The following is a 42319-nucleotide window of genomic DNA, read 5'->3' as shown; positions in this document are numbered from 1 at the left end:
TTCTCCGGCGGCACAGTCAACTTCGGCGGGGCGAGCGGGGCCGCCCCGCCGGACCTGGTTTCGGCAACCAGGTCTCCCCTGCCTAATGGGCTCATCCTGGCGGCAGCGTGGCAACCGACAAGTCCCTAGCTGCGCTCAGCGCGGGTTTGCAAGGCGTCTTCCAGCCGCCTGCCCGCGCTGATGCTCAGTCGGGTCCCTGCCGCGTGCAACGGCCATCACTGGTGGCGGAGCAGTCAGGGGCGGTCGCCATAAGGACTGGGCCACGGAGAATTACGGACCCACCGCGCACGCCACAGTGATCAGGGTTCGGCGCGCTGCCGCTGGTCGTACTCGGCGAACGCCCGGTACAGGGTCGACCGCCCGACTCCGATGTGTCGGGCAATGCTGGTGACGGACTCCTTGGGGTTCTGCCGGCGGGCCAGAGCGACGGCGAACCTGTCGGCGTCGATGGCGGCCGGACGGCCGCCGTAGCGGCCGTTCGCCGCAGCGGTGGCGAGCCCTTCTAGGCTCCGGTCGCGGATGAATTCCCTCTCGACCTCGGCGATTACGGCGAACATCGTGAAGACGATCTTTCCGGCTCCGCGCGGGTCGTAGATGCCGGCCAAGGGGCCTTGCAGAATCTCCAGCCGGTTGCCCCGGTGCTCGATGTCCTGGGCGCTGGTGATCAGCTCAACGGTGTTCCGGCCGAGCCGGTCGAGCATGGTCACGGTGAGGATGTCCCGCGGCCGCAGCGCCGCCAGGGCTGCGGCGAACTGCGGGCGCTCCCGCTGCCTTGTGCTGATCGTCTCGACGTACAGCGGCTCAAGGCACCCGGCGCTCTTCAACAGCCGTTCTTGGGTGGCGAGATCCTGCCCGCTGGACGAGACCCTGCCGTACCCGATCCGGTCGCCGGTCCGCTCGACGGCCGCCGCTGTGGTCTCGACGGCCGGACCTGGCCGCCACGCCTGGCCCGGCCCCCGGTCGGCGGGCACTTTGACCGGCGGGCCGGACCTGAGCGCCGGGACGCTGTCGTATCGCACGGTGTGGTATCGGGTAGCGACCGTTCCCGTCCTCGTCCGGCACGCCGAGCCGGCCGGCGCCGCGCATCGCGAACAGTCCTGACGCTCGATCAATTCGGCGCGAGTCTGCTCGTCCATCTCAACCATGGCCCCATTGTCCCGGAACGCTGTCCCGAAACCCTGCCCGGGCCCTACGGTTTTGGGACGCCTTTCGGGACTTCCGGCCTCGGCGCGTCGGGTCGCGCGGCCGCCGTCCCGAAACCGACCGTTTCCGGGACACCGCTACGAACGCCACTCCCGGAACTACCTGGCATTTCTCGGATTCGCCGCCGCCCTCTGCTGCTACAAGCGACTCATCCGCCTCACCACATAGACCACGGCCTAAGTCGTCTTGCTTCGCAAATACTTAAGTTTCCTTTGGGCTGTCTCATTCCCCGGCTCCCGACTCACTACGTACTCGCAATCTCTGACAGCTTTTCCGTACTCTCTCATCTGAGTGTAAGCCGTGGCGCGATTTATACGCGTAGAAAATTCGTCGGGTGCGGCCTTAACTGCTTTGCTGAAATAAGAGATGGACGACTTATAGTCTCTCATTTCGAAGTAGCAGTGACCCATCGTCGCCCAAAGCATGTGCTTTCCCTGATCGCTCAGGCGATGCGCAACCACCTTATGGGAATCCTCAAGTGCCGCCGACCAGTTGCCGAGCATCTCATACGTTTCAGCCCTAAGCAAGAGACCTTCAGAGGCGTCGAATCCGGTTCGGTTTCGGGATAGGGCTTCCTGGCAGTCCTTCAGCGCCTCTTTTGGCTTCCCGGACATACGTAGAGAGTCCGCCCTCATGAAATATGCGCGTCGGCAATTTGGGTCCAATGCGAGCGCCGCCGTAAGATTTTCCACGGCTTCCGAATGGCGGCCAGCTCCGCGGAGGGCCGAGGCTTCCCTTAGGAGATCTTCAGTGGAACGTCCGCCCGTCGACGCAGGTGAGGACTGGGGGTCGTAGGGCCGCTGGTAACGGTAGCTGTACCAGTAGGTTCCCCGAGGAATAGGCTCGAAGCCGTGCGCGACGGCATTGTCATGGATCCAGTTCAACTTTTCTTGAGCATCTTCTCTTTCTCGGGAGGATAGCTGTTCGATGGGCCCTGAGTTAAGCTTTATGAAGTCAGCCGTCATGGCTTCATAGCCGCCTTCTGGTGTTTGCACCCTGGCGACAAATCGGCATCTCCAAACCCCGCCTGGAGCAGCGCCGATCAGGCTGGAAACGATGCTTGCGCCATGCTGCATTCCGGCTACGTAGGCTTCAACTTCCATGTACTCCATGGGTTGCGGTACTGATGAGAAGCTGTCGGCTACTCTATTCCCGCACGAATGACAGAATGACGCGTCAGGTGCGAGCTGCGTTCCGCAGTAAGGGCAATACATGACTTATCCGGTGGGTTTGGGTTTCTGCGTTCCATGGCGGCGAGCATCCGGAAACTTTATTAACTCCAGTCGAACTCCACCGGCGAAGGGCCGCAACTGGGCGAGCGGAGAGAGCTCCGCTCAGAGATCGGATGCCAGCACCCAGGACATAGCTAGCAAGGCGGGCTGGCGCTCAGACCCCAGCCGGACTTCTGTATTTCTCCTGGTCACGGCCGGGCGTGGCCGCCGCCCTCTGCTGCTACAAACGCCTCGTCCGCCCACACGGCGCGGAACCGGGTGAGCCGCCGGACCATGCCGCCCCACATAGACTCGAACACATGAGCGAAGCAGTAGTGGCCGAGCCCGTGGAGGCGAGCCCGTGGCGGCCGGAAGACGGACCGGTGCCCCGGGTGTGGACTTGGCCGCGGACCGATCCGCCGGCACTGCTGGTCTGGTCCCAGGGCCGATGGCGCTGGGCCACGGTCATAGCTCGGCAGGAGTGGGCGGACGGGCGGACCGTCTATCAGGTCGCTGTCGACCTGAACGGGTCCACCTCGGTAACGACCCGGCTGTATGCCTGGCCTCAGCCGGGCCTACGGGTCGGGCGACGCAGTGACTCGCCGCCTGCGGACGGCCCGCCTGCGACCGTCCGGCCGGGTGCTGGCGCATCCCTCGACTCGGCCGACCGCTGATCAGGGCCCGGACAGGATAAAGATCACCTCGACGCGTCCGGGCTCATCCTGCTCGGGCGGGTGGACGCGGTAGAGAAGGGTGATTCGGTCGCCGGTGTCCGGTGTCGGCCGGGTTGTGATGCGGCGCAGTTCTGCCCCGGCGATCGGCTCAGTGGAGCTTGCGGGGTCCCGTGGGTCCTCGGCGAGACCTTCGAGAGTGTCATGGACTACGCGGCGGCCGGCGGCACTGAGATGGGCGAATTCTTCGTACAGCCGGGGCGGTACGACCACGGTCCAGTTGGTCACGCGGCGGAGCCCTTGCCCTCCAGGAAGGCGTACAGATCGCTGACCGGCGCCGTCTGGGTCTCACCGGCGAGTGAGGCGGCGATGGCGGCTTGGACCTCGGTCCTGGTCCGCAGGGCGACCAAGTGACGCGCCTCGGTAATCACGGCGGCCTGGGCCGCGCCGAACCGGGCCGCGTCGAGCTTGGCATTGAAGGCGACCAACTCGGCAGGCGAGATGAGGGCGAGGGCGGCCCGGAGCTCGGCGAGCGTCTGGGGCCCTTCGTCGGTCTCCAGACGGTGCGGATTGGCATACGCCCGGGCGGGCGTCTCGTGCGGGAGCGCGCTCATGGTTGACCTCCGTCTGTCCTGCCTGTCCAACGGTACGCGGTCCGTGGTGTGGTCGGGCAGGGGTCCGGCGATCCTCGTGGAAGTGCGACAGCGCCCCGGCTGGGGGGAGCCGGGGCGCTGTCCTTCCGCAGGTCCGCGACGGGGGACACGGCCTGCGGGGCTCGGCGTCGGCCTGAGCGGCCAGGTTCGACGCCGAGGGGAGATGGTCAAGGGTGGTCGGCCGTCCGGCCGGGTGCCGGCTGCCCTGCCTCGGCGACGAGATCGCTCAGCTGTACGGGCGTCACATCGTGTAGGACGTTGACGTGGCGTGCCGCGAGCGTCCAGCGGATAGCGGGGTCGTCGTAAGCGATCTCCGCGGTGGGGCGGTTAGCAGGCGGGCTGACGGGTCGGAGCGTCGTGGGGTCGTAGACGACTCCTGCGACACCCCACACCTGTGGTCTGCCGACCCATGCAGCCACGTGGCCGGTGCGAAGGTGCGGGCAGTCCCGAACGGAAACCAGGGCGCAAGGCAGGCACAGCGGCGGGGCCGTCGTCGTCTCGCCTTCTGTGACTGGCTGGCCCGTGTCTTTCAGTACGAAAAGCTGCCGTTCGGGGGACTGCGCCAGGATGTCGGTTCCGCAGACCTGGCACAGCAGACGGATCATGGCTTGCCGCTGGCGGAGCGCGTGCACCGCCGCGAAGTTCGCCCGCCCCTTTCCCCGGCCGATGGCCTGCCTGATCCACAGCGCGCCCCACATGTCGCGGTCGTACGGAGATTCGTCGCGGTAGGCAAGGCACGGGCCGCCCTTGGCCTCCCTGCGCTCGACCAGCGGGCTAACCGTCTTCTCACTGCTCCACGCTGCGATGTACGGGACGGTGAGACCGTTCTGTGTGAACTGCCGGGTCATGACACCACCTCCCGCGCGGTCCCGGAGACCGGGTCAGGCGGAGCCCACGGCGGTACGTAGAACTGCCGGGGCAGCGCGGTGAACGTGTAGTGCGCCGTGTCGTCGTGGGCAGAGAGACTGACCGCCTGGCCGGTGGCCAACAGGTGCATGAACTCCTCGTGCGCGGCCAGATCGTCTCTCCAGCGCCGCATGTGCGCAGGGGCGTCGGGTACCGCCTCGTGGACCGGCCACAGCGCGCCGGCGGGCACCCATGCGGCTTGCGGGTCGGGGTCGAGCCGGTCGGCGAGCCTTCCCGCCTGCCACCGCAGCCACCGCAGGGCCATGCGCGGGCCGTCCGCCTCGTAGGCGTACAGCGGCCAGTGGGCCGCCAGGTCGAGCCGGTGCGCTGTGACCTCGCATCGGATCATCGCAGCTCACCCCGGCTGGCCAATGCAAGCGCGGCCGTCGCCGAGGGCAACGGCGCTGCGGCCACGGCCTCAATGAACCAGCGTGCTGCGGGAGTCGGGGTCATGCGCCGGCCCCCGCCCGCTCGCAGCCCTCGCAGACCTTCACCGGCCATCCCAGACGGCCATGGACCTCTGACGTGGTGTAGGCGTAACCGGCTGGCCGTAACCCCTGCTTCGCTCCGCATCGGGCGCACTGGTGCCCGCGTAACCGGGCCTTCTGCTCGGGTGTGGTGCACAGAGGGTCAAGAACGCTACTTCGTACATCCGCCCTGGTTGGCGGGGTGCCCGTGCCTGCTGGCATCGACTATTCCCTGTGGTCCGCGCTGGCTGATGGAGGGGAGACACAGGCGAGCCGGTGATCACTTTGGGCGCTCTAACCGGGACGCTCCGTGTTCATTGAACACACTGCCATTGAATTTCAATGAGCGGTACCCGTACGGCTGAACTGCGCCCGGCTGAGTGAGGTGTAGGGAGGGATTCGCGCGTGGCGACTCCCGCGTACGCTTCGGGTTGATTGCCTCGCCGCCTGCGATGACGGCGGAAGATACCGAGGGGACGACGTGACCGTTAGAGGGACAGCCGGCCCGGCGGGTCGTATGCAGATCGCCCGCGGCCTGCAAGCCCTCCGCTCACGCGCTGGGCGTACTCAGACAGAGGTCGCAAAGTTGGCCGGCGTGAGCGTTGGCACGGTCAACCGGTACGAAAGCTGGCAGGACCGGGCCAAACTGCGGGTCCCGACTGTCCGGGCCATCGCCGATGCATGCGACGCAACAGCGAGCGAGCGGGACGCCTTGGTGCAGCTCGTCACCAGTCAGGAAAGTGGCTGGTGGATGGATCACCCGGCCGTCCCGGAGATCCTTAACCCGCTCATGTCCTTTGAGGCGTACGCCGCGTATGAGCATGTGTGGGCCAATTCCCTGGTCCCTGGCCTGCTGCAAACCCCCCGCTACGCACTGGCGCTCCATCAGGCAGCGGAGATGCGGGCCGACCCGGACACGATCACGAACACGGTGGATGCCCGCATACAGCGTCAGAGCATCCTCGCCCGCTCCCCGGCACTTCACCTGTGGGTTGTGCTTGATCAGGCCGTCTTGCGACGAGAGGTTGGCGACGCGTCCGTGATGGTCGAGCAGATCGACCATCTCTCGGCCATGGCTGACCGACCGAACATCGACTTGCAAGTACTGCCGGCTTCTCGGGGTGCTCATGCGGCTGGTAGCGGCGGGCACTTCGTTTTGCTCGGTCGGGATGATGAGCGCGATCCCATGGCGTCTATGGCGGTCGTGTACCTGGAACTACACCGCCGGGGGCTGTACCTCGACGCACCGGACGATGTACGTGATTACAAGATCATGTTTGATTACCTGCGATCTCACGCGGCCGACTCCGCGACCAGCCGAACCCTGCTGGCCGAAGCACGACAGGAGCACCAATGACCACCACCCCGCCCACCCGCGCTGATCTCGCCGCTGCCCGCTGGAAGACCAGCACGTACAGCGCCGCCAACAACGAATGCGTTGAGGTAGCGGCCGTGGGTGCCTGGGTTGGCGTCCGCGACTCCAAGCGTGACCACGGGCCGGCATTGATTGTGCCGGCCGTCGCCTTCGCCGCGGTGGTCGACGCGCTGCGGACAGGAAAGCTCTAACGCTGACATGCCGAAGGGCCGCCCCAAGATGGTGCGGCCCTTCGGCATGTGCAGCGGTGTGCGAGGTGCGCGCCTAGACCAACACGGGTGCTTCGTCGGCCGTGCGATCGTGTGCACCCTGCTGTGAAGGCAGTGCAGCGGTCGTCAGCTTGGCGAGCTCGGCTCGGAACTCGGGAAGCCACTTTCGGGCGGTGCTCGGGTCTCGGTCCTCGCCTGCCAACTCGGCGTCGGTGGGCTCGATCCCCTCTGTGCGCACCTTGTGCATGTACAGCTCCCATCCGCGCACCTTGGCGGGGCTGGTCCATCGCGGCGGCTCGTAAGCGTCCGGACTCGTGAGAGCGTCGAGCAATTCTGTGCGAGCGTGGCGCAGGGCAACGCTCGCCGCGCGGCGGGCCCCCTCCTCGGCCTCCGCCGCCTTGCGGGCTTTCTCGGCCGCCTCGTGAGCGCGGCGGGCGTCCTCCTCGGCCTCGGCCCGCTCGGCGGCCAGGCGGTCAATCGTCGTCGCGAGTTCGGCCCGCTGCTGGGCGTACTGCTCGGCTCGCTCCTGGAGATGGCGCACCTGCTCCTGCAACTTCTCGACGGCCTCTTGTGCCGCCTCAACCTCGCGCGCTGCTGCGTGGCGAGTGTCGATGGCCCGCTGAGCCTCGCCGCGGGCTGCCTCAGCCTCCTTACGGCGCTGGCTGACGAGATCTGTGGCCTCCTGCACCTGGTCCCGCAGCTCGGCGAGCCGAGCGGCGAGCTTCTGACGCTCGCCGTCGCTAGCAGTGGTGGACGTGCGCAGCGTTTGCGCCCTCGTGCTCAGCTCCTCCACATCTGTCGCAATCTTGCTCCGCTCCTCCTCGGCGGCGGCGCGAGCTGCCTCGGCCTGCGTGGCCCGTGCGCTGGCTGCCTCGGCCTTGCGCAACGCCTCGGCTGCGGCCTCCTCGGCCTCTGCGCGGGCCTTCTTTGCAGCCTTGAGCACACCGGCAGCTTCCTCTCGTACCTTTGCCGCCTCCGCCTCGGCAGCCTTCTGCGCAGCTCGCGCCTCGTCGCGGGCTGCCTCTGCCTCTTGGCGCTGCTTCTCCGCCTGGGCCGCCCTGGCGCCGGCCTTGATGGCCTCGGCGCTCGGGACGATGGCAAGTTCTTCCAGGGTGGTGACGATGCCCATGGGATCGCGAACATCCATGCGGGCCAGATCGACCACTCGCCCGCGAGTGACTAGGTTCCGGGCGAGCGTGAGTTGGCCCGCGGTGTCACCGGCAATCCCGGCCACGTCGATGGCGAGCTCCGCCTTTGCCTGCTTCTCCTCAACGCTCTTACGGGCCCGGTTCAAGCGTCGTCCAGTAGCCGTGTCGCGCTCATCGAGCGCCCGCCGCAGCTCGTGAATCTGCCGGGCCGCGCGACGAATGCGAGCGTCCTGGTGAATCAACCCGTCCTTACTGGCCCCATCGAACCCGAGCCGAGCAAAGATGTTCGCCCACGCGTGGATGTAGGCGAGCTGCACCAGCCGAACAAGGCCCGGGCCTCCGCCGTCCGACTCCTGGTCAGAGTTGGCGGCCATCTGCTTGTCCAACTCGAACTCAATAAGCTTCGCGCTGATCGCCGGGACTGCGGCAAACACGAGTGTGGCCATCCAGTTGCCGGGCGCATGTGCGGCGTTCATCGCGGCCGACGCGGCAACCAGCGCCCATGCCATCCGTCGCGTGCGCCTCATAGGCCGTGTCCATGCCGCCTCGACCGTCGCCGAGCGGTAGAGAGAGACGAAACACGTGACCTCAGCCATGTCAAAGATCGCCATGACCGGGATGGCCCAGAACCAAGCAAGCTGCATGTTTTGGGTGGCGAACCCGTACAGCCCGTACAGGCTGAGGACCATGCCGCACGCGCCGAGCACGGCGAGCGGGCCAGCGGCAGCGACGGTCTGCCTGACTTCTTTTGCGCGCCCGGTGGGCTGAGCCATAGTCAGGGCACGCGTGCGCCGCGTACGGCTATACATCATGACAAGCGCAAGGACTGTGCTGACCGCTGCGGCGGTCAAGAGCGCCCACTGAGGGGCCTCGGTCACTTGGTCGGGCAGTTTCAGCTCAGGAAGCGTCATCGCACGTCACCGCCGGGGGCGGCAATGCATCGCCGCGTGCTACGGCCCGTACCCTGGTGCTGCATCGGGGGGTCCTTTCCCTCGATCACGGCTCCGGGGCCTCGCTGGCCGGCTGACCCCCGGGGCCTTTTGCATTTATGCGCTCATAAGTTCCTGATGTTGCACAGCTAGCCATGCATGCACTTTCACATGCCGAACTAACCGCACAGCGGGCGTCATGCTAGCCGCACAAGCTTGCACCGCGAGGTGCACACACTGACTTAAACGCCTGCACAGTTTTGCACTTATGCACGCACAAGTGCAACAGGAAGGGCGCGCACAAGGTTGTGCGCGCCCGCCTCTCTGCACGCAGTCGCACGGCGACTGCACATGTTGCCGATGCTCTTAACGCCGTGGGCGCCCCATCCTGCCCTCTGTCTGCACAGGACCGCTCAGCGCCCGCACAATCTCGCTCGGGGTCATCTGGTCGGACAGTCGGCGCAGAGCAAAACGGAGTACCGCAGTGGCAGGGATCTTCTCCCGACGCGCCGTCGCGGCCTCCGCCACAGCCCACAGCAACTCCTCGTCCTCCGGGTTCGGGTAGAACGGAAAGGACTTCGGCCGGCTTCGCTTCGGGGCCGGCTCCTCTGTGCCGGATGCCATGGTCGCCACCGGTTCGACGGTGCTCGGCTGCGAACGCTCGGACGCCTGGGCCTCCTGCTCACGGTCCCGCTCGCGACGTAGGCGCTCCTCTTCACGGGCCTTCAGCTCGGCCTCCGTGTCCTTCCGCGGCTGCCTGGGGTTCCTGGACCCGCCAGGGCTCCGGCCCTTCCCTCGTCTGCTGCGCTCCTGCGCCTGCTGTTCGAGCTCTTCCAGCGGATCAGGCATAGTTGATAACCGCCTTTACCAGTCCGTCCATCGAGTCCACGAACCTGCGGGCGCGCTTCGCGACCGGCTCGGACGAGATAGCGATGTTGATGGTCCGCTTCCTGATCCATGGCTCGTCGTAGACCAGGGGGCCCATGGGGATGTCGTGCCGCTTCACGATCTCGGCGAGCCGCCGGCGCGCCCACTGGGGCGGTGAATCCACCTTGTTCGGCGTGATCAGTAGGGGATAGTCCGTGAGCTCGTCGACCATGCCCTCAAGCGCGTTCAGAGATTCCTTCACCATCACGGCTGGCACCACCACCGTGTCGGCCGCATTCACTGCCCCGTACGTGGCTTCGCACCCACCAGGGTGTGTGTCGACCACTACCGGACGGTTCCAGTCGCGGGCCCACCGCTCCAGGGCATCCGTCACCTCGTCCCGATGCGGCTGCTCTTCCACCAAGTCGGGGTAGGAAGGGACTAGATCGGCCTTCCGCCGTCCGGAGATCGGCGTCGGGGTGCGGCCCTTCGTGAAGCCGTCCCGTAGCGGAGACCTGACGTAGTTCTCATGTCGGTAGCCCATCGATCGCGAGCTACAGCCGGCGTCCCAATCAAGGTCGACCAGCACAGCGTCGAGCAGATAGGCGAGCTCGCGCGCCGTGGTGCTCTTACCGTCACCGCCCTTCCAAGCGGCGCAGGTGACGATGGGTGGCCGGGTGCCGTTCCCCTTCGCCCATTCCACAAGGCTTTTAGACATGCACGACATTATGACGGCATAAGTTGAAGACCATGCGTGCCATGCGGCACGGACTGCGCTACCGTGGCACTTGTGCACGCATAAGTGCACAAGTGCAGGGCGTTTGCGCTGCATGACGCAAGAGGGGCCGGGCTGGCACCCGACCCCTCACCATGCGGCTCCTGGGCAACTTCTGCGTCTCGTCGCCCTGGGCCTCGATCCTGGTTGGAGGATCTTTCATGACTGTAGTCCGTGACTCCCACGGTGTTACTCGCGCGGCCGGTGCTGTCGGTTGGCCCCTTCTGCCCTCTCAGCCTCAGGGCGGCTGGCCGTTGCTGCCGCCTCGGGAGTCGGCCGAGCCGGCCTCCAAGCCGGTGCCGCTGGTGCAGGCCGGCCCGGTGCCGTTCGGCCCGGTGGATGACCTGGTGGCGGTAGCCGCCGCGCTGAACGGCCCGGATGACGTGGTGTACATCGACCGCCGGGCCTGCCTCGCGTAATCCGCCCGACCAGTAGGGCCCGCCGACAGGTCGTCGGCGGGCCCTACTGCGTTGCTCGCGGTTCGCGTGCACAAGCTAAGTCATGCGCCGGGGCGGGTCGCTCCGACGTAGTCGCGCGCGGGCATGGCCTCGGCAAGGGGGACGACAGAGACAGTCCGGCCGGTGCGGGGAGCGTGCAGGACCTTGGAGTCTCCAGCGTAGATTGCAACGTGATAGATGGCGCTGGTGCTGCCCTTGCTCCAGAACATGAGGTCGCCGGGCTGCAAGTCGGATTTAGCGACGGGTCGGCTGGCAGTTGCGGCGTACTGGTCGGCGGCGGTCCGGGGCAACTTGGTCGACGGCCACCATGCGTACTGCGTGAGGCTCGAACAGTCGAATCCCTCGGTTGTGGCGGCCACGCACTTGCCCCGGAGGTAGCCGCCTCCGCCGCAGAACCCCAGGCTCGGTCCGGACGGTGTTCCTCCGCCCCATGAGTAGGGGACTCCGATCTGTGTCGCTCCGCGGCGTACGGCGTCGGGGCCGCTGCCGGTGCCGAGTCCGCTGATGCCTCCTCCGCCGATGGCCTTGGACCACTTCTCGGCAGTGGCCGTGATGATACGGACATAGTGATACGTCTGGCCTTGGGCAAAGCTCTCGGGCGGGACACCGCCGTACTGCTCAACACGGCCCCATCCGGCGTTGTATCCGGCGAGTGCGAGCCTTACGGGGTTGTCGTCGTGCCCGGACCGCTGGGCCTTCTTGACCATGCTGCACATGTACCGGGCCTGAGCCATGATCGCGTCCTCGGGGTCTTTGGCTCCGAGCTCGGTCCCGTCTCCATCCTCGTCCTTGCCCCACGTCGCCCATGTCGAGTCGATGAACTGGGCGATGCCCTTCGCCTTGCCGTAATTGGTGGGCGGGCCCTCGATGTTCGGGTTGAAGCCCGATTCCTGGTATCCCTGGGCCGCCAACAGTGCGGGGGAGAGTTGCGGGCACTCGCTGGCGACACTCTCGGCGGCCTTCACGTACCAAGACGCGTAATGGCGGCCGGCCGCCGGCATCTGGGCCAGGTTCAGGCCCGAGAGCACCTGACCTTGCGCGGTGGCGTCAGCCCCAGCCATGCCAAGAACCAAGCCGATGATTCCCACCGGAAAGCCCACAGCTACGGCCGCGATGCCGCCTACGGCTTTCTTCATTCTGTCCCCCCGTCACTCCTGGTTCGTGACCTGATCCGTTGGCGTCGGCCCTCTCTTCCCTCAGACCAGGCCGTCATCCATTCCGGTTCGCTGGTGCCATAGGCCGTGGCCCACTTCCGCGGCTCCTTGACCCCATAGATTCCAGCCTCCACACGACTCACCATCTGACTTGTCACCCCCACGTGCGCCGCCACCTCACGTTGCGTGAGACCCAAGCGTTGCCGCAGTTCCTTCAGCGTCAACCGGCCCGCTGGCGGGGCCAGTTCATCCACTGAGCTGCCAAGGGCCCGGGCGAGAGCAACGACGACCCGCGCGCCAGGTTGACGCGTTCCGGCCTCTGCTCGACGCACGGTCTCGGGACTAATTCCAGCCAATACGGCCAGTTCCTCGGCACTCAGCCCCCGGGCTTGACGTTGCTGACGCAAACTATCAGGGCGGAAGGTCGGCACACCGCTCGTTGGACTCATGGACCCCAGCTTATATAAGTACCCAATGACAGTCCGTCATGGTAGCGTGACGCTTGAGTGAGATACAGTATCGGGGGTGAAGTCATGCTTAAGAGCACGAGAGTTCACGATCTGACCGCCCCGGCGAGGTTCTTCGGGGTGCTGGGCGCCCACGGGGGTGCCGGGACCACAACCGTCACACGATGGCTCGACCCGGACGGTAGCGGCGGAACCATGGAACTCCATAGAGGTTCGCACCTGCCACCACATTTCATCCCGCTCGTGGTGGCCAGGTCCACTGCGTACGGGATGCAGGAAGCGGTCCGCCTCATCGGCGGGTGGCACTCAGGGGTGCCCCGGCCGCACCTCGTCATCGTCCGAGACGCCCCGCTGCCCCTCCCGCGAGCAGCGGTGTACCGCATGCGGGCCATCCGGCCCCGCGTCCTCGGCATCGCCCAAGTGCCCTACCTGGTGGGACTGAGAGAGGTCGACAGCCCCACCGAAGCCCTCGACCACCGAGCAGTACGGAAAGCCGCCCGCAAACTGCGGCGGCAACTCGGGCTCCCTGAATAGGAGAAACACACATGAATCTGTTGAGCACGCTCACCGACGTGGTGGCACTGGCCCCCATGGAGCCGACGCCCAAGCCGCCGGCCTGGGATGCGCCCCCGGTGTCCCCGCCCGGCATGGAATCCGTGATGCCGGAATGGGTCGGCTGGGCAAAGTACTTCGCCATCGGCGCCGGAATCCTCGGCCTCATCTCCTGCGGAATCATGATGATGGTCGGCCGTAGAAACCGCTCTCACCTTTCGGCCGAAGGCGCCAACGGCCTGCTCTGGGTACTCGGCGGCCTGTCCGTCGTCACCCTCGCCGCCGGCGTCGTCCCCGGAATCGTGACCTGAGGAGGCTGGCATGACACTCGATATCCAACAGCAGGCTGCGCGCCGCATGCGGCGTGCGGTCTTCGCCCTTGGCGGCATCATCGTGGTGCTCGTCGTCGTCATCGTGGTCATTGCCGTGACCGGCGGCCGGTCGACCAACAACGACAGCAGCAACAGCCCGGCACCGGGGACCTCTGCGACCGGCGAACCCGAGCCTGTCGAGACTCTGCCCGATGACGGCGGCTACGTGGCGCCTGAGGAGTACGTCAAGCTGCCTGACGGCACGAGCAAGGCAGGAAACCTGCCGATCAAGTTCGCCCGCACACCCGAGGGTGCCGCCGCGGCGGGCGTGGCCGCGACACGCAACGCCTACTCGTGGAACGCAGCACAGGTGCGGGCGGGCATCAACACCTACTCGGCCGCTGCATACCGCGACGAGATGGCCGCACAGGTCGAGGAATCGGTTAAGGCGAACCGCGAGTATGCGGGTATCCCCGCGACTGGCCCGGTGCCTGAGGGCGCGACGCTCAGCGCCTGGCCGATCGGTGTCCAGTGGCAGCGCGAGACGTCAAACAGCGTGGACCTTCTGATTCTCCTTCGCGTCACCTACTCGGCCGGCACCGGTGAGAAGTCGACGACGAACCTCGTCGTCACACCGACGCGCGCCGTGTGGGAGTCGGGGGACTGGAAGGTCGAGCCGACCCCTCCGAGCGAGAACCTGCCGGACCCGGTGGACATCGGAACCGCACGGTTCAACCTGGACGGTTGGAAGGCGATTCAGGAGGGGGAGCGTCTGTGACTCACCGGCTGTCACGCCTGGCGATCCTGTTCGGCACGCTGCTGCTGCTCGTCGGCCTGGGCGCCCCTGCGGCCGTGGCGACGCCGGCCGCAACGGCTGTCCCTGCCTCTGTCCCCGCATTCGACTGGTGGGGAACGACCAAGCAGTGCAGTAAAGCACTGCTGCCCACCCTGGACCTGTCGGACAACCTGAAGGGAAAGGCAAAGTGCGCTAAGAAGGTCATAGGTCTCCACAAGGACGCTGCTAGTGCACCGGCTAAGGCATTGGCAAACAGCGTGATCGGCGATGCCGCCAAGTCCATGGCCGAATTTACCGGCGAGTTCATGCGTATCAGCTTCGGCTGGTGGCTGATGACCGACTCGGTACAGGTCAAGGACTCCGGCGTTCTGGGTGATCCGAAAGATCCAACCAAATCATTGAGCCTGCACGCTTTGATGGTTGGTATAGGCGCGGGAATCGCCACCATCCTGGTCATGTTCCAGGGCATCAAGATGATCATTCAGCGCAAGGGGGCACCGCTGGCGCAGATCATTCAGGGGCTAATGATTAACGTGCTGGTCAGTGCTGCCGGAGTGGGCATCATCGACGCACTGCTGATCGCGTCCGACCAACTCACCAAGAGCATCTTGTACGTGGGGTTCGGCGGGGATGACGTGCCCGACCGCATGGCGGTCATGCTGCTGCCGGCCATCGGGAATCCGATGGGGCTTCTGGCAGTCGCGTTCGTCTCCCTGATTGTCGGCGGTATTCAGGTCGTGATGCTGTTCCTCCGTCAGGCGGCTATCCCCATTCAGGCGTTGCTCCTGCCGATTGCCGGTGCCGGGCAGGTAGGCGGAGACAGTTCACGGCAGTGGCTCCCGCGCCTCTTCACCGCAATCATGGTGATCATCACGTACAAGCCTATGGCGGCTCTCATTATCTCCGTGGGATTCACCGAGATGGCCAACGGGAACGGAATCATCGATTTCGTTCGCGGTGTGGTGACACTCGCTCTTTCAATCATCGCCCTCAAGAGCCTTCTTGCCCTCTTCTCGCCGCTCGGCATGTCGATGGGCAACGCCGTGGCGGCCGGTGGCGGCCTGGGCGGTGCGCTGAGCATGGTCGGCGGTGCGATGGCCGCGCAGATGGGCGGTGCCGGCGGCGACGGCGGCAGTGGCGGCAGTGGCGGCGGCGGCTCGACGTCGGCGGCTCAGCACGCTGCCGACATGGACCGCTCGGGCCCGGCGGCCGGCGGCGACTCCGAAGGGTCCAGCGCAATTCAGCACGCATCCGGCAGCGTCCCTCAACAGGGCGGCAGCGCGGCGGCGGCTGGCGGCAAGAGCGCCGCAGCGGCCGAGGGAGCCACGGCTGCGGCCGGTGCGGGCCAGGCAGCTGCGGCGGGCGGCTCAACGGCGGCGGCCTCGACCGCAACGGCGGCCGCGGGCGGACCGGTGACCGTCGCCCTGGTCGCGGCGGAAGCCGGCAAACAGGCCGTCCAAAAGGCCGGCGGCACAGTCGGCGGAACGGAGTAGACCATGACCACCACCGAGTCACAGCCCTTGTACGGCGGCTGGCGCCGCAGCAAGTCCATGGGCATCGCATCCCTGAACACCCCTCAGACCGTGATCGTGGTCGGGGCCCTGCTGGCGCCGATCCTCCTCATCGTCATGGGCGGCTCGATCGCCACTCTGCCGGTAACCATCCCCATCGCTCTGACGGTCATCGCGCTGACGGTGTGGCAGCGGCACGGCATGCCGCTGATGTCGTACGTGATCGGCCGGGCCCGCTGGTCCTGGGCCCACATGCGCGGCGAGACCTCCTACCGGTCGGTGTTCCTGCCGTCTCCGGAAGCGCTCGACCTGCCGGGCATGGCGGCCCCGACCAAGCTCGTCCGCGCCGAGTCGCCGGACGGGCGGGGCCCGGTCGGCCTGGTGTGGAACCAAAGGACCGGCACCATGGCGGCCGCGCTGCTGCTGAACCCGGCCGGCTCGCTCCTCGCGTCCGGTGCCACCGTCCGGTCACAGGTCAGCGCCTGGGGCGATGCGCTCGCCCGGCTCGCTGATGAGGACGGCGTGAAGGTCGGCGCGGTGACCCTCCAGATCACGCCCTCGTCGGGTGCTGCACTGTCCGATCACGTCCGTGGCCGTCTCGACCCGAACGCACCGAGCCTCGCGCGCCAGGCGATCGGCGAGCTCGTCGACCGCGCTCCCCGGGCAAGCGCTCAACTCGCTGCCTGGATGTCGCTCGTCATCGACCCGTCCCAGTCCCCGGAAAGGCCCAAGGGGCCGGCGGAAGCCGCGGCGGTCGCCCTCGGCGCTCTGGACGCGGTGGACCTGTCCGGGGCCGGTGTCGACGTGCTGCGGCGGGCGACGGACGTGGACATCAAGCGTCTGGTTCGCGGGGCATTCGTCCCCGCCGACATGGACGCCCCGGCCGATGAGATCCAAGAACTCGTCTGGCATGAGGTCGGCCCGGTCGCCTCTGAGGACGACTGGCAGACCTACCGGCACGACGGATACCACTCGGTCTCGTACGTGCTGCGGGAAGCGCCGCGCAAGCTCGTCACATACGACGTGCTCTTGAAGCTGCTCGCCCCGGGTGCATTCACCCGGCGCGTCACTCTCGCGTACCGCGTGCTGCCCACGGATGAGGCACAGGCCGTGGTGGAACGGGAGGTCAACGCCAATGAGGCGCGGGCGGAGTACCGGCAGCGGACCAAGCGCACGTCGACACGGCGCGAGCGGGTCGACGCCGAGCACGCCGAGCGCACGGCGGCCGAAGAAGCGACCGGCGCCGGGATGGTCCAGTGGTCCATCTACGTCACCACCACGGTGAGCGATGCGGCAGATCTGCCCGCCGCTCGCCGCGAGATCGACAAGGCGGCCCGCGCATCCGGCGGCCTGCGGTTCCGCCCGGCATTCGGCGGCCAGTCCGCCGCGATGGTCGTCGGCCTCCCGGTCGGCATCAATCCTCTGCTGTAGGAAGGCACGACGTGAAGCGCAACAAGACTGCGGGCCGCGCGGCCGAGTCGTCCCGGCGGGGCGTAACCGCCGGGACGACCGCGCCCGAGCCTACCTGGCGGCTCAACCCCTCCGTGATCGCCTCCCGCTGGGGCTGGAAGGGGGCCGGCCGTGGCCGTGCGGCCGTCCTCGACCCCGGTTCGGTCTACCTCAGTTCAACGGTGCAGACCGCCGGCCTGTACCCGTTCGTCCTCGGCGGCGGCCTGCCGCCCGAGGGCGTCCCCATCGGATACGACCAACTCACACACGAACTCGTCTGCTTCGACCCGTCCGGGTGGATCGGCTCCCTGGTCACCAACCCGGGCGTGTGGATCATGGCTCAGCCGGGCGTCGGCAAGTCCGCCATCGCCAAGCGCATCTGCCTCGTCTACAACGCCTACGGCTACAAGCTGGTCGTACCGGGCGACGTGAAAGGCGAGTACGCCGAACTCGTCGGCGAGCTCGGCGGCCAGGTCGTCCGCATCGGGCGCGGCCTCGACCGCATCAACCCACTCGACTCCGGCCCCCTGCGCAAGATCCTGCCGACCCTCGAACCGGGGAAGCGGGCCGCGCTGCTGTCCGAAATCAACGGTCGCCGTAGCGAGCTGCTGCACGCACTGCTGACCACGGAAATGGACCGGCGACCCGACCCCACCGAGCGGAACGTCATCGAGCACGCCATTCGACTGGTGACGGCCGCGCACGTGGGGGAAGGTGACCCGATCATCCCCGACGTGGTCAAGGTGCTGCGGGACGGGCCGGCAGAGCTGCGGGCACAGCTCATGGTGGACACGGAGGACGACTACAAGGCACTGGTCCGCGGGGTCACGCACGCGCTGGAGAACCTGTGCGTCGGGCCGCTGTCCGGCCTGTTCGACGGCCCGACCACCACCCCGCTCGATCTGGCGGCCCCGGCCTTGTCCGTGGACCTGTCCAGCCTCCTGACGGCCGGTGATCACGTGGTCAGTGCGGGTCTGCTGGCCACTTGGGCCTTCGCCTACAGCTCGATCGACTCGGCCCGCGCGGTCGGACTGATGAACTCGCCCCTCGTCCTGCCGCTGGATGAGATGTGGCGGGCCCTGCGAGCCGGCCCCGGCATCGTGGACGCCTTCGACTCCATGACCCGCCTGAACCGGGCGCGTAATGAGGTGACGCTGTTCATCACGCACTCGCTGCGTGACCCGGAGTCGTTGCCGACGCCGCAGGACCGCGCAAAGGCACTGGGCATGATCGACCGGTGCGACTCGATGATCCTCGGCGCGCTGAGCGTCGGCGAGCTGGAACGGGTCTCGGCGCAACGGCCGCTCACAGACGCGGAGATCGCCCTTATCGCATCGTGGTCGTCCTCGTCCGGAACTGGCCTCGACGGCACCCGACAGGTTCACCCCGGACGGGGCAAGTACATGCTCCGTCTCGGCACCCGCCCGGGCACCCCGGTCCGGCTCCAGCTCACTGACGCAGAGCGGCGGCTGTACGAAACCGACCCGTCCAAGAAGATCCAAAAGGGGGATGCGGCATGACCGACTCCAGCAACACCGCCGGGGCGGGGGCGGGGGCACCGCTCGCGGTCCTCGGCGTCGTCGTCGGCGGCGCCGTGCTGTACACCGGGGCCTACGTCGGCGGAACGCTCGGCGTCGCCCTCGCCGGCGGCGGCTGGGCCCCGCCCGCGTACTCGATCAAGTCGGCGTTCGCCCTCCTCTCGGGCGGCCCCGGCCGACTGTGGCCCGGGCACGCGACGGCGGCCGGGGTCGGCATGGCCGTGCTCCTGGTCCTCGTCGCCGCCGGTTTCGCCGTGGCCGGCTTCCTCATCTGGCGGCGGTTCTTCTCGCACCGCGCGGGTCTGGCAGGCATGCGAGACCTCGCCCCGCTCGCGCCCAAGGCTATGACCGCCCGAGCCCGGGCGCTGCGTCCCTCGCTCAAGGGTCAGGAGAACATCAAGCCGGACGACACTGGGGTGTTGCTCGGCAACCTCGACGCGTCGCGCGGCCCTGAGCTGCGGGCGAGCTGGGAAGACGTGCTGTTGGCCATCATGGCTCCGCGCTCTGGCAAGTCCACCTCGATCGCCGTTCCGGCGCTGCTGCGGGCACCGGGCGCGGTGATGCTTACCAGCAACAAACCGGACGTGTTCGCGGTCACCCGTACCCGGCGCCTGGACGTGGGCGCGGTGTGGCTGCTCGACCCCCAGTCCATCACCCATTCTGAGCGGGCGATGTGGTGGAACATGCTCGACTCAGCCCGCACCATCGAGGGGTCCGGGCGGCTCGCCAGTCACTTCATCGCGGCCACCACCGATGAGAAGTCACGCGGTGACTTCTGGATGGGCGCGGCCAAGAACCTGCTGACCGCGTTGTTCCACGCGGCGGCCGTCTCCGGCGGCTCAGTGGCGGACGTGCTGGCCTGGCTGTCCACGCCGAGCGACCGTGGCCCGGTGAGCGCGCTCAAGGCGGCGGGGAAAGAGGCGTTGGCGCAACAGCTCGCCTCCACCGTGGCGGGCGCGGCCGACACCCGCGACGGCATCTACGAGACGGCCCGGCAGTGCGTTGCCTGCCTCCTCGACCCCGAGACCCTCGCGTGGGTCACCCCCGACCCTCGGGCAAAGGAATTCCGCCCGGCCGACTTCGTACGCTCGCGCGACACCCTGTATCTGCTCTCCAAGGACGGCGGCGGCTCCGCAGCCGGCGTCATCGCGGCGACGGCAGACGCAGTGCTGCGGGCGGCCATGGTCGCGGCCGAGCGGGCTGGTGGCCGGCTAGATGCCCCGCTGGTCGCGGTGCTCGATGAGGCAGCAAACGTGTGCCGCATCGAGGATCTGCCGGACCTGTACTCACATCTCGGCTCACGCGGTGTCATCCCCGTGACCATCCTGCAGAGCTACCGCCAGGGCGTCCGCGTCTGGGGTGAGGCGGGCATGGATGCCCTGTGGTCGGCGGCCACCATCAAGGCCCTGGGCTCGGGTCTGGACGATGCCGAATTCGCGGAGAAGGTCAGTCGCCTGGTCGGTGAGCACAAGGTCAGTGAAACCTCTGTCTCGCACGGCTCGACCGGTCGCAGCGTCTCAACCTCACGACGGCGCGAGCGGGTCATGGAAGCCGCAGAGATCCGCGCGCTGCCCAAGGGGCGGGCGCTGCTACTGGCGACGGGCGTGCGGGTCGGCATGATCCGCCTGCGGCCCTGGTACCTCGAACCGAATGCGGCCGACCTGGCCGCCGATTCACAGGTAGAGATTGCGGAGATCGCCGCCCGGGCGTCGCGGAAGGTGATCTCCGCGTGAGCGACGAAACCGCCCCCAGCGTTGAGGTCCTGGCGGAGGACTTCGAGGACCTGAAAGCAACTGTCCACGGGTTCGCCTCTCAGCTGGAGGACAACACCAAGAGGGTGAACCAGCTCGCTTCCGCTGTCGCCTCCGGCGGCGGCCAGGGCGACAACGGCGAGAGCGGGAAAGACAAGGAGAGGCCCAAGACTCCGCCGTTCATTCTGTGGCTGCCCGGCGACAAGTACGGCGCTGAACTCTCCGCGCTGGCCGCGTGGGTGCGGGACCTGCTGGTACCCACCTACTTCGGTGAGGTTTCCTCCTCGGCCACCTGGTGCGCGCAGTGGTGGGAGCACCCTGCGGCCGTCGCCCGGCTCCATGCCACGTGGCTGGCCTGGCAGGAACTCACCAACCCGGAGACCTGCGGGCTCACCGGCCCGTCCGTGTGGCACCGGGACCACCTGGACCCGATGCTTGCTCAGCTCCGCGCCGCCGATGGCCCGTTCGCCGGCTGCATGACCAACCCTGACCGCCCGCAGCACACCGTGCTGCCGGTGCCTCCGGTGGACCAGATACCTCGCGGCAGCAATCACTGACATCGGGTTGGCGTGCACACGCTAAAGAGCCGGAAGGGAAACCGCCCTCTTCCGGCTCTTTCTCGCTTCAGACCCTGGGTCGTATCTCTTGATCGGTGAGGTCACCGGCTGCGGCCCTGACTCGTTCCTGGCGGCTCTTTCCGATGCGCTGGAGCGGCTGAGGGCTGCTGCGGCGCTGTGGTCTGTGCGTCCTGCGTCGCCGTGGTACTCCGGGCTGCCGCGGCGGCTGCCCGCCGGTCCTGCGCGGACTGGGCGGCCCCGGCCCTGCTGTAGACCTCTCCACCACTGCGGCGGTTGGTGATCCGAAGGGCGCCGTCCGGTGAGGCGTAGATCATGTTGCCTTTGGTGGTCGCGACTATCCCGCCGTCCGGTTTGCGTTCGATGAAGTCGGATCGCGGAGGGTACATCCGCCCATCGAACTTCAGGCCGGGGTTGGGGTCCTTGGGCACTCCGCTGTGCTGGTCCTCAACCGCTTCCAAAGTCGTGTTCAGCTGCTGCAACGCTTCGTCTGCGGTACGCGGAGCGGGAAGCTCGCCGAGTCGCTGGTACAAGACCGCCAGCCGCTCCGGCAAGGACAGTATTCGCCCCGACTCAGGGGACTCAGACACCGGCATTCCTCCACTCACAGACCAGCCATCAGACACCCGGCAGGACTGCTACCAAGTCCCATGATGACCGCAGGGACTTGGGATCAGCGGGGCGACCATTCCCGGCGCACGATGTCGACCACCTCGGCAAGCGAACTGGCTGTGTGATCGTGGCCGGTGAAAGCCTCGCTCTCTGAAGGCTCTACCGATACAGCCCACTCGCTTGGCGACCGGGCATCGATCATGGCCGTCCGCTCACCCCGACGAATCGTGATGGCCAGGGCCCCAGATGAGAACTCCTGAACGGTGACCTGCACGTCATCGCCAAGCGCCGAGCGGATGGCGGTCGTGACTGTCTCTGCCGGTCCTGTGCTCATCATGCCCTCGTCAGATCGCGTGCAGTTCGACCTTGCGGCCTTCTGGATCTTTACGCAGATGACGCCCCGGGGCAAGCGGCGGTTCCATGGCCGCCCCGTCCACCGAGAAGCCCAAGCGCAGAGTGCGGGTGACTCGCTCCGCGGTTGCCGGGTAAAGCTCGATCACCATGCCATCCGGAAGCACCGCGGCATAGTGCTCAGGCCCTGTGCCGTGTTGCTCAGGCGCGAAGCTCAGTCCAAGCCCTGTGTAGAAGTCCCGGCATTCCTCCAGTGCCTCGGTATAGAGCACAAGCAACGTGGTTCGCAGTCCTGTGGGCGCTGTAGCGGTCATTGGCTGATCTCCTACGAGACTCGGCGTGGCGGTGCAGTGCTAGCGGCTGGTGCTGGCGTTGTCCTCTGACCGACCGGTGGTGTGGCCGCCTTGCGGCCAGCGCGTCCACGGCCGCGCTGGCCTGCCGGAACAGTGCTGGACTGCGCGGCGGCGGCTGCGGCGCGGGCGTCGATGGCCGACGTGTCGGCCTCGTGGGCGGCGAGTCCGTCCAGCCCTGCCGCGTCGCTCCACTCGGCCCTGGCTGTGGCCGCATCTCCGCGTCCGTCCGCCTCGGCGGCGCGGCCTCGGGCCGCGTCGGCGTCACCGCGTGCGGCATCCGAACGGGACTCGGCTGCGGCGCTGCTACGGGCGTGCGCGGCAGCCTGGCGGCGGGCCTCGGCATCATCCGTGCTGCCCTCGCCGGTGGTACCGGTCGTGGTGGAATCCGGCTTGCGGGCCGGCTCGTCCTCGCTCGCCCGCCGCGGGGTTCGCGCATGGGGATTCATCTGTTCCTCCTCAGTCTGGGTGGGCTATCAGCGGCCGTGGGTACGGGCCGGCGTGGCCGGTGCGGCGGGCGCGGCCGGCGCTGCCTGCGGTCCCGGTGATGGAGTTACGCCGGGCGTGGCGGTGGTGGACTGTGCCGACGCTGCCGCAGCGCGGGCATCTGTCCTCGCGGGGGCGGATGCCTCGGTGGGGCTCCTCGGCGCGGACGACTGGGTGGCGGACGGCGGCGGACTCATCGGCGCGGACGACTGGGTGGCGGACGGCGGCGGACTCATCGGCGCGGACGACTGGGTGGCGGACGGCGGCGGACTCATCGGCGCGGACGACTGGGTGGCGGACGGCGGCGGACTCATCGGCGCGGACGACTGGGTGGCGGACGGCGGCGGACTCATCGGCGCGGACGACTGGGTGGCGGACGGCGGCGGACTCATCGGCGCGGACGACTGGGTGGCGGACGGCGGCGGACTCATCGGCGCGGACGACTGGGTGGCGGACGGCGGCGGACTCATCGGCGCGGACGACTGGGTGGCGGACGGCGGCGGACTCATCGGCGCGGACGACTGGGTGGCGGACGGCGGCGGACTCATCGGCGCGGACGACTGGGTGGCGGACGGCGGCGGACTCATCGGCGCGGACGACTGGGTGGCGGACGGCGGCGGACTCATCGGCGCGGACGACTGGGTGGCGGACGGCGGCGGACTCATCGGCGCGGACGCCGGGGCGAGTCCGGCCGTGAGGCTCGTCGACGTGGTCGACGGTGCGGCGGCGGGTGCCAGGGGAGTGGGGGCGGTAGGTCGAGCGGGGAAAGGGACGGGGGTTTTGGCCTGGTCGGTTAAGACTCCGCGGGCGGCCTCGGACGGGCGGAGGGTGATTCCGGCGGCGGCTGCCTGCTGCATGCGTGTGGGGACTCCCGCCAGGGCCTCGCGCGGGTTGTGCCCGGCCTCCTGGAGTGCCTTGATCTGGCTGGCGATGCCGGGCCACTCGCGCGAGGTGACCATCTGGTTCAACATGCCCTCGTCGGCCAAGGATTCGCGGGCGACGACGACAAGCCGTGAGTTCTCCTGGGCACTGATGCCGAGTCGGGCAAGCTCCTTACTTCGCTCGCCGAGCGCGGTGGGCTTGTCCTGGCCGGTGGCCTTCTTGAACAGCTTGGACACGGCCTGCTTGACCCACTCCACGAACTTCTTGACCATGCCCGGCTCGTCGCGCTGGGCACGCTCCTGGCCAGCGGTGGGTGCCCACGGGTCGCGCAGATTTGCGGCGGGCGACGCGGTGACGCCCGGCGCGGGTGCGCCTGCCCGCAAGTCCGCATCCATGCGCGCGATGACGGGGGCCGCGTCGGTGAGGAACTGCCCCACGTTCACTCCGGCGCTCTCCAGTTTCTTCAGCTCGCCTGCGAGCTGGGGCCACTGCGGTGCCTTCACCATCGCTTCGGCCACGGCTGGCGGCCGGACGATTCCACGCACCAAGTGCGCGTACCGCTCGTGATCCGGATCGGTCTGCTGCTGCGCGGGGGGCTGCTGCTGGGGGGCTGGCGTCGGCGTCGGTGCCGCGTGGGGCACCTCGCGCCGTGACGCCTCGCTCAAGGCTTGCGACGCCAAGATCAGCACTTGAAGGGCGACGGCGGCCGTCTGCACGGCCTGCCCGGCTGCCTGTTCCATCGGGTTGACGTCGCTCACCGGTTCACCCCGTTCTCCTTGCTCATCACGTGTCCCTTTCTGGGGTCGCCTCGTGTCTGACGCTAGCTGTCCTGCTCTTGTGTGACCGGAGGTTTTCGCCACTCTTGAGGCAGGCACGGGCGGGCCTAGCGGCGCGGTCCACGGGACTGGTTGCGTCGCTGTGCGGCTTGCTGGGCGGCGAGTTCGGCGGCGGTGCGCTCGCCGGGGTTTCGGGATTGCGCTCCGGCTGGCGTCGTGCGCCTGGCGGTAGTACGGGGAAGCGGTTCCGGCTTCCCTGTGCCGCCCAGTCGGCCTTGGAGTCGCCAGGCGAGCACTTGGGCCACGCTGTCGGCGTCCGCCAGGTCACGGGCGCCGGCTACTTCGGCGAGCAATTCGGCGGGTGCGTGACCCTCGCCCGACGCCTTGATGAGGTAGGCGGCCAGGGTCGCCGACGCCGGGTCGGCGAGCACATCGGACGCGTAGGACGGCACTGCGCGGCGCACGGCGTCTCCGAAAGTGGGTGCGTCCTCTCCGCCAAGCGGCGTGGACTCAATCGACTCGCTGCGGCCGACGACGGGCAGGGGCGTGACGGGTCCTGTAGGTGCCGCCTCTCCGTCCGCACTGCCTTCCCTCTCCACCCCGGTGGGCGTGCGTGCTTCGCCAGCCCCTGTGGCCCCCTCCAGAGTGGTTGCGGTGGGGCGGGCTGTAGTCGGCTGGGGCTTGCCGCTGACTGTGGCGGGGGTGTCTCTGACCATGCGGCGTTGCAGTCGCCACACCAAGACTTCGGCGACGCTCTCGGCGTCCCCAAAACTGCGTTGGGCCGCCATTTCGGCGAGCACTTGTGCAGGGTCGTAGCCGGCGTTCTCAGCCTGCTTGAGTGTGACGGCGAGAGCGGGCCACGCGTCCTCGCTGAGCACCCTTTCCGCCTGCTCGGGCAACGACGCACGCACAACGGGCGCGTACGTCTCGATTAGTGCGGGGCCGTCCTGCCGTTCCGTAATCCTGCGCCAGGTGGCGCGGCTTCCGCGCCGGCTGCCGGTGTTGCTCGCGCCGTAAGCGACTTCGGTAGCGGCACGCAGGTGGTAGCCGGCTTGTGCGGCGGCCTGCCCCTGGGCGCGGTGCTGGGCGGCCTGGTGGAATCGCTGGGCAGCGATGACGGCCAGAGCAACGGCGACCAGAATCGTGATCGCTGCCGCTGCCTCTCCACCGTTCACGCCGAGCGATGCGCTCATGACGACAAGCTGCGTCGCCATGCGCAGATGGTTGCTCGCGGCACTGTGCATCTGACGGGATGTCGGGGCACGGCCGGCGCGCTCGAATGCTCGGACGGCGTCTCTCAGTTCCTGGCGCACTTCTGCCGGGGCCTGGGCGGCGTACGTCGTCAGGAAATCGGAGAGCGCGACCATCTCGCCCGCGCCAGCCTGGTTCCCGGCCTGCCCCAGAATTGCGGCGGCCTGGTGGACCTGCCAGGCGGCTGCCTGCCACGCGGTGGCCTGGCTGGTGAACTGTCCAGCACCGGCGGTCCCGGCCCCGGCCGACACTCCCGTCCAGCGCTCGCGCACTCGGGGAAGGGACAGATCCGGGGCGAGTCGCGAGCCGGAAAACCACACGGCGCGGCCTGCACCGGTCCGGTCTCCGGGCAGTGCAACGGAGTACCCGGTGACCGTTCCGTCCGGTGCGGTTCGCTGGTTCAACCGGATACCTGCTCGCTGGATGGCGGCGAAGAACTCGTCTTCCGATCCGGCAGCGGCGGCGGCCTGTCGGACCTTCCCTTGAAGCGTCATCCGCGGCGTCTCGTCGCGGCCCTTGCGCTTCGCCTTCTCGGCCTCGGCCGTCGTCGGCCACCGGCTCGCGGTCTTGTCTCCGCTCGTCAGTCGGCGCAGGTCGTACCGCACTTCCAATTCCCGGGCGCGAGCCTGCATCTTCACCATGTCCCGTCTCAGGTTCGGGGCTCGGCCGTCCTGCCGTGCCAAGGTGGCAACGATGTGGATGTGCTGGGGGTCATGCCGGACGGCAACCCATCGCGCGCCCATGGGGTCGCCCTTTGGTGCGATGCCCGCAGCGTCCATGATTTCGCGCGCCACGTCGGCCCATTCCTCGTCGGAAAGGATGCGGTCGGATGCGTCATTGGACACCGGCACGTGGTACACGTGCTGGTCGGGAATCTTGCCCTCAAGACCGTACAGCGGGGCATCGAGCAGTGACGCAAGAACGGGGATAGTGGTCCCCTCGTCCCGGCCCGGGTCCAGTACGCCACCGTCCCACGCCGCGATCATGTGCGGGTCAACGTGTTCGTTCGCCCGCCCCGGGCCGTACAGGTAGTACAGCAACCCCGCAGTACGTCCGCCGGCCTTCGCCTTCTTCGGAATCACGCCCGGCCCTCCATCACTGCAATCGTCGCCTCGTCCAACGAACGCACCGCCCGCTCTACCCGCTCCAGAACTGCCGCCAGGCGCTCGGGGGTCTCCTCGCCCTCCGAGTTCAGCACAGCGGCAATCTGGTTGAGGTTGGTTCCGATCCGGTTGACCGCAATTCGCGCATCGGACAGTGTCCGCATGCGCTCTTTGAAGTCGACCGGAGCGGGTGACACCTCTTCTCGTGCTACAGCTACGGCGGCCGTTGCCACGTAGGCCGTGACGGACATGCCGACTGCCGCTGCGGCCGTCATCAAAGTGGCGTACTCAAGCTCATTGAAACGTGCGTTCACACGCTCTCGTCGGGGAGCGTCTTCGCGTCGCGGTCGGCGGCGCTTTGGCGTGTTGTCAGTTCCCAAAATCCATCCCTCCATCGGTCCGTGCCCGGACCGAAAAGTCATCGGGGACTGGTCGAGCGGCGCGACGACCGGAGCCCGATGGCTGGATAAGGTCACCTTATCCACTAACTTGCTCCGACGCAGGAGGGTAGTCGGCTGGGGTGCCGGGCTTCTAGGGCGGCTCGCGGCTCCGCCGCGAATGGGGCGGGGGAGCAGCCCCCGCCTGTCCACCCGCACCTGCTCCGGGGCGGGAAGTTCACGCGCCCGGAGCAGGTGCGGCGCTACCATGGCGCGCATGACGACACCTGCCGACAACGCACCGGGAACTGACACACAGTCGCCGATCCTCGCCACCGCGCAAGAGCTGCTGGCCACGCGCATGAACGTCATCCCTCCTCTCGCCGATGCGATCGCTGAGCGCAAGCGTCTGCAAGAGCTCATCAATGCCAATGAAAAGACCTACGGTGCGGCCTACTCCGACGCTCAAGCGGCGGGTTGGACGCCCGAGGAACTGCGGCAGATGGGAGCGGAGGAACCGACGCGTCGACCGCAGGGACGGCCCAAGGGGGCACGCACCAAGCGGCCCCGGGCTGCCGCTCCGACAGCACCCGGGCCGCGCACCCCAGACGCGACAGAATCCGCGGTGCCCACAGCGGCCTCCAACGGTTCCTGACCCCTCGATTCCTCGGCCCCGGCCTGCTTTAAAGGGTCGGGGCCGACTCGTCCACGGACATACCACAGAGAGGAATCGCGTTGATCTCCGGAAAGGTCAACACCTTCGTGTGGCTACACAAGTGGCAAGGCGACGAACTGCGCCGGATCGCCAGGGAGAACGCTGCTGCGGAAGCGGCCTGGGTCGACGCCGAGCGCGCGCGCCTGGGCCTCGCCCTCGATGCCCCGACACCTCAAGCCGTTCGGCTGGAAGCGCTCGCCCTCCGGCCCGGCACCTGGCCCGGCGCAAGTCACCTGGTGGAAGCCTCCATGCGCGTGCGATTGGCCGCCCCTGACCTCGCCGGCCCTTGGGCACCGTTCAGGCCGAGCGAGCAGGAAGCCCAGCGGCTCGCCGGTCGCCGTCCCGGAACACCGAACGAACAGTTCACCGACAAAATCGCCGTGGATATCGCCCCTGACCTCATCGCCTCCGCACAGCTCGCGGCATACCGCGTCAGTGAACCGGTAGTCGCCCAACTCCACGCGGAAAACCTCATCGGTTCCGGCGCCTCACGCTCACGCGCAGCACGCGCACGCAGGGCAGAACTACAAGCACAGATCTACACCGTTGGCCGCATCGCCCGGGAAGCAATCACCCGCCTCATCCTCTCCTGAGCATCGCTGTGCAGTTTAACAAGGTAGTCAGTTGCAGCCCCGGGCCTGATGTGTAGGGGCGCCCAATCTCCGTAATTCTCCGTGGCCTGCGCCGTTGGCGGCCGCCGGCTCGGTGGGGTGGGGAAAGACGGCTGGCGGCGGGGGGAGGGGTGCCGGGTTGATCTTCGGTCGCCGTCCGCCCGGGCGGTGGTGGGCGCGGACCGTGCCCCCGCCGTCGCGGATGACCGCGCGTGAGGCGACCGCGCCCATAGGCGGTGGCCGAGGGGGAGCAGCTGCTGCCGCGATGTGGCCGGGGCCGCCATGGTCGCTCCGCGTCGGCGCGCGCATCGTCGTGGCCCGGCAGCATGTCGAGGGGTGGTCGCACCAGGTCCGTGCACACCCACCGCCCAACCACCGTTTAGCCTGTGCAAGCTAAGTCGTGTTGGGGTGTGGAAAAGGCGGGAGCCCGCATCCTCGTGGGTGCGGGCTCTCGTCGTGCGGGCAGGGGCTAAAAGGGGTCGGGCCGCTCGGCCATTTCCCTGATTCGCTCAACCACCGTTCGGCAATCCCCGAGTGCCCGGTGACCTCCTCCGAGCCTCTGCCAACTCCAGCCGCCCCAGTAGTCAGACCATTCCCCGACGTGCACCGCGTAGGCGAGCATCGCACACCGGTCCCACTGTTGGGCGTCCATCCATTCCGCGGCTGCCGGGTGCCGCTCGTACCGCCGCAACGGCTCCAGTCCGGTCAGGATGGGGCTGTGCTCCTGGTAGTGGCGGCTGAGCTCGTAGGCCAAAACTCCGGTGTCGTACTGCTGGTTGTAGATGATGACGCGCCGGCCTTCGAGCGCTCTCGTGAGCCGGGGCAGGATCGCCCGAACCGATCCGCGTTCTTCACCTCCACGTCGGTGATTCCGTGGATCGCGGTAGCCTCCTCGGGAATCGGTCCCCCGGGATGTACAAGGGTGTCCAGCAACACACTCCCAGCCCCGTCCGTGACGCTGATTTCCACGATCTTCGCGTCCCACTCAAGTCCCGTGGTCTCCGTGTCAAGGATCGCGTACTCGTGCGGTGCGGCCATCACCCGGCGGGCCCACTGCCGAACCGGGCTCAGCTCGTCCCACCGTTTCCGCTCGCCTGCCCTGCGGGCCTCCTCGGCCCTCCCCTTCCGCTCCACCTTGCACGCCTCGCAGGTGCGGGGAAACCCGAACGCGTGGCGGAAGTCGTCGGCGGCGTCGGCGGCCTCGATCTCCTCGCGGGTGGCGGTCTGAATGGTGCAGTCGGGACAGTGCCGCCGAGCGAGCCGACGGGCGACTTCCTCGCCCCGCTTGCGCGCCTCCTCACATGCGATGCACTCGCGGTAGCACACGCTGTCGTTGTGCAGGAACTCGGTTCCGCACCGCAGACATGTGCGCTGCCACCGGTCGGCGGCTGCGTTCTCGCAGGGGGTGCAGATGCGGCCCGAGACGGGAAGCCACGGGAAGTGTCGCCGGCCGCGCGCAGACAGCGGGCGGTCGGCCACGGTCTGACACAGGATGCACGTGCGGCGGGCGAGTTTCTGCGCCTCTTGGCGGGGAGAGAGCGGCTGGACGGCCCGGGTGTCATCGACGTGGTACAGCTCGATCATGTCGCTGCCCCGGTAGCGGGTGCGGTAGCGCAGATAGGCGCGGGGCTTCTGGCCCGGTGTCCGCCTGCGGCTGGCGTCCTCCAACTGCCGAACGGTCATGAGCCCTTCCGGCGTCTCCCCGGACGTGTACACCGGCAGTCCGTCGTAGGTCTCGATGGGCTGGGCGGGCACCTTGCCCGTGGCCCTGGTGCTCGTCGTGGTCGTCACGTAGTGCCCAACCTCTCGTCAGGGGGTGCGGGTTACTGCCTGCGGTGACTTCCTCGGTTCAGGCCGGCGGCTCGTCGTCTTCGCCGTCCAACGGCACGGCGCTCTGAAGCGGGTGGACCTCTACCGGGGCCGGCTCGGCCTCGGCGGTCGCCTTCTTGCCCCGGAGGGCTGGCTTCCTGGTGCGCGACAGTTCCGCGATTTCGGCGCGCAGCCGGTCGTTTTCCTGGTCGCGGGCCCGTAGTTCTCCCGTGAGCCGTTCCGCGGTGGCCTCGGCCCGTTCGGCGCGCTGCTCGGCGTCGAGTGCGCGTTGCTCTGCGGCGCCCTTGTCCCGTTCCGCCGTGCGCCGCTCCTCCTGCTCGGTGGCGAGTTGCGCGGCAAGCTGGTCCCGTCGCCGCTCGGCTTCGCTGATGCGCGTGTCTGCCCGCTGCTCGGCCCGGTCAGCGCGGTTCTCCGCCTGCGTCCGGCCATCCTCGGCCCTGGTCGCGCGCTGCTCGGCGGCGGCGCGCTGCCGGTTGGCCTCGGTGATCTGCGCGGTGGCCTCGTCGCGCTCGCGCCGGACCTCGTTGGTCTGGGCAAGCGCCTGGGCGTATCCGGCCTGGAACTCCTCCTTTTCCGCCTCCGCCTGGCGGGCCCGCTTCTCGGCGAGCTGCTGGGCGGTGCGGGCGGCCTGGGCCTCCTCGGCTGCGCGTGCCGCATCACTGCGGGCGGTGTCCCGTTCCCGCTCGGCAACTTCGCGGGCCCGCTCGGCCTCGCGGGCGCGTTCCTCGGCGCGGGTGCGTTCCTGCTCGGCGGCCTCGGCACGGGCCTGGGCGGCGGCGGCGGCCTGGCGGGCCTGGTCGCGCTGCACGGTGGCGGTGTCGCGCTGCTCGATCGCCTCAGCGGCTTCGCGTTCGGCACGCTCCGCCCGGTCGGTCGCGGCGGCGCGTTCCTCCTCGGCGAGCTGCTGGGCGGCGGCGGCGTCTGCCGCGTTCCGCTCCGCCTGGTCCCGGCGTCGCTCGGCGTCGCGGGCCTTCTGCTCGGCCACTTCCCGGGCATCGTCGGCGGCCTCACGCTCGGCGCGATCTCGCTCGGCTGCAGCCTCGGCGGCTTCCCGGTCGGCGCGGGCCTGGGAGGCTTCTGAGCGGGCGGCGGCGGCATCCGCCTTCGCCTGTACGGTCTCCTGGTTGGCCTGTGCCACGTCGTTGGCGTTCGCCGCGCGGGCTGCCGCTAGGCGGGCCTCGATGCCCTCGGGGCTGTTGATTTTCCGCAGCTCCAACCGCATGTCCGCGGAGACCTGTTCCAGCCTCGTGACGGTCTCCTCCACACGGAGAATCTGCCCCGGCAGGCCAGGGGCGTTGCGCTCGCGGGCGCGGGCGGCCTTGCGCTCGTTCTGACAGGTGCTGTCGCAGTACTCGGGCGGGCGGCCGGCCCCGGACGGCCGGGTCCGGGGAATCAGCTTCCCGCAGTTCGCGCACGGCTCGGTCCAGTACCCGTACGGTGCTTCTCCCTCGCCCTCTCCGTCTCCCTGCGGCTCGGGGTTGGGCGGCGCCGCCCCGTCCTCGTCATGCATGCCAAACCGCTTCAACTGCTCGGCAGGTTGCGGTGACAGGCCCTCGGGGGCTTTGTCGATACTCACGCGCGGGGGCCTTCCTTGGAGTCCAGAACGGGGTGGGCGCGGTGCTCGACGGCCGCGAGCGCCTGCCGGGGGATGACGATCGCATTCGTGATCAGGGTCATGGCACGCTGGTAGGACAGACGGCGCTCGTGGTCGGTGCCTCCGTCGTTGAGCGCAGTCCGCAAGAGCTTGGCCGCCTGCTCGACGGCAGCCCGTTCCCGCGCGGGAAGTTGGGAGGTGCCCGCCTTGCGTGCATGCTCGTCGGCTACGCGCCATGCGATTTCGAGGGCGGTCACGGCCTGGGCGTAGTCCGCAGTGGCCTTCGGGCCGGCGGCCGCTCGGGCGTCGCCCGCCGTGGCGAGTGCGGTGACGAGCGCGGCCGTCTGCGGTACGGCAACGTCCGCCAGGCGTGGCCTCTCTAGCACGGCGAAGATGTCCGCGCTGAACGCCCCGTACGCCTCCCGCACCGCATCGTGCCGGGCCTCGATGGCCGCGCGGCGGTCGGCCTCAGTCCGCCGGTTCCTGCGCCGCTTCTTCGTCGTGCGGGTCACGGCGGCCACGGCGGCGACCGCCCCCGCAACGGCGATGACGAGCGCGGCCACGAGCGTGATCGTTTCCCACGGCATATCGGCGGGACCGTCCGTGGCCGGTGGCGCGTCGTCGGGCTCGCTGCCGGACTCCTCGGCCGTGTCGAACAGCCAGCCCGCCACGCTCGGTGCGGCCATCAGCAGCACAGCACCGGCCAGGGCGAATCCGATTTCTCCCGCGTCGACCCGGCGGCCGATCGTCCGGAGATAGAGCACCCGCCCGACCGCTCCCAGACCGATGAAGATCGCGACCCATCGCGCCAGCCACTCGACCCATGCGGCAGTCTCAGCCCACATGGTGCGCCTCCTCTCGGCGAACGGTGCCGGCTGCCGTGGTCATGGTGGTCCTCCTGCTGGTAGTGCGGCGCGTCCGTCTCGACGACGGCGCGGTCGTTGCGGACCGCCAGGGACGGGCCCGGCTGCTGATGCTGCCGTACGAGTGTCGGCGGGCGGCAATCCGTAGGTCCCTGTCCGTCCCGTGCGACTGTCGTCGCCTCGTCGGCGAGCCGGTGACCTGCGGCATGTGGGCCTCGGGGGTGAGCTCGGCGAGGGCCCCGGCGGCGGCCGTCCGCTGCGGCTGGTCGGTGTCCTCGGCTTGCTGGCGCACCTGTTCGGCCCCGGCGGCGCGGCCGTGGGCGGCGGGCTCCGGCTCGGGTTCGCGGACCTCGCAGACGTGGGCGGTCTCGCGGGGCGCTGCCTCGGCGGTCTCCTCGGCGGCGCGGTCCGCCTCTGCCTGGGCCTCGATGGTCCACCCGGCGGGCCGCTTCGCCCATGGGTTGCGGATGCCGTTCGCCTCGCGCCACTGCGCGTTGAGCTCGTCCTCACGACGGCCGGCGGCAATCTTCGCCTCGGTCTCGGCCCACTTCGCCGCGTTGCGGCGCTCGTACTCGCGCATCCTGCGGGCGGCGGCCACCGCGCGGCGGCGGGCCTCGTCGCCCTGGTGGAGCGGGGTCAGGGCATCGCGTTCGGTCCGCTTGTCCTTCACGACCGGTGCCGGGCTCCATCGCTGCCACACCATCAGTGCGCGGTGGCCGTCCGGGGTGGGCTCGATGAGGCGGCGGCCCGTGGCATCCGGTGCGCTCGCCGCGAGGAAACCGGCCGTGCGCAGAACGGCGATGCGGCCGGCGGCCACTCGGCGGCCTAGACCGGTGCCGGTGACGTGCCGGGGTGTGCCGTCCTGGTCGAGCACCAGCGCGCCGGCTGCGGCATGCGCGACGGCCCCGGCCTGCTCTGCCGACCAGTCGAGCCGGTCCGCCTGGTCCTGGCCGAGCGTCACGTCACGCCAGTAGGCGCGCACCGCTTCCAGGTCCGCGCTGTCCGGCTGCTGCTTGAAAGCCTCTGCCGCAATGGCGGCCCGGTCCATGGTCTCTGACATGCCCTCAGCTTAACATTACTGGAATAGCATTTCTAGTATTCCAGAAATTAGCGGTTGGCGATCTGCCGTGAAATTTCGGGGTGGTCGCCGACGTCTCGTCGGCCGGTCCTGAGGCGGGGCCTTGCGGCCCGCGGCGGCGGCCTGGCCGGCCTTCCGCCGTGGTGCGCGGTGCGCCGGACTTCGCTTGTACAAGCGAAGTTGTCCCGGAAGAACTCGGGACTGGCCCCCGATTTCTGTCGGGGAGAGGGCTTCCGCGCTCGGCGGGCCTCTGGTGTGCCGGCGGGAGGATTGCTCTCCACTGGCCTCGCGATCGGCTCCCTGGGGTCCTGCTTGTTTCCCCTGATGTCTCTCGCTGGCGGCGACTCTATCGCGTGGGGCTCCGGCGGGGCCACTTCCTCGGCTCTGGCCGGTATGTCGGGCTCACTCCGTGGCGCGGGCCTGGGCCTGGGCAGCGCGGCGGCGGGCGACGTGCCATCGGGCGGCGGGGCGGCCTCCCCTGACTCCCCATGTCATGCACCGTTCGCCGGGGTTGGCGTGGCAGTGCGGGCACCCGGCGCGCGACGGGATGACGGCGCGGCCGCCGGATCGGTGTGCGGACTGCTGGTTGGCTCCGGTGGCACTGAGGTGCGGGAGGTCGAGCAACTGGCCGGTGCGGGTGAGCTGCTGGGCGTGAGCGAGCATCTCGACTGCGCCGATGCGCTGGGCCTCGATGCGGCGGGCGCGGGCGTGGTCGGGGCGGCCGTTCACCATGCGCGGGTAGGCGCGGCCGCGGGGGTCCATGCCGGGGATGACGGTCTGGTCGGCAAGGGCACGGCGCGGGCGCTCGCGGTAGGGCAGGGACCGGTGTGCCTCCTCTGCGGTCAGCCACTCATGGGCGGCTTCCTCGACACGGTAGGCGACGGCCAGGGCGGCCATGCGGTCGACGTTCTGCGGCTTCCTGACAGCCTGGTGGAGAGCTCGATCTGTGGCGGTGTAGGTCGTCTCTCCTCGGCGGTTGGTCTTGGTGGTGGTCAGCTGGTCTTCGGTGAAGCGGTGAAGGTGGCGCCGGATCGTCCGGCGGGTGTAGTCGGTGGCCTTCATCAGATCGGTGACCGTGCACGGCCCCTTCGTGCGCAGTGTCCACAGCGTGCGGGCAGCGTGGTGGCCAGCCTCGTGCCAGACGTCGGCCTGGTGGTGCGTCAGAGCAGACCGCAGGTGGGAAGAGGAGCTATCCCGGGGGGCGAGAGCGGGGGGCGTTCCACTTCTGTCAGACCCCAGGTGAACTGGTGAAACGTCCTCCGGGGCTGTGTAGATGGCGCACCGGTGACGGTGGTCGTCGGTGCACTCGTGGCTGGTGGCCAGGGTCACCCGGCGGGCTTTTCCTGCTCGGCGTTCGGCCTCGGCGGTGATGGTGAGCCATCCGTCTTTGATCAGCCGCAGTAGGGCCAGGGCGGCCGTCTGGTAGGTGTAGCCGGCGAGCACGCCGAGCCGGCGGATGTTGGCGGAGACGTCGGTCGTGCCGGCGAGCAGCATGACGTACGCCAGGGCGTGAAGGGTCGCTGCGTCGGCCGGGCCTGACTCCCTGCTCCAGCGTGCGGGGCCCGCGGCCCGCATCCGGACGAACAGATCAGCAACGGCCTGCTGTACCTCGCTGGGTGCTCCTCGGCCGTCGTCCTCGGGCCTGCGGGGCATGCGGGCGGCGTCCTCGACGGCGAGCGACCACACCCGGGCCCACAGTCGCTCGGTCTCCTCGGCGGCGCGCGGACGGCGGCGGCCGTCGTCCTGGCGCTCACTCCGCAGCCACTCCAGAGCGGGCGACAATGCCGCGTCACGCACAACGGCCAGGCCCTCGGCCTGTGTCCAGCCAGCCAGGGCCATGGACCGGGCCGGGGCGTGCTTGTAGGCGCTGTGGTCGTCCCGGCGGCTCAGCGGACGGCGCAAGCCCTTTAGGGCCCGTTCGCCGAGCGGGCGCCACGGCGCATCCACCTTGGGGCACCCGGCCTCGTCTTCGACGATGCGCCGCAGCCTCGGGCCGCGCTGCCGGATCGACGGCGGCACCGTGCCGGTGCTCGTCTCGTCGTCCGCGTCGGGGACGGCGGTCCGTTCGGCGGCCAGAGTCTCAAGCCTCACGGCCAGACGCTCGAACGCTTCGGCGGGGGCTGAATCTGGGCCCAGCAGATTGACGGCCTCTTCTGCGGTGTGGGCGGTCAGGGTGCTGCGCCGGCCGTTGCGGTGTGCGGCACCCGGCGGCCTCATCAGCCCTTCTTGCGGGTTGGCCAAGGGGGCCTTGTCAAGCGACGGGCACAGGCGGGCGGCGGCGTCGTTGATGCGCCTCGCCACGGCGGGGGCGACGCCTTCGACGCACCCGGTCCACACGTGAACGCCTCCGGGCGTGCCGGACGCGGCCGGCACCGCCGGGATGCCCTCGGCCTCTGCTGCGTTGGACAACAGGCGCGCGTCGGCGGCGGCCTGTTCGGCCCCGGCCGTCTTGGCGTCGCAGTCGAACGCGATGAATCGGAAGCGGCGGCCGTGGCCGCGCCGGTAGTGCACGGCCAGGTGCACCGCGACGGGCCGGTCTAGGTCCATGCCCTCGACGGGTACGGCCTGTTCGGGCGGGTAGGCGTTCTGCCATGCGCCGGGTACTCCTGCCGCTGCCCGTACGACGGTGCGCGGGTACAGCTCGGCAAGGACAGTGGTCAGCGTCCGGTGCGCCTGGGCTCGTTCGTCCTGGGCGCGCAAGGACATGGCCCCTGCGGACACAGGGGATGGAACGGATACAGCGGCGGATACCGGGTCGCCTTGTCGATAAAACGCTGATGACACACCGCGTTCAGGCATGCCGGTGCCGCCACCGTGGGTCTGCGCTACGATGGCGGCAGCTCCTCGGTGCTATGAGGACGCACGAAAGCCCCCGCTCGTCGGCCTAGGAAACCGGCAGCAACGGCGGCTGAGTGCCTTTTCTAGGGCCCGGAGTCTCAGCAGGTCGGAGTGGCATCCATGGGAGCTGAGACCCGGGCGGCTTACGCGTCAGACTCGGTTAGGAGTCCCGAGAGCTGATCACGCAGCCGGTGAGATCACCCGGCCTCCTTCAACTGCATCGAACTGGATCGCTCCTGACGGTGCCTCTTGTGCATCTCCATCAGGGCCTGTCGGATCACTTCGGCACCGCTGATGCCTCTTTCGGCTACCAGGTCCTCGTACGCCTCGCGTACGGGCTCGCCGGGGTGCAACAGCAGACCTGCGCGAATCGCCTTGTCTGACGGAAAGTCCGTCGAGCGGCCTCGCTGCTGTCGTCCTCTAGGTGCTGCCATGATCGTGAGCATAGTCGGTGCCTACATGTTGATGTCCACAATTTCGACGTGTTGCGGGGTTAATTTGTGTCGGCGTCAGCCGAGACGCGGCAGCTACGGCCGGGAGGCGGCTCGATGCCGCCTCCGGCCGCACCGGCCGGCACCCGGTTGCCAGCGCCAGCTTGGTGACTGAGGGTCAGGGGCCCGTGAGCCCCTGACCGTTGCTCGCCTACGCGGCGGGGTCGGCCTTGCGGAACGGCTGCTTGCACCGGCCGCACATCAACCCGCCCTCGTCGCCCCCGTCGACGGTGCCGAACTCCCAAGACTTCCGGCTGATCTGGATGGCGCGTCCGGGCTTCTCCTGGCCGTCCTTGCCGAGCTTGGGGTTTCCTTCCTCGTCCCGCTCGATGCATCCGCAGATGACCAGGAAGCGGGTCGGGCGCTTCCTCTTCGGCGGCTGGGGGGCATCTCCGCCTTCATCGCCCCCGGGCTCTCCGCCTTCCCCTCCTTCGGTGGTGCCGCCTGCGTCGCTGCCCTCGTCGTCTCCACCCGTAGTCGGGCGGGTGCCCTTGCCGAGCATGACCGCCATTGGGTCGTGTACGTACGGGAGTCGGGCGGCGTCCAATGCCGCGATGACTTCGGCGTACCGCTGGGTGGCGGCGTCGGTGATGGTGCAGTCTGACCAGCCAATGACGTTGGCGGGGGTCGCGGGTCCGGTGAGTCCAAGCTCCTCGGCGAGCTTCACGAATCGCTTGTTGTGGTACCGGTAATCACTGGACGTGTCCTTGATGCCCCGCACGTGGGCAAGGGCGTGGGCGGCCTCGTGCAAGAGCGTCTGAACAGTCCTGAGACCTCCCAGGCTCAACAGCTCGCCCCCTGCGAAGAGCTCGTGCGTCCTTCCGGCATTCGTGCCGGTGCCGGTCTCAACAGTCCAGCGCTTCTCTCCGAAGTGCCCCCACGTGATCCCCGTGCGGCTCCGGCCGGTGCCGGTGATCATCAGGACGTGGGGCACCTCGGGGTGCTGGGCGCGGATCGCTGCCCACGCGCCCTCAAGGGCGGTGATGATACGGCTGCCGTGCTCGTGGCTGATCTCGGCAACGGGCTGGGCCTGGGTGGGGATCGCGGTGGTGGTGGCGGTCATCGGTGCTTTCCTATCGTGCGGGGCGGACAGTTAGGGCGGGTTTCGGGGGGCGGCTCCTGGTGCCGCCCCCCGATGGCGGGTCAGCTCGCGCGGCGGTCGCGCTGGGCGGGAAGCTGCGGGATCACTCGCTCGTTGTCCGGGTTGTTCATGTGCTGTGTCCTTTCGGGGCGTTGGTGGTGCCGGTCCGGGGTGCCGTTCCCCTTCCCGACAATTAAAAGAATACAGCAACTAGGCACCACAGTCAATTCCGCCACGTTTCGCATCGCAAGGAACCCGCAGGTCAGCGGCGTGCCGCGCGGGAATCTCCAGCCTGTTTTAGCTTGTGCAAGCGAAGTTGGCGGGTGTGCTGGTCCGCCCGGGGGCGTTCCTCGTCGGCGTGCTCCTGGCGCTCGTCGCCGTGCTCGTGCCGTGGCCCTGGTGCTGCTCGTCCTCGACGGCTGGCAGCGTCCACGGGCACCCGCGACGGTGCTTGGGCGGTGGGTGTGCACGGACCTGGTGCGACCACCCCTCGACATGCTGCCGGGCCACGACGATGCGCGCGCCGACGCGGAGCGACCATGGCGGCCCCGGCCACATCGCGGCAGCAGCTGCTCCCCCTCGGCCACCGCCTATGGGCGCGGTCGCCTCACGCGCGGTCATCCGCGACGGCGGGGGCACGGTCCGCGCCCACCACCGCCCGGGCGGACGGCGACCGAAGATCAACCCGGCACCCCTCCCCCCGCCGCCAGCCGTCTTTCCCCACCCCACCGAGCCGGCGGCCGCCAACGGCGCAGGCCACGGAGAATTACGGACCCACCGCGCACCACACACAGCTGGCTCTGTACACGTCGAGGAGCAGCGTTTCTACAGCAGTTCGGGAGGCACTTCATCGGCCAACGCCGAGCTGTTGTTCACGACGATGGACAGCACCGCCAGGCCGCTGCGGGCACGCTCCGCCGTCGTCGTCTTCATCGAAGTCGGGTGGCTGAGGAGAAAAGCGCTGGCTACGGGGTTAGGCAGCCGGTGGCTCAGCGTCGACGCCGTCGTACGGACCTCGGCGGCGAACCGCCTCCCGTACTCGTCGACATCGACATCCTGGCGCGGCAGGTGCCTCCCGCCGTCGTGAACAACTGCTGTCGTAAGTCGTCGATAAAGCCACACAGCCCGCAGCCAGCCACGGCGAACCCGTGCGGAAGACTGGCGCCATGGACAGTGAAGCGGTACCGCCGGATGTCACCGCGGGGCCGGCGGATGCTGAGTTCTGGCTGGTCGACTGGCTGCGGCTCGATGCGGCGGCCCGCGGTGCTCGCTCTGGATGGGCTCACAGCTGTCTCGCCGGTCTCCTCCTCGCGCACGGACGGCTGTTCACGCCTGCACCGTGGCCGGACGGCGAGCAACCGCCGGGGGAGCCGGGGAAGTGCTTCATCGAGTCGGTGTCGTGGGCGTGGGCGTCCGGCGGCGAGCTGGCTTATGTGGAGGGATGGGCCTGGGACCTGGCGTTTCCCGTCGAACACGCCTGGTGCGCGGCTCCTGACGGCGTTGTACGTGATCTGACGTGGCCTCGTCCCGGTGCTGCCTACCTGGGCTTGCCTGTGGTGGCTGAGGCAGCGGCCGCCCTGATGGGCGAGCACGGTGGGCCGCTTCTGCACGCGAACGGCGCGATCGGCCCGGTAGCCGAGTCGTGGATGCGCGGCGGTGTCCCGGCCGGCCTGCTGGTCGACGTGGGCCGGCCGCTGCCGGCCGGCTAGCCGGCGGCCTTGCCGCGTTCGGCGCGGGCCTTGGCCATGATGCGCTCGGCGGTTCGGGTGCTGACCTCGTAGAACTCTGCGATCTCGTCGGCGGTCACGGGCTCGCGTCGGCCGGCTGCGGCTCGCTCCAGTTCGGCGACCACCTCGGCCACCCGGTGATCTGGGCGGCTGCGCGGGGCCTTGTCTCGGGCGCCGGGCGTGCGGCCCTTGTACTGCTTCGGGCGGGCGGCGCGGGCCTCGGCGGCGGCGCGAGTCCACCACCGGCGGCCGTGGCGCTCCTCCCCCCGGGGCATCAAGCCGTTGACGGCGTCGGCCCTGACCGTGGACGCGCCGACCCCGGCGACCGCGCTGGCCTCGGTGTCGGTCAACAGGTCATCGGGGTGCGGCTTCGCCGGGAGTGCGGGCAGCGGCTTGCCCGACAGGAAGGCGTCGACCTGGGCGGCGTCGTAGAGGGTGGGCCGCAGCGATCCGGGCAGGGGCTGCACCGCGGCGGCGAACGCGGCGTGGTGCCGGCGGCGCCATGTCGTCGGCGAGACGCCGGCGCGCTCGGCGACGCCGTGGATGTCGAGTGCTGGGCGGCCGTGCGGGATCACGGGGTCTCTCCTTCGGGGCTGGGTGCTGCTGGGTGCGAGGGTATGGCCGCAGGTGGCCGGCTCCCTCATGCGGGTGGGCGGCCGTGTGGCGAGACGGCGGCGCGGGTGGCCGGCGGCAGCGCGGTCCGGGGCCGGCTCGATGCCGCCCCGGTCCGCCTCGCGACCACGGCGCGGGTGCCGGCACTCGGCCGGATCGGTCTACACTGGTGCCGCTTTCCATTCGGCCTTCGGCCGGTGTTGGTGGAAGCGCTGGGCCGGTGGGATGCCGTCACCCCCTGGGGTGTCCCCACCGGCCCCTACTGCTGTCAGGGCGTTGTCGTGCGCCTCTTCGGCCTTCATGTCCTCGGCGCACAGCCGAGCGAAGTGCAGCATGCCGGGCACGTCGCACCCGAAGTGCTCGGCGGCGTCCATGCACGCGGCGAGCATGGCGGCCACGCGTTCGACGTCGGCGGCGGTCACTTCGCACAGTGCGTTCAGCGTCACGGGGTAGCGGGTGCTGCGCATCTCCTCGGCGGCCCGGGTGAGCTGGTCGGGGGTGGCACGGCCGTCCGCCAGAAGGAATATGTAGGCGAACAGGTCGCCGATGACCTCGTCTGCACTCTGCTGGTCGTTCACGGTCTGCTCGTGCGGCTGCCAACGGTTGCGCGGGCCAGGGTCTCGGCGGCGATGATGCCGAGCCGCACCCGCTCGGCCTGCTCGGGCACGGGCAAGAGCTGGTCGGGGGCGGCATCGTTGTAGGCGGCCAGGGCCTCGGCGGCCCATGTCGTGCGGTCGGCGTTGGTCACGTCGTCCATGTCGTGTCTCCTTGCGCTTTCGGTGTCGGTGGAGGGGCTGGCGGGGGCGGGTGCCGTTCCCGCCCCCGGCTGGGTGGTTGCTCAGTTGCGGCGGCTGCTGGGGGTTGCGGCGGCGGCGTTGCCGTTGGCGCGGGCCTGCCCGAGCTGTTCGCGGGCGGCGGCCTTCATGGCGGGGCTGTTGGCTCGCTGGTAGTCGGCGTGGGCCTCGGCTAACAGCTTCTGCGCGGCCTCGGTGGGCTTGCCCATGGCGGTACTTCCCTTCGACCGGGTGTTGGTGGTGGTGCCAGAGGGGCGGGTGCCGTTCCCGCCCCCCGGCGGTGGGGGTTACTTGGCGTAGCGCTCGGCGCGGACGCGCATGAAGCGCTCTTCCTCGGCCTCGTCGGCCCAGTGGTCGTAAGCGCGGTCGGTGACCTCGTGGACGCATACGCCCTGCTCGTCGCCGTGCGCGAGGATGGCCGCAACTGCGCACGCGAGGATGCCGGGGCGGCCGTCGTCGCCGAGCGCGCCGAGTACGGGCAGCACGTTGACCGTGGTGGAGAGCTCCATCCGGGCCGCAGCGAGCAGGGCGTGAGGGGCCTTCACCCCGTCCGCGTGGTGGTAGATGTCGGCGAGAGTGAAGCTCAGCGTCTCGGTGGAGTCGTCGGTGCCGAGGGGGTACGCCTCGACCGCCGCGCGGCCGAGCTCGGCGCGGTCGCCCGGCGTGAGCGTCGCTCCAGCCGTGGCGGCGGCTGCCAGGAATGCCGCGAGCACGGCCGCCCCTCGCTCGGCGCGGTGGTAGTTCGTCGTCTCAAGCATGTGCCGTGTCCTTCCGGTGTGTTGGTGGTGTCGGGGCGGGGTGCCGTTCCCCGTTCCGACAAGCAAAAGACTACAGCAATAGAGCACCACAGGCAACTCGACATGCCCACAAAACCGCAGGTCAGTGGCCTATTTTGGCGACTTTCCAGCGACTTGGCTTGTG

The 42319-nt window shown here is 69.0% G+C and carries 41 protein-coding genes and 2 pseudogenes; 16 read left to right on the top strand and 27 right to left on the bottom strand.

The features are described 5' to 3' along the window. Positions 1-299: 299 nt before the first annotated feature. Entirely contained in the window at positions 300-1019 is a 720-nt protein-coding gene (locus HW130_RS32380; protein WP_177153342.1) for a recombinase family protein, read from the bottom strand. A gap of 259 nt (positions 1020-1278) precedes the next feature. Here HW130_RS32380 and HW130_RS32375 point away from each other — a divergent pair. After that, positions 1279-1371, top strand: a pseudogene (locus tag HW130_RS32375) (IS5/IS1182 family transposase); the annotation flags it as partial. 8 nt (positions 1372-1379) lie between these two features. On the opposite strand, the gene HW130_RS32370 reads toward HW130_RS32375, so the two are convergent. The 6 genes and pseudogenes from HW130_RS32370 to HW130_RS32350 form a co-directional block, all read right to left on the bottom strand. Further along, the gene (locus HW130_RS32370; RefSeq protein WP_256356478.1) at positions 1380-2306 is read right to left on the bottom strand and encodes a tetratricopeptide repeat protein; all 927 of its coding nucleotides are present in this window, start codon (positions 2304-2306) and stop codon (positions 1380-1382) included. Positions 2307-2354: 48 nt separating this feature from the next. Then, positions 2355-2417 (bottom strand): annotated as a pseudogene (locus tag HW130_RS37140) (zinc-ribbon domain-containing protein); the annotation flags it as partial. A gap of 671 nt (positions 2418-3088) precedes the next feature. Further along, complete coding sequence (locus HW130_RS32365) at positions 3089-3373, bottom strand: hypothetical protein (RefSeq protein WP_177153340.1); 285 nt, start codon at positions 3371-3373, stop codon at positions 3089-3091. After that, positions 3370-3699, bottom strand: coding sequence for a hypothetical protein (locus HW130_RS32360; RefSeq protein WP_177153339.1), 330 nt, complete (start codon positions 3697-3699; stop codon positions 3370-3372). Before HW130_RS32360 ends, HW130_RS32365 begins: the two co-directional genes overlap by 4 nt. Positions 3700-3905: 206 nt before the next feature. Then, a complete protein-coding gene (locus HW130_RS32355) occupies positions 3906-4586 on the bottom strand; it encodes a hypothetical protein (protein WP_177153338.1) in 681 nt (226 codons plus the stop codon). Further along, a complete protein-coding gene (locus HW130_RS32350; RefSeq protein WP_177153337.1) occupies positions 4583-4993 on the bottom strand; it encodes a hypothetical protein in 411 nt (136 codons plus the stop codon). The genes HW130_RS32355 and HW130_RS32350 overlap by 4 nt, the downstream gene beginning before the upstream one ends. A gap of 635 nt (positions 4994-5628) precedes the next feature. On the opposite strand from HW130_RS32350, the gene HW130_RS32345 reads away from it, so the two are divergent. Next, positions 5629-6468 carry a helix-turn-helix transcriptional regulator gene (locus HW130_RS32345; RefSeq protein WP_177153336.1) on the top strand — a complete coding sequence of 280 codons (840 nt, stop codon included), beginning with the start codon at positions 5629-5631 and terminating at the stop codon, positions 6466-6468. Next, entirely contained in the window at positions 6465-6677 is a 213-nt protein-coding gene (locus HW130_RS32340; protein WP_177153335.1) for a DUF397 domain-containing protein, read from the top strand. The genes HW130_RS32345 and HW130_RS32340 overlap by 4 nt, the downstream gene beginning before the upstream one ends. 73 nt (positions 6678-6750) lie before the next feature. Here the strand turns inward: HW130_RS32340 and HW130_RS32335 are convergent, their stop codons facing one another. Beyond that, a complete protein-coding gene (locus HW130_RS32335; RefSeq protein ID WP_177153334.1) occupies positions 6751-8754 on the bottom strand; it encodes a hypothetical protein in 2004 nt (667 codons plus the stop codon). An 859-nt stretch (positions 8755-9613) separates the two neighbouring features. Next, entirely contained in the window at positions 9614-10357 is a 744-nt protein-coding gene (locus tag HW130_RS32330; protein ID WP_177153333.1) for a ParA family protein, read from the bottom strand. Between the two features lie 311 nt (positions 10358-10668). Between HW130_RS32330 and HW130_RS32325 the strand changes: the two genes are divergently transcribed. Continuing rightward, complete coding sequence (locus HW130_RS32325) at positions 10669-10833, top strand: hypothetical protein (protein ID WP_177153332.1); 165 nt, start codon at positions 10669-10671, stop codon at positions 10831-10833. A gap of 80 nt (positions 10834-10913) precedes the next feature. Here HW130_RS32325 and HW130_RS32320 read toward each other — a convergent pair whose 3' ends face one another. Both HW130_RS32320 and HW130_RS37135 read right to left on the bottom strand, forming a co-directional pair. Beyond that, positions 10914-12008: a bifunctional lytic transglycosylase/C40 family peptidase gene (locus HW130_RS32320; RefSeq protein WP_177153331.1), complete on the bottom strand. Its 1095-nt coding sequence runs from the start codon at positions 12006-12008 to the stop codon at positions 10914-10916. After that, positions 12005-12475 (bottom strand): helix-turn-helix transcriptional regulator, encoded by a 471-nt coding sequence (locus tag HW130_RS37135; RefSeq protein ID WP_177153330.1) that lies wholly within the window; start codon positions 12473-12475, stop codon positions 12005-12007. Before HW130_RS37135 ends, HW130_RS32320 begins: the two co-directional genes overlap by 4 nt. Positions 12476-12739: 264 nt before the next feature. Here HW130_RS37135 and HW130_RS32310 point away from each other — a divergent pair, with 264 nt between their 5' ends. The 8 genes from HW130_RS32310 to HW130_RS32275 are packed head-to-tail and all read left to right on the top strand — an operon-like array spanning position 12740 to position 20958. Then, positions 12740-13027, top strand: a complete 288-nt coding sequence (locus HW130_RS32310) for a hypothetical protein (RefSeq protein WP_177153329.1) — start codon at positions 12740-12742, stop codon at positions 13025-13027. An 11-nt stretch (positions 13028-13038) separates the two neighbouring features. Beyond that, the gene (locus tag HW130_RS32305) at positions 13039-13356 is read left to right on the top strand and encodes a hypothetical protein (RefSeq protein WP_256356477.1); all 318 of its coding nucleotides are present in this window, start codon (positions 13039-13041) and stop codon (positions 13354-13356) included. Positions 13357-13366: 10 nt separating this feature from the next. Then, positions 13367-14134, top strand: a complete 768-nt coding sequence (locus tag HW130_RS32300; protein ID WP_177153328.1) for a hypothetical protein — start codon at positions 13367-13369, stop codon at positions 14132-14134. Then, positions 14131-15645 (top strand): hypothetical protein, encoded by a 1515-nt coding sequence (locus tag HW130_RS36435; protein ID WP_256356476.1) that lies wholly within the window; start codon positions 14131-14133, stop codon positions 15643-15645. Before HW130_RS32300 ends, HW130_RS36435 begins: the two co-directional genes overlap by 4 nt. 3 nt (positions 15646-15648) lie before the next feature. Beyond that, on the top strand, positions 15649-17094 hold the full coding sequence (locus HW130_RS32290; RefSeq protein WP_177153327.1) for a PrgI family protein: 1446 nt from the start codon (positions 15649-15651) through the stop codon (positions 17092-17094). Positions 17095-17105: 11 nt separating this feature from the next. After that, a complete protein-coding gene (locus HW130_RS32285; RefSeq protein ID WP_177153326.1) occupies positions 17106-18632 on the top strand; it encodes an ATP-binding protein in 1527 nt (508 codons plus the stop codon). Further along, positions 18629-20383 carry a TraM recognition domain-containing protein gene (locus HW130_RS32280; RefSeq protein ID WP_177153325.1) on the top strand — a complete coding sequence of 585 codons (1755 nt, stop codon included), beginning with the start codon at positions 18629-18631 and terminating at the stop codon, positions 20381-20383. The genes HW130_RS32285 and HW130_RS32280 overlap by 4 nt, the downstream gene beginning before the upstream one ends. Beyond that, a complete protein-coding gene (locus HW130_RS32275; RefSeq protein ID WP_309140645.1) occupies positions 20380-20958 on the top strand; it encodes a DUF4913 domain-containing protein in 579 nt (192 codons plus the stop codon). The genes HW130_RS32280 and HW130_RS32275 overlap by 4 nt, the downstream gene beginning before the upstream one ends. Before the next feature lie 691 nt (positions 20959-21649). Here HW130_RS32275 and HW130_RS32270 read toward each other — a convergent pair. Both HW130_RS32270 and HW130_RS32265 read right to left on the bottom strand, forming a co-directional pair. Next, a complete protein-coding gene (locus tag HW130_RS32270; RefSeq protein ID WP_177153324.1) occupies positions 21650-21925 on the bottom strand; it encodes a hypothetical protein in 276 nt (91 codons plus the stop codon). A gap of 7 nt (positions 21926-21932) precedes the next feature. Continuing rightward, positions 21933-22253 (bottom strand): glyoxalase/bleomycin resistance/dioxygenase family protein, encoded by a 321-nt coding sequence (locus HW130_RS32265; RefSeq protein ID WP_177153323.1) that lies wholly within the window; start codon positions 22251-22253, stop codon positions 21933-21935. A 600-nt stretch (positions 22254-22853) separates the two neighbouring features. Between HW130_RS32265 and HW130_RS32260 the strand changes: the two genes are divergently transcribed. Next, positions 22854-24224 (top strand): hypothetical protein, encoded by a 1371-nt coding sequence (locus HW130_RS32260; RefSeq protein ID WP_177153322.1) that lies wholly within the window; start codon positions 22854-22856, stop codon positions 24222-24224. Between the two features lie 316 nt (positions 24225-24540). Here HW130_RS32260 and HW130_RS32255 read toward each other — a convergent pair whose 3' ends face one another. Then, positions 24541-26766 (bottom strand): relaxase/mobilization nuclease domain-containing protein, encoded by a 2226-nt coding sequence (locus tag HW130_RS32255; RefSeq protein WP_177153321.1) that lies wholly within the window; start codon positions 26764-26766, stop codon positions 24541-24543. Beyond that, complete coding sequence (gene mobC / locus HW130_RS36865; RefSeq protein ID WP_375256608.1) at positions 26763-27182, bottom strand: plasmid mobilization relaxosome protein MobC; 420 nt, start codon at positions 27180-27182, stop codon at positions 26763-26765. The genes HW130_RS32255 and mobC overlap by 4 nt, the downstream gene beginning before the upstream one ends. Before the next feature lie 259 nt (positions 27183-27441). Between mobC and HW130_RS32245 the strand changes: the two genes are divergently transcribed. Both HW130_RS32245 and HW130_RS32240 read left to right on the top strand, forming a co-directional pair. Then, a complete protein-coding gene (locus HW130_RS32245; protein ID WP_177153319.1) occupies positions 27442-27819 on the top strand; it encodes a hypothetical protein in 378 nt (125 codons plus the stop codon). Positions 27820-27899: 80 nt separating this feature from the next. Further along, entirely contained in the window at positions 27900-28472 is a 573-nt protein-coding gene (locus HW130_RS32240) for a hypothetical protein (RefSeq protein ID WP_177153318.1), read from the top strand. A 723-nt stretch (positions 28473-29195) separates the two neighbouring features. Here the strand turns inward: HW130_RS32240 and HW130_RS36860 are convergent. The 7 genes from HW130_RS36860 to HW130_RS32205 form a co-directional block, all read right to left on the bottom strand. Then, on the bottom strand, positions 29196-30281 hold the full coding sequence (locus HW130_RS36860) for a 3'-5' exonuclease (protein WP_218184224.1): 1086 nt from the start codon (positions 30279-30281) through the stop codon (positions 29196-29198). 58 nt (positions 30282-30339) lie between these two features. Next, entirely contained in the window at positions 30340-31896 is a 1557-nt protein-coding gene (locus HW130_RS32230; RefSeq protein WP_177153317.1) for a hypothetical protein, read from the bottom strand. Continuing rightward, positions 31893-32759, bottom strand: a complete 867-nt coding sequence (locus HW130_RS32225) for a hypothetical protein (RefSeq protein ID WP_177153316.1) — start codon at positions 32757-32759, stop codon at positions 31893-31895. Before HW130_RS32225 ends, HW130_RS32230 begins: the two co-directional genes overlap by 4 nt. Then, positions 32749-33837: a hypothetical protein gene (locus HW130_RS32220; RefSeq protein WP_177153315.1), complete on the bottom strand. Its 1089-nt coding sequence runs from the start codon at positions 33835-33837 to the stop codon at positions 32749-32751. The genes HW130_RS32225 and HW130_RS32220 overlap by 11 nt, the downstream gene beginning before the upstream one ends. A 420-nt stretch (positions 33838-34257) precedes the next feature. Next, positions 34258-36561 (bottom strand): hypothetical protein, encoded by a 2304-nt coding sequence (locus HW130_RS32215; RefSeq protein ID WP_177153314.1) that lies wholly within the window; start codon positions 36559-36561, stop codon positions 34258-34260. A 329-nt stretch (positions 36562-36890) separates the two neighbouring features. Further along, a complete protein-coding gene (locus HW130_RS32210) occupies positions 36891-37127 on the bottom strand; it encodes a hypothetical protein (protein WP_177153313.1) in 237 nt (78 codons plus the stop codon). Between the two features lie 208 nt (positions 37128-37335). Beyond that, positions 37336-38247, bottom strand: a complete 912-nt coding sequence (locus tag HW130_RS32205; protein WP_177153312.1) for a hypothetical protein — start codon at positions 38245-38247, stop codon at positions 37336-37338. A gap of 1184 nt (positions 38248-39431) precedes the next feature. Here HW130_RS32205 and HW130_RS32200 point away from each other — a divergent pair. Beyond that, the gene (locus HW130_RS32200) at positions 39432-39974 is read left to right on the top strand and encodes a hypothetical protein (protein WP_177153311.1); all 543 of its coding nucleotides are present in this window, start codon (positions 39432-39434) and stop codon (positions 39972-39974) included. On the opposite strand, the gene HW130_RS32195 is transcribed toward HW130_RS32200, so the two are convergent. The 5 genes from HW130_RS32195 to HW130_RS32175 form a co-directional block, all read right to left on the bottom strand. Further along, a complete protein-coding gene (locus tag HW130_RS32195) occupies positions 39971-40567 on the bottom strand; it encodes a DNA-binding protein (protein WP_177153310.1) in 597 nt (198 codons plus the stop codon). The two genes, HW130_RS32200 and HW130_RS32195, sit on opposite strands and share 4 nt — an antisense overlap. A 198-nt stretch (positions 40568-40765) precedes the next feature. Further along, on the bottom strand, positions 40766-41182 hold the full coding sequence (locus HW130_RS32190) for a hypothetical protein (RefSeq protein ID WP_177153309.1): 417 nt from the start codon (positions 41180-41182) through the stop codon (positions 40766-40768). After that, positions 41179-41361 carry a hypothetical protein gene (locus tag HW130_RS32185; protein WP_177153308.1) on the bottom strand — a complete coding sequence of 61 codons (183 nt, stop codon included), beginning with the start codon at positions 41359-41361 and terminating at the stop codon, positions 41179-41181. Before HW130_RS32185 ends, HW130_RS32190 begins: the two co-directional genes overlap by 4 nt. A gap of 81 nt (positions 41362-41442) precedes the next feature. After that, positions 41443-41607 (bottom strand): hypothetical protein, encoded by a 165-nt coding sequence (locus tag HW130_RS32180; RefSeq protein WP_177153307.1) that lies wholly within the window; start codon positions 41605-41607, stop codon positions 41443-41445. Between the two features lie 78 nt (positions 41608-41685). Beyond that, the gene (locus HW130_RS32175; protein WP_177153306.1) at positions 41686-42156 is read right to left on the bottom strand and encodes a hypothetical protein; all 471 of its coding nucleotides are present in this window, start codon (positions 42154-42156) and stop codon (positions 41686-41688) included. Positions 42157-42319: the final 163 nt, after the last annotated feature.

It is taken from the genome of Streptomyces sp. PKU-EA00015, from assembly GCF_013387495.1.
Classification (GTDB): Bacteria; Actinomycetota; Actinomycetes; order Streptomycetales; family Streptomycetaceae; genus Streptomyces.
Note: the sequence above shows the minus strand (reverse complement) of the source record. Positions and strands in the feature narration are given on the sequence as shown.

Bases quoted from the DNA above. Each gene is read 5' to 3' on its own strand.
- HW130_RS32370 (WP_256356478.1), bottom strand. From the start codon at position 2,306: ATGGAAGTTGAAGCCTACGTAGCCGGAATGCAGCATGGCGCAAGCATC.
- HW130_RS32360 (WP_177153339.1), bottom strand. From the start codon at position 3,699: ATGAGCGCGCTCCCGCACGAGACGCCCGCCCGGGCGTATGCCAATCCG.
- HW130_RS32355 (WP_177153338.1), bottom strand. From the start codon at position 4,586: ATGACCCGGCAGTTCACACAGAACGGTCTCACCGTCCCGTACATCGCA.
- HW130_RS32350 (WP_177153337.1), bottom strand. From the start codon at position 4,993: ATGATCCGATGCGAGGTCACAGCGCACCGGCTCGACCTGGCGGCCCAC.
- HW130_RS32345 (WP_177153336.1), top strand. From the start codon at position 5,629: ATGCAGATCGCCCGCGGCCTGCAAGCCCTCCGCTCACGCGCTGGGCGT.
- HW130_RS32340 (WP_177153335.1), top strand. From the start codon at position 6,465: ATGACCACCACCCCGCCCACCCGCGCTGATCTCGCCGCTGCCCGCTGG.
- HW130_RS32335 (WP_177153334.1), bottom strand. From the start codon at position 8,754: ATGACGCTTCCTGAGCTGAAACTGCCCGACCAAGTGACCGAGGCCCCT.
- HW130_RS32330 (WP_177153333.1), bottom strand. From the start codon at position 10,357: ATGTCTAAAAGCCTTGTGGAATGGGCGAAGGGGAACGGCACCCGGCCA.
- HW130_RS32320 (WP_177153331.1), bottom strand. From the start codon at position 12,008: ATGAAGAAAGCCGTAGGCGGCATCGCGGCCGTAGCTGTGGGCTTTCCG.
- HW130_RS37135 (WP_177153330.1), bottom strand. From the start codon at position 12,475: ATGAGTCCAACGAGCGGTGTGCCGACCTTCCGCCCTGATAGTTTGCGT.
- HW130_RS32305 (WP_256356477.1), top strand. From the start codon at position 13,039: ATGAATCTGTTGAGCACGCTCACCGACGTGGTGGCACTGGCCCCCATG.
- HW130_RS32300 (WP_177153328.1), top strand. From the start codon at position 13,367: ATGACACTCGATATCCAACAGCAGGCTGCGCGCCGCATGCGGCGTGCG.
- HW130_RS32290 (WP_177153327.1), top strand. From the start codon at position 15,649: ATGACCACCACCGAGTCACAGCCCTTGTACGGCGGCTGGCGCCGCAGC.
- HW130_RS32280 (WP_177153325.1), top strand. From the start codon at position 18,629: ATGACCGACTCCAGCAACACCGCCGGGGCGGGGGCGGGGGCACCGCTC.
- HW130_RS32270 (WP_177153324.1), bottom strand. From the start codon at position 21,925: ATGATGAGCACAGGACCGGCAGAGACAGTCACGACCGCCATCCGCTCG.
- HW130_RS32265 (WP_177153323.1), bottom strand. From the start codon at position 22,253: ATGACCGCTACAGCGCCCACAGGACTGCGAACCACGTTGCTTGTGCTC.
- mobC (WP_375256608.1), bottom strand. From the start codon at position 27,182: ATGGAGGGATGGATTTTGGGAACTGACAACACGCCAAAGCGCCGCCGA.
- HW130_RS32245 (WP_177153319.1), top strand. From the start codon at position 27,442: ATGACGACACCTGCCGACAACGCACCGGGAACTGACACACAGTCGCCG.
- HW130_RS32225 (WP_177153316.1), bottom strand. From the start codon at position 32,759: ATGTGGGCTGAGACTGCCGCATGGGTCGAGTGGCTGGCGCGATGGGTC.
- HW130_RS32220 (WP_177153315.1), bottom strand. From the start codon at position 33,837: ATGTCAGAGACCATGGACCGGGCCGCCATTGCGGCAGAGGCTTTCAAG.
- HW130_RS32215 (WP_177153314.1), bottom strand. From the start codon at position 36,561: ATGTCCTTGCGCGCCCAGGACGAACGAGCCCAGGCGCACCGGACGCTG.
- HW130_RS32210 (WP_177153313.1), bottom strand. From the start codon at position 37,127: ATGGCAGCACCTAGAGGACGACAGCAGCGAGGCCGCTCGACGGACTTT.
- HW130_RS32205 (WP_177153312.1), bottom strand. From the start codon at position 38,247: ATGACCGCCACCACCACCGCGATCCCCACCCAGGCCCAGCCCGTTGCC.
- HW130_RS32200 (WP_177153311.1), top strand. From the start codon at position 39,432: ATGGACAGTGAAGCGGTACCGCCGGATGTCACCGCGGGGCCGGCGGAT.
- HW130_RS32185 (WP_177153308.1), bottom strand. From the start codon at position 41,361: ATGGACGACGTGACCAACGCCGACCGCACGACATGGGCCGCCGAGGCC.
- HW130_RS32180 (WP_177153307.1), bottom strand. From the start codon at position 41,607: ATGGGCAAGCCCACCGAGGCCGCGCAGAAGCTGTTAGCCGAGGCCCAC.
- HW130_RS32175 (WP_177153306.1), bottom strand. From the start codon at position 42,156: ATGCTTGAGACGACGAACTACCACCGCGCCGAGCGAGGGGCGGCCGTG.